Raw genomic sequence first — 57,671 nt, 5'->3', positions numbered from 1 at the left:
TATTTGCTTCGGGCATCTCTGGTTTCTTTAATAGATAGCCTACTTTTAGGTACCATATAACTCCTAATACAATTACAGCAAGTACAATTATAGCAATAATAAACTTCTTCTCTTTTTTATCCATAATCCATACTCCTTACATCGGAACACTCTTAAAATTCTTTTCAAACCTGTGTTTCAAATAATACATTATCCCTGCGCGATCAACATCAGAAAATTGTATTGGATCATCCAACCCACTATCCTAAAAATACCTTGTTAATTCTGTCTCTATCATAATCTAAAATCCAATCGTTATATTCTCTATAGGTATCCACTAGCTCTTCCCTTGATGCTGAAATAACATCGCAACCTCTATCATCATAGATATGAAATATCGTTTTCTTACTTATATTAATGAAATACACCCTATGATATATCTTTGGCTTAATTCCAACATCATGATTACATATAGCTTTGATTAACTGATTATATCTCAAGTCCTCAACTCTACATTTAGTCCAGTACCTATACATGTTGTTCCTTGGGTCTGAGATGTCGTCCGTTTCACAATCCAAACCTGGAAATATCTCAAGGCTCAAGGCTCTAATCGGCCCTTTCTTCTTGATATATTTTCTGTACAGGTTCAATTTCTTCGCTTTGTGTTTGGGCTTATCTGCAAAATAAGCTTGAGTTATTAATAGGATTTCATCTTCTTGATCATGAAGAGCCTTAAATAATTCAATTGATCGCTGATAAACTTGTTCCATGTAATGCTCCGTATTCGTTCCAAACATCAGTGGATTGCCAAGTTCGAATCGTATTGCAGCATCCCAATTATAAAAAAGAGGCGGCTCTAAGATCAGGTTTGGAAAATGCTCTGCCAGGTACGTCTTCAGATCCATTCTGTGACCTCCAAGTTCACTTTAAAGATGAATGCCAGATTAAAGAAGGTATCCGTCTCTTCAAAGGTTTGCGGTTTGATATTCAGATCTTTCAATAATTGGGTTACTCAATCCTCCAACGCTTTTTCAGAAAAATTAACCCCAGAACATTCCGTTATGACCTTCGTCCACGATCTTGAGCTGTGTTTCAAAATCTTCGTTCGGTTCAATATCATCGATGAAATGCCACTTGCCTTTACTGTCCTGCCAATACACTTTCCATACCTTCTCACCCAATCTAAATTGTGCTACCGGCATCTGTACCCATTGATCGCTTTGAAAGGCTTGTCTTTCTTCAATCAACGTCACATGGTTTCCTCTGATTTTATAACTAATCTTTATCTGACTTTTCACATGCTCAGGTACTACATTTCCAGTGTAATGGTCCATAATCTTTTCAATGCGTTTCTTCGTAAAATCATCCATTGCTCTCTAGCTCTCCTACCTTGATCCGTTTTGCTTTGATTATATCATGATGTTTTCTCCGATTTAAATGATGCTTTACTTGTAAAAGAAACCGGGACGCGGCTTGTGCAATGGCAAGCCACGTGAGGTTGAGGTGCTGTCATCACGACCACACTTCCGTGATGACAGCACTTGGTGCATCCACCGTTGCTACGCTGCGTGATGCACGCCAAAAAGCGCCACAACCCCATAGCCGTGGCGCTTCCCATAGGCGCAGCAGCTCTCGGGGAGAGCGCCGTGTCAATGATCGCGGTGCATCCCCCTAGGTAGCTGATTAAAAATTATGTTATACGATGTCAACGACTTCTTCGCAAGTGCATTCATTTTAGACTTTCAAATGCATGAATACGTGTTAGAGCCCAGCTCCCTTGCGATCGCTCGTGAGTTTTTGCCCTGCTGGTGGAGGATTTCTTGCTACGTTTGATTATGCTAAGATGTGTGTAGCTCATGGTGGATTTTCTCCTTGTGTGAATGGGGGGTGAGAACTTTCATTTTACACAAATCCGGCCATGGGCCCTTTTTTATTTATTTCCAGTAGGTGTCGCACTTCATATTACAATTCGTCACAAGAAAAAATCACTTTTGGAGAGCCTTATAATCTTAATTATGATTCAGGAACTAAAGTGTCAATTATAGTAAGTGTGATTGTAGCTATTCTCGCAACACTTGGCTCCAATACAAAGAACGGAAACGTTCAATGGGTACCGATTAGAATTGAAGGAGATGGAAGAAATGATACTGATTTTTGCATAATTGGAGCATATAATACTTGGCTTCTTAACTAAGGCTATGTAGAAACAGTCCACTCAATATATAGTTAAGATAAATTGACGCCAATTGATGTTAGCTTCAACTACTTATTCAAAGGAGATATGATGTATAGAAAACTAATAATTTTTGCTTGTCTGATAGAAGTGTCTTTTTTAATTTTTTTACAATATCGTTACAATAATGTTTTGGATGGGATTTCTTTTATTGGAGTGCTAGTTTTTTTCATGGTGTTGAGTTATTTCTTAAGCAAAAAACGTAAAGAAATAGCACTTTTTTCACAAACACTCTCTTTGATATTTATTCTAATTTATGTAATCACAACACTTCCTCAATACACGTATGAAAGTGCGGTAGATAAGGTCACTCAGAACTTAGAAGAACCTTATGTGATTAATAAGCAGAAGAATACGTTAATAAAAAATGAATCTAATGAAATAAAAAAAGGCTATATGTTTTCTGTGGTAAAAAATTCAAAAGTAAATTCATACGTTTTTGATCCGTGGACTGGTATCTATCACGAAGTACGAGATTGAGGTAAGGCTGGCTACTAAGTTAAATTGATGTAGAGATTGCTATTCCTCATTCTCTTCATATTTATTATTATTTCAGCTAACGTTACTATATTCACGACACCGAGAGACTTAAGGCCACGAATTGGCCGGGTCCGATAGGACTTAGCCTCGCAGATGTGTCCGCCTGAACACACTTCCCCGAAATACCGCTGGCGAACCAAGGGGCTGTAGGACCAGCAAGTGAATACATTGTTATATGATGTCAGTGCGCTTCTTGAAACCACTCACAAATTCATCTTTTCCATTCGTCCGGGACAGTTAAGCATACAGCTGGAATGACACATTTGTTAGCTTCAATATATTCTGTTGGTGTATAACAAAATGGTACTTTAAGTATGGTATCAATCTTATCAAGAGTCTTATCGTTTATTGAATATATTAATTGCGTATCATGGTTTTTCATAATAGAAACTGTTTCTTTTTTATTTACTTCATATGATTCGTTTTGTAATTCACTGAACCAGCCTTCATAATATTCTGATACCGGCCCCCCCATACCATGTGGGCATTCTGAAGATTCGTTATTTGGATTTACATAGCACCACCAAGTAACATCAGAAACAAAAATACCTATTGTTGAAAGATCCTTTACAAACTTTCGTAAATTATCTTTCATAACTATGCAGTCAATATATCCATTACCAACGGGTTGGACTTTATATTCATGGATTGAAGATTCTAACCGTTTAACAATGTCTTCCTTATACGTTCTTAAGTAGTCAAAATACTTCATTGAAGCACTTCCTTAATAAATGTTTTGCACTGATTTCTTATAACGTTCCTGTATTCACGACCCGGCGTATGCCGGACCCAAAGTGTATGCCCGCAACGTGAATATGATGTTTTACGCCGTTTATAAGAGGCTCGTGTTCCTCGGACCGGAGATTTGCCGATGGCTTCATTCAGATTCCTGCTCACGCGGGACACCCCTGCCTTAAGTTATGGCTTACTTTTACCCTCACCATTCGGGACTTAATCCTTGATATAGAATACATGCTCAACGCACAATCAAAATTTAAGAGGATTGTTGTCCTCCATTTAATTCGCAATAGACAAATATGTATTAATGACATGCACAATACCAAAAAGTACTGTTGGTATAATAGCCAGATAATTTTGAAGCCAAATCTCAGCTAATATAAAATATACTACCGGGAGAACGGACATCCCCAAAAAAATAATCGAGTTTGCGTTGCCTGTAAAATACAATATCCATAGCCCATAATAAAAAATCAACATTATTGCCATACCAATTATATACGGACATCGCATTTCCGATGCTTGTTTTTTTACAACAAATATCAGAAGAAATAAAAATATCACCTGACTTCCGTGCTCCAAAACATCTAAAATCGAATGGCTATTTGCATTATTTCCTGATATATCTGACGCAGGAATTAAAAAATAAAATATATTTGGTATCATTGGCAACAAAAAGATGATCAGACCCTTCCATGAAAAACCAAAATGATAATTCATTTGATCCTCTCTTTCGCATAATAGAAATATTCTTTAGTTTGCACTTTATTATGAATCCGCTCCTCTGGTATTCCTCTTGATGACCAAGGAGCATAACTAACGATGTGGAAATTTATTGTTATATGGTCCCCTTCTAATATTCCGTTCATCCTAGTTTTCAACTGCTACGTTGTAAATGTATTCTTTCACCTGTATTTGTTATTAATTGGTTTCATGGTTTAACATACTTAAGGGATTGCGTATACGTTTGTGTATCTACGAACCCACACCGACTTAAAGTCCGAAGGGCTGCCCGCGATACGGTTAGTCGGTGCAGAGTTGTCTGCTGAATTCACTTCTTCGGAGTCCATCTTGCAGACCAAGGGGCTATGCCCCGCAGTGTAGGTACGATGTTATAAGATGTTTCCGCCATATTGATTAACCTCTCAAACTATCTTGATAGATATTTAATTATTTCTGTATTTACTTCTTTTGATTGTTCGTGGTTTATTGCATGTCCTGCTTGTTTGACTATCTTATAGTTTAATTGATTATCCTTTAGTTTGTTTATTGACTTTGGATAATTACTCAATATATCTTGTTCCCCAATTAAGAATAAGGATTTATCTCTGATCGATTCGATTTGTCTATTATTAAATATAGTTAATTTATGTTCCACCATTGACTTGTTATTGAAATATTTAAGTAGATAATACCAGTGCTTCATGAGCTCCGTATTATTCTCGATTACAGAATAGTTAGGTCCACTCAACTTCCTCAATAGTTTCTTGCAATTAGTTTCAGTCGGAAATAAAGCTTCTGGCAAGAATGCTTTCATCATTTTGAACATCACTTCCATCTGGCTACTAGCAACCCCACTAGCCATACAAACAATCTTTTTAACTTTGGATGGCCTCATTATTGCATAATGATAGGCCAAATATGCTCCATATGATACCCCGGCAATATGGGTTGTTTCTATCCTTAATGATTCTAGTAATTCATCAAGCCAAGCAGTCTGGTCAAATTGTTTATAGTATTTTCCATTCGGCTCACTCTTACCAGATCCACCTATTGCATCTATTGCTATAACATAGAAACTCTCAGATAGCTGTTGAATATTATAGATCCACATCATGGCTGAATTATCCGCCGTTCCATGAAGTAATAATATTGTAGGATTAGTTGGGGAACCTGCTGTTATAACATGGGTACTTCCAAAAGATGATATTATGTCTCTTTGTACATGGACGACATTCCATGTTGTTAACAACTTCTCATAAGATTCATAGATTAGATTTTGACCTTCTTTTGTTCTGTATCTTTGCAATAGTTCTCACTCCTAACTGTTTGGTCACTATGTATTGCGGCTATTTCTTATAACGTTTTGTGTTCACGAGCCCGAAAGGCTTACGCTGCCGATCAGTTAAGCGAAGCGATTGATTCTTGCCGGGTGGCTCCGCCACTTAGCCTTGCAGGGTTGTCTGGCTGATTCAGCTTCCTAGCTTCTCAACTCCTGTCGCACTGAGGAGCGAATGCCCGATGCGTGAATATTATGTTAGATGATGGCCCCTACTTCTTCGAATTACTACATAGAAATCGTGCTTGCTCTATAAAACCAGTTTTGCAAAAATATCGCCATCTTCATCTAACTCCCCTGTTGCTACAAAACCAAGAGAAGAATAAAGTTTCCTTGCTACCGTATTCTCGGGTCCATAAACAATCACGACTTCTGAGGCCTTTCCATGCGGGAAAGTCCGAAGTAAATCAATTGCCTTTTCTATTGCTTCTCTACCATATCCTTTTCGCTGATATTGTTTATCTATCATAAACCTATATATGTCATAATAATTTTCAGAACCTTCACTTTCAGAAACGATATATGACATTGCAATAAATCCAACCACCTTATCATTCCAACAAATCGCATATGGCATTGGAATAAAGCTACTCTTATTTGTTATAACAACATACAATTCCGCAAGAGTATATATAGTAGATGCTACAAATCTGCCTTGATCTTCCTCAACTCTTAAGTCCAGACATTCTGAAAAATTATCAAATGTTATTTTCCTAAGTTCTATCATTTTTGTTTCCCCCTTAAAATTGAAATGCACTCAAAAGTACTTGTTAGTCTTTATTGATTTTAAAGCTTTCATCTAACGTTCCTGTATTCACGACCTAGCGAACGCTAGGTGTCCGGCGAATGCCGGGCCAAGGACGAATGTCCGCAGCGTGAATATTATGTTAGCTGATGTCACTGCCTTCCCGAGAAGCTTTCAACAATATTTAAAAAATCACTAACTTACCTGAAGGCCATTTCCCTTCCCATCCACAAGGCAGATGACCTATAGAATAGATATATATTATTTGTTCCGAGTAAAATCTATTATATTTTTTTCTCATCTTACTTAAATAACTGTATTCCATAATTATATTTAAGATAGCCCATCTAACACATTCACTGAATACATCCTCTAGTTGGAACTCATTTCGAGTTCTATCCAGTTGCTCGCTTAACATCGTATTGATAATTATCTTTGCTTCTTTGACTATGGCATTCCAATGTAAATACTCTTTCGAAAAATTATTATGTAAATACAAAGTCAACTGATTCCTGGCCTTCAAAGTTGTTTCTTCCCATTCTCGAGAATTATAATGTTCAGACGCTTCAACCCAAGAATTAGTATATATTACGGTATCACTTTGATAATCTCTTATTCCACATTTACTAAACCACTGAATTTGATATAGCATTTTTATTATTTCTTGGTTGATCTCCACGTAATAGTTCCCTCAAAATATTGATTTTGCAGTGATTTCGCCTAACGTTCCTGTATTCACGATCCGACGCATGTCGGGTGTCCGGCGAATGCCGGATCAAGGACGAATGTCCGCAGCGTGAATATTATGTTAGGCGAAGTTAATCGGCCTTTAAAATAACCAAAACATTTTACTTGTTTTGACTTTGTAATATAATGATACAAGAACCATGATTAAGGGAGGGTTAAATATCACAAATAATTTAAGTAGAGACTACGTGTGGGAATGTGACTATGGTGTAAGAAAACCTGTAATAGTTGCTTTAGAAAAACTCATGCTGGAACAAAATCCATCATCACTCCAGATGGTTAATATTTTCACAAACTCGAACCCATATTGCTTAGAATTTTTTGTTGTAATAGGATATGATAATCCGTTAGAAGGCCACATTAATGACATGAAAGAATTAATGTTTAATGCAGGACTTCGCTACAGATCAGATATTACTATGAATGAATTATTTACTGAAATGGGTAACAGAAGATTTAACAGTTTTACTTTAATGGATGAAGTCCCTATAGAAGAACAATTTTCGTTTTTATTTCATTTTCCTGAGAAAGAAGAATTAGAAAGTATGGGCTACCAATTCGGAACTGCTCTAGGAAATCAATTACCTGTCTTTCTAAGCCATGCATCCAAAGATAAATCAGAAATTGAAGATTTAATACCTTATCTCACTGGAGCAGGATTACCAGTATGGTTTGACAAAATAAACATTGATTATGGTGAATCCATAACAAAAGCCATCCAAAGCGGAATCAAAAAATCACAAGCAGTTATCTTTTGGATCACAAATGATTTTTTAAATTCTAACTGGTGTGATACTGAATTAACGACCTTTTTAAGTAGACATTCTTCAAGAAAAGATGTGCTCATAATATCAGTTGTTAACCACGATGTAGCACCTGAAAGACTAGAACTATTTTTGAATGACTTAAAGTATTTTGTTCGTGAAAGTAATATGCATATTGAAAAAATTGCAAATGAGATTGTTCCCTCATTAAAAAGATACGTAGAGAAATTAAAGTAATAATTTGATGACTTACAAAAACTAAGCGTTTAGTAAGTCATCTTTTTTTCTAAGAAATTTCGTCTAACATCTAATTTATGCACTTCGTAAATACCACAGATCCCGCCTGATATCCGAACTACGTCTATGATAACCGATGCTGTGGTATTTGCGAAGAAGAATTTGGTGAAAAAGGTAGATTTATAGGAGCACTTACTCTCCCAGATCCAAACGATCCAGCGGGCTCTGAATACGCTGGATATTTTTCGTACTCACATGTGTATATCGCTGAGTTGTTCGTGCACTCGTGTGTCCAAGTAGCTCCTGAATGTAGCGCAGGTCTGTTCCGTTTTTCCAGTAAGTGCGTAGCGAAGGAGTGCCTTAAGGCATGAATACTAACCTTTTTTACAATGCCTGCGCGTTGTCTAGCTTCTTCAAAAACCTTCTGTACGCTGCGCTCGGTAAGATGCCGATCCGAAGATTGTCCCGGGAATAACCAACGATTGGGTCTATACTCAGTAATGTATTCCTGCACAATTTTCCAAGCTAGGTTGGAGAGAAGAGTTCTCCGATCCTTCTGACCTTTTCCCTGCCGTACAATAAGTGTCTGACGCTCAATATCCAGATCGCTGCATTGAAGACGAACGACTTCGCCAACACGTAGACCAGTAGAATACGTAAGAAACAGAATAGTCTTATGCTTTAGATTGGTTACAGATTTGAGCAATCGAGCAACTTCTTTTTCTGACATGACTTTAGGTAATTTTATCTGCTTTTTGGGACGAATATACTGGATATCTGTAGGATGATGGAGTACATGTTTGCAATAGAAGCGAATTGCGCTGATCGTCTGATTCACGTTTGAATGGGAGATCCCTTGCTCTAGCAAAACTAAACAATAAGTCTGCACATTGGATGCAGTCATATCTGTACTTTCACGAGGAACGCTCCTTAGAAAACGTTCGACCTGATTACAATACGCTTTAATCGTTTTGCGGCTGTATCCTCGTAATGTTAATGCCTTCTGTAACGGCTCTTTGCTCCATGCATTACTTCCCTTGCTAGTTTTCCATTGCTGTAGATCCTCGCTTTCCACCCACAACTCCGAGGCAATCTGGACATCTTCTGAATCAAATTGATTCATGAACTCCTTTATAGCAGATGTGGTGTAAGGGATGATCCACACTTTTTGTTTGGATTCCCACGTTCTACCTTTGATCCGACGAATCCACTCAATATGTGCAGGGTTATACGGGATGTAGATGTGCGGTAATTCAGCGGAACCTTTGGTTATGGTAATCGTCTCATTGGTAGTTGCATCTTCATTCATAGGACACTCTCCTTCGATTGGATGGATTATTCTTTGCTACCATTCCGAAAAACAAAAAGGAAGGCCCTTCTTCATCCCCTAGGGAATCAGACGGCCTTCCGATGCTTTCGGAACATATATGCTGTTGTAAAAAGTAGTACGGAGCGCGACTTGTGCAATGGCAAGCCGCGTAAGGATGAGGTGCTGCCCATGCACATAGCGGTGATGCCTGCCCCAAACGTGCCACGGACCGTAAAGCCGTGGCACATCTTTCTGCTGCATGATGCCAATAGCCATGCAGCTCGTGTCAGGCTACTGCACCTACATGGTAGCGGCTTCTTCTCCCAGCGGCAGGGTGTAATACTGCGCCTGCTGCCCTTCATGCTGCTGGTACACAACGACCAGCAGCGTCCGGCCTTTCGCGGCGAGCGGGCTGGCGCCAGCTAGCACACGCTCAAGCCGGAACGGAAGCACATCCAATACGGTGTGCTTCTGCAGTTCCTTTTCGCCGAGACCAAGGTCGGCGAAAGCACGGGCACCCATGACCGTCTGTGCGGTCATGGCCGAGGTCATCGGCAACGCACGCGAAGCGTTGCCGTCCACCATGTCCGCCGCTCCATCCGCGGCGGACCCTGTTGCGTCGCCCGAAGTGAGCGACGCTGCATCCCCGGTTTCGTTGCCGATTACACCCGCCGCATCTGCGGCAGAGTCTTCTCCGGCAGTAGCCGAACTTGCCCCAGCGGCACTCGGACCCGTGCCGCTACTTTCCAACCATGCCGTGCCTGCGGCGCCGGCAACACGTGGCAGTCGAACGTCTTCTGGACGTTCAGCCAACTTTTTCATATAACCCGCCCACTGGTCTTTCTGAAGCGGATCTTCCCACCAGATTTTGCGTGGTTTGTATTTGTGACCGAGGAAATAGTCCAGCTTCATCAGGCCGAGCACGATATCCATATGCGGCGTGTTCCGCGACTCCAGGAAGCTGTGCAGACGAGTAAACAGATCCTCCAGTTGGTGACCAATCTTCTGCCAACCTTGACCCTCCCAATAATCCCCAAACGCCTGGAAGAAATCAAACGGCGAGTTGAACTCCTGCTCCATCAGGTACTTCAGCGTATGGTCCATCCGGTGTGCGTTCCAGTATTTCTCCAGCACATCCTCCAGCCGCTTCAGCCGCACGATATCGCTGAACGGCAGCACATCACTGCCGAGAATCTCATACGGCGCATGATCCATGTACGTGTAGTTATACTTCTCCGCATCCAGACGCAGACCTGTGCCACGCAGCATTTTGAGGAATCCGAGTTGAAGCTCTTCCGGCCCCAGAGCAAACACATCGTTAAACGTTTTGCGGAACGTATTGTAATCTTCCTCCGGCAGTCCGGCGATGAGATCCAGATGCTGGTCGATTTTTCCACTGGCTTTTACCTTGTTCACGGTCCGGCTAAGCTTGGTAAAGTTCTGGCGACGTTTCACCAGTTCATTGGTCGGATCGTTCGTAGACTGTACCCCGATCTCGAACCGGAATGTGCCTGGTGGCGCATTCTCTGCCAGATAGTCGAGTACCTCGGGACGCATAATATCCGCCGTAATTTCAAACTGAAATACTGTCCCCTGATGATTCTCGATCAGGAATTTGAACATTTCGAGCGCATAATCCCGTTTGATGTTAAACGTCCGGTCTACAAACTTGATCAGCTTCGCGCCCTTCTCGATCAGGTACAGAATATCCGACTTCGTCCGCTCAATATCGTAATATCGCACGCCGACCTCAATACTGGACAGACAGAACTGACAACTGAATGGACAGCCCCGACTGGTCTCAAAATAAACAACCCGTTTCCCAAGCTCCGGGATATCCTCATCAAATCGATGTGGTGACGGCAGATCGTTCAGATCCGCCTTCGGCCGTCCTGGCATGAGAATGACCTCTTCCCCTTTGCGATACGACAGTCCATAGACAAAGTGGAACTTCTTACTCCCTTCCAGCTCCATCAAAAGCTGATGCAGCGTCTCTTCCCCTTCACCCATGACGATAAAATCGACATTTGGAATCCGGTTCATCCAATATTCCGTGTCGTAGGACACTTCCGGCCCGCCCAGCAGAATTTTCACGTTCGGCATAACCTTTTTCAGATTATCAATGACCTTGATCGTCTCTTCGATGTTCCAGATGTAACACGAGAAACCAATCACGTCCGCGCCGCGCTGATACAGATCAGACACAATATTCATCACTGGGTCCTTAATCGTATACTCCGCCAGGTCAATATCAAAATCCTTCTCACTGTACGCCTTCAGACATCGCAAGGCCAAGGAGGTATGGATGTACTTTGCATTTAATGTAGAAAGAATAACCTTCATGGTTCACAACCTTTGCCTGGACACCCAGACCATATATTTTTGGTAAAAAGAAAGCTGCACAGCCATCCTGCCCCGGACGCTGTTCATCTAAACCTCTTTTGAACTAGCCATTCCATGTCTCATGGACATATCCAACTTTTGTCTTTCAAAGAGTGGACACTCTTTTCAAAAAGACATATACACCACGCCAAACCCAAACCACAACATACAGTATAAAATTCGCACCTTCAACCTACATGCTGTATGCTATAAGGTCAGCCATTCCTAACGCCAATGTCCACCCTTTGAAAGACAATTCGCCACCATTTGTCCACTCTACAGAGACGCGACAACCAACTTAAAAGATTGGAAAGTGAAAATTAACAATTCATACTCAATTCACTCTTACTCTTACTCATTTCATACTCACTCATACTCGTAAAACGCATCATCATCCGTATCCACTTCTTCGCCCGATTGCTTCTGGAAAAACTCCAGGAACGGCAGTCCGTACTTGCGGTACTTGACCTCACCGACCCCTTTGATATCCAGCATGTCACGTTCTGTCTGTGGACATACCACACTCATCTCACGCAGGGTCGCATCATTGAAGATAATGTACGATGGTACATGCTCTTTCGCCGCCAGATCACGCCGGATCAGACGAAGCTGTTCAAATACCGTCTCATTAACCGCAGATGGCATCGCATCGCGTCCGCGGCGTCCACCATAGTTCGTACCCGAAGCCGTCGCCGCTGTCTTGCGGACAATACGCTGCATCACTTCACGCTGGCCTTTGAGCACTTCCACCGCAAGTGGTTGCAGACGCACAACCGGATACTGTCCCTCAGACAGCATCAGATATCCTTCCGATACCATCACATTGATGATCTCCGATATCTCGCGCTCTGTCCGATTACCCATCACGCCGTAAGTTGGCAGAGAGTTGAAGCCATAATCGAGCACTTTTTTGGCACGGGAGCCTTTGAGCACAGAAGCGACCAGCGATACACCGTACCGTTCACGCATGCGGTGAATGCAGCTGAATATTTTCTGTGCATCAATCGTCATGTCTACCAACTCGCGGTCGTCCGTACAGGAACTGCAAGTACCGCAAGGTGTATCGTCATGCACCTCACCGAAATAATCCAGCTGCGCACTGCGCAGACAACGCGTTGTGTAACAGTAATCCACCATCTGTTGCAGCTTCCGGTAATCGTTCTGTTTGCGGTCGCCGTCCATCGGATTCTGCTCAATCAGGAACTTCTGGGTAATAATGTCCTGTGCCCCGAATAACAGAATACACTGGCTTGGCTCTCCATCCCGGCCTGCACGTCCGGCTTCCTGAACGTATGCCTCCATATTTTTCGGCATGCTGTTATGAATAACGTAACGCACGTTCGACTTATCAATCCCCATCCCAAACGCATTGGTCGCCACCATCACTCGGATATCATCGTACAAAAAAGCTTCCTGGCTCTGGGACCGTTCATCGTCCGTCATCCCGGCATGGTAGCGTCCTGCGGGCAATCCCGCCTGCAACAAACGCTGATGCAGATCGTCCACGTCCTTACGGGTCGCGGCGTATATAATCCCCGGCTCGCTGGCATGCTCACGCGCGTAATTCAAAACAAAATCCTTCTTGCTCTCGCCACGCAGCACGCTAAACGCCAGATTATCCCGCCCAAGTCCGGTCACATACGTCTGCGGGTCCTGCAAACGCAGCAACCGCAGAATATCGCCCATGACCTCGGGCGTCGCTGTAGCCGTAAAGGCCGCAACCACCGGCCGCTCCGGCAAACTGTCCACAAACGGCGCTACCGCCAGGTAGCTTGTCCGAAAATCATGCCCCCACTGCGATACACAGTGGGCCTCATCCACGGCAACGCAAGAGATCGGCAAATAGCCTATCTCCTCGCGGAACCAATCCAGCTCCAGTCGCTCAGGCGCGACATAGAGCAACTTCAGCTCACCGCGCTGCGCCGCGCGGATGCGATCATTCACTTCTTTGCCGCTAAGTGTACTATTAATATACGCGGCAGCAATTCCGGCGGTCGTCAACGCATCGACCTGGTCCTTCATCAATGAGATCAACGGGGAGACAACAAGCGTCAGACCCGAATATAACAGAGCGGGGATCTGATAACAGATCGACTTACCGCCCCCGGTTGGCATAATACCCAACGTATCTTCACGTTCCAGCAGACTGGCTACAATCTTTTTCTGTCCCTCACGGAAGTCGGGGTAGCCATAATATTTTTGCAGGAGACCCTGCGCTTCTTCTAATGTAGGTGTTTGCACACTCATGTAAAGACTCCTTACTTATCACCGGTGTTTTTCCACCAGCTTGGTCCGATCCGATTCTGACATCCGAAAGCGGCACATATCCCGCATCCTTGACAACAAAATGGCGTTCTCATGACTTGTCCGTCAAGCAAACGCCGCTCCCTTTAGTTTAACGGCCCAGCCCCGAATGAGCAACCGCGTTTTACTGTAAAACGTTTGAAGCCCCTTCATCAAAATAAAAACAACCGTCCTGCCCTAGTTGGACAAAACGATTGCATTTAATTTTGACAATCTACCACACCCTCCAGAGACTGTTTCGTACTGGTTGTACTTCTCATCTTTCTGTGACTAAATTTCATACTCAGATAAGCCGTTTGTTTTGGCAATCTTCTACTTCAATTTATTTTCTCTATCTTCTACTCCCTCTTCAAACCCTTCTGTCCTCATCTGTCCCAGTTCGTCTCCCTACTTACGCGGTGACACTTCACCACGTTCTTCCCGCTCCTTCATCTCTTTGCGTACCACCACTTCGAGCTTCTGGCGATTGGCAAGCAATCCGGGATCGTTGGGCAAGTACTCACGGGCTTTGGTGTTATGCATCAATGCCTGCTCCCAGTTGCCCAGATGAGCATAACAAAGGGATAAACGGGCATGTGGCAGCCAGGTACGGCAAGCCATAGGCACCGGGCGCAGACCCGGATCGCGGCTGCTCACGTCCACCGCCTGCATATACCAGTAGATCGCCGAGACGGGTTCCTGCCGTTCATGAAAACAGGCCGCAATGGCGCAGCAGAAGTCGGCATGTGGCAGATCATACTGGAACGACTGTAGCAATGCTCCGAGCTTACGGCCCGGCTCACCCAGTCGTTCATAACATTCCGCCAGCCGCGCGCAGGCAATCAGGCGATCCTCGCGGTATCCGCTTGACTGCTCCAGCAGCTTCGTGTACCCGCGTGCCGCCGCCGCATAACGCTGGCGGTCATAACATTCGCCTGCATAATAAAATAGCAGGCGACCTTGGGCTACGCCCTCTTCGGCGATCCATTTGCGCAGAATGCGCACGTTTCGCGCCGAATGATGTCCCGCTTCGCGGCGATGCGTGACGGCAATATCTGCCGTAATGACCTCGCCTCGCGGGAAGTTAAGCTGCTCGTGCAGGCGGCCATGCCAGCGGCACCCGGCATCCCGCTTGACCAGGCGAAGGCGTCGGTCCGTCACAAGTGGACTCCCCTCCGCTCCCTCGGCCAGCGTGTAGTTCAAGATCACAGCTTCCGTCTTCCCCCTGACGAAAGCTGCTGCTTCAACACCTCCAGCTTCGCCCGTTCCGCGGGCAGCAACACATCATCCGCATCCAGCCATAGGATATACTCCTGCGTGGCCTTGGCGAATGACTCATTCCGCGCTGCGGCAAAGTCTTCCTTCCATTCATACGTGTAGACATGGTCGGTATACTGCGCAGCGATGTCCATCGTGCGATCCGATGAACCGGTATCCACAATGACGATCTCGTCCGCGATGCCGGCAACCGAGTCCAGACAGCGCGCCAGCGTGCGTTCCTCGTTCTTCACAATCATGCACAGACTGATGGTGATCACGTTTTGAGCCCCTTCCTGTCGTACGCGTATTGCGAAATGTCATAACGATTTGCTTTTGTTGGTTAAATACTTCGAACAGCGTACTATCGTAAGTTGACTAAAAGAGATTTACACTGGACACTCCGATGACAGAAACTTTCTGATCGTTGTTATCCCCAACTTTTTTAATTCCTTTTATAAAGGATAAATCCGGGGATAAAGACGAAACATATGCTTCCGATGCAGCTTTCATTCAGAACGCTTTTAGCTCCACTTCTTGATATTCTTTTTGTCTTCTCCGTTTCGTGTAAATGTTTAATCCAATTTATTTGGTATTGGTATTGATCACGGAATTCATTTCATCTTCACCTTGGCTAACGAACTGAGGTGACGCTATTTGGTGTATTTCAGCCACCTGGTAAATGTAACGAATCTGAGACCTGCTATTCTCGCATTATAGGCATCCATTCGTCGTTTATCGCAGCTTCCAGATGAAATAGCGCCGCTGAGATTCGTTACATTTCTCATCTCGTCTAATTCATCAAAATAAGACGTGTGAGATTCGTTAGAACATAGAATAGCTCTGTCGTCATACTAAACAGCAGTGTGGAATAGAGATGATCCAGCTAGGTGATCTGACAAGTGCCCTGACAAATGCTCTGGGAAGCTTGCAGAAGCTACTTTCGAAACCATCCCTTTAATCTAAGCGGGAGCGCCCTAGTCTCCTTCAAAACAAGAACCGCAATGATGCTCCAGAGCACTCTCCTATTCACATTTACGCAGGCAGGAGTTTTCCCCTAGTCTTAAAATTAAAGTTTAGATTTACGTTTGCGTTTGCCTCTGCTTCTACAGTTATTCGCAACACAGTTACAGTATCCTTACCTTCACCTTGCAGTTACTTGTAGCACAGTTTCAGCGTCAGCGTCCTTATCCTTGGGTTTGGGTTTGGGTTTGGGTTTGGGTTTGGGTTTGGGTTTGGGTTTGGGTTTGGGTTTGGGTTTGGGTTTGGGTTTGGCTCCGCCCCTCTCTTACCCTTGCCGCAGTCTCTGCCTCTGTATATGTCCCTGTCCCTACCTTCACAGCTACCCTTCCCCACTCTCCTGACGACGAAGTCGTTTCACCTGCTCCACCGCACTGTCCAGTGCCTTCTTGCGCTGTTTCATTACGCGAAGATGCTGATGTTCCACCTCGGCAAAATGGACATGATCCAGCTCCATCCACTCCATCAGTTGGTCCAAAGTGGGCGACATATGCAGTTGTGTACTCGGCCGTTTGCGGGCCACGCAACATAGATATTTATGATGAACTTCCAGTTTCAAGACTTCGAAATACGGTATTAGGCACATCGCCAGACTTCCCGCATAGAAGGTCTGCTTGTGGTCATAGAACGGGTGATACCCATACGGCACAGTCACAACCAACGTCCCATCTTCTTGCAACAGCCGATGAATCTGGATCAACAACGTCTCCGGATGAGCAAAATGCTCCAGCACTTCTCCAAGCAGCACAGTATCAAAGGTAGACCTTACTTTCCATTGCGTAATATCCAGCATTCTAAAATCCACATTGTTCCTAACCGGCCTAGACTCTTTGGCAAGCTCAGCTTGCGCATATCGGACACTTTCTTCTTCCAGATCAATCCCTGTTACACGAAATCCTTCACGTGCCAGCAGAATGGACGTAATGCCCTGACTGCACCCGACATCCAGGATGCGTTTGCCTGTCGCCTCACGGCACATCCAGTGGATACGCGTTCTCGTCGCTTCATGAGAATCCTCCGAATTAATCTCGCCATAGTAGCGTTCACTCACTCGATCATGATTCGCCATAGGTTACTCCCGTTTTCACTCGGTGAACCGGCTGACCCAGCACCACAATATTTCCCCCGAAACATCCAGCCGTTGCATTGCGTGTATCAAAAATCAGCTTTGCATGATCTGCCATCTCCTGATAATCGAATGCCGAATGATCCGTGGTAATGATCACCAGATCAGCTCCTGTCCACAATTCCGGCGTAGCCGGCCGGGATTGAAGCACTGTACCGTCATCCTTGCGGAAGACAGGCACCATTGGATCGGTGAAAACCACATCTGCGCCGGCTGCACTCAGCAGCCGAAAAACGTCCAATGCTGGCGATTCGCGCAAGTCGTCAATGTCTTTTTTATAAGCCATACCCGCCAGTACAACACGTGCTCCTCGCACAGTTACACCATTCTGCTCCAGCAGCTCCGAGGCACGCTTCACCACTCTCTCTGGCATTTGCCGATTGGTTGCATCCGCCAGCTGAATGAATTGCAGCTCCGATCCCTGACGGTTTGCAGCCCAGGACAGATAGATCGGATCGATTGGAATACAATGCCCTCCGATGCCGGGACCGGGATAGAATGGCATATAACCAAACGGCTTGGTTGCCGCCGCATTCAGTACTTCCCAGATGTTTACCCCCATCTGTTCACAGGCCGGGGTCAGCTCATTCACGAGTGCAATATTGACACTGCGAAATGTATTTTCGAACAGCTTTGCTGTCTCCGCTACCGTTGTTGAACTTACCGGAACAACTTCGTTGAGGAACGAGCCGTAGAACTGTTTACCATAATTCAGACAAGCGGGTGTCGAACCGCCAATAATCTTCGGGGTATTTTTCACACCATAATGCACACTGCCCGGATCTACCCGCTCTGGAGAATAACAGACGTAGAACTGTTCTCCAGCTCGCCAGCCGTTTGCCGCTTCAATCGGTTGTTTCACGCGTTCCTCCGTTGTGCCCGGATAGGTCGTGCTTTCCAATATAACCAGGCTGCCTTCCTGCAAATACGGAGTCATGCCATCCACCGCCGCCGAGATATACGAGATATCCGGTTGATGCTCGGCGGTCAGTGGGGTGGGCACACAGATCACAGTGACATTGGCCTGTGCCACCGCTGCATAATCGGTGCTTGCCGTGAATAATCCAGCCTGCATAAGCGACTGCACAACATCATCTTCTATACCTATGACATACGAATTCCCGGCGTTCAGCTTGGCTACCTTGGAAGTATCGATGTCAATCCCGTGGACTTGATAACCGGCCTGTGCTATCTCTACAGCCATGGGTAAACCAACATAACCGAGACCGATGACAACAGCTTTTAGGGAGCGGTCATTAATATGTTGTATTAGGGCACGTTGCTGTAACTCTTCATTACCTTCGTGCTGGTTATGCTCATGATTTTCTTCCATTCCTTCCACCTCCAAACGCTCCGCCTCCCCTCGGTGGGTGTGTCTGAAAACTCCGAACGAGTTTTGAGACACACCCTAATCGATATAGCCACCTGCACGCAAAAACCGGGCAATCGCTGGTTTGTTCATCATGGCACTGTTCGAGCGATACTCGGAGAAGTTCACACGTGGCAGACTGCTGTACTGATCCGTCAGGCTCTTGTCCTTGTGCTCCGGCAGGATGACATAATACTGCGCATCATATTGATACGTACGCGGCGCTTCATAGGGCGAGATCAGGACTTCATGCAATTTCTCGCCTGGACGTATTCCCGTCACCTTATAATCGAAGGATGGACGACCTGCCTGTTCCAACATGACGGATGCAAGTTCCGTCATCTTGCAAGCTTTCATTTTCATCACAAAAGTCTCTCCGCCCACGGCCGCCTCAGCCGCCTTAAGAAGTAAATGTATAGCTTCGGTACGCGTCAGGAAAAAACGGGTCATGCCTTTGTCTGTAATGGTCGGGCTTTTGCCTTCATCGATCTGACGCCGGAACAAAGGCACAACACTGCCGCTGGTTCCAAGCACATTGCCCCCGCGGATGCAGACAAACCGGGTACCTTCACTTAGCCAGTTGGCACGGATCATCATTTTTTCACCCAAAGCCTTTGTCATGCCATATACGTTAATCGGATCTACCGCCTTATCGGTGGACACATCGATGACTTTGGCAACCTGCATACGTATCGCAGCCCGAATAATATTCTGGGTACCGATCACATTGGTCTTGAACGCTTCATCAGGCTGGTCCTCGCAGACCGGAACATGCTTCAGCGCAGCCAAATGGAAGAGCACACCCACACCTCTGCATGCATCTTCCACTGCCCGATAATCGCGGATATCCCCAATGATGAATCGCAGACGCGGATCATGGTTGAAGTCTCGCTGCATCGCAATCTGGGCGTATTCATTACGTGACAGAAGGCGAATCTCAGCCGGGTCCTGCTCCAGCAGCACCTCAGTCAGCTTTTGACCCCAGGAGCCTGTTCCTCCGGTGATCAGAATCGTTTGTCCTTGAATCATGGATGAATCCCTCCCTGATCAGATCATGAATTCGCGTAGTACCTGTGCCATCTCATCCCGGCTTAACCGGTCTTTGGGCGGTACCTTTTTGGTTGAAGTATTGCTCGAATGCACGATGTTGACATAATTGCGCGGAGCAAGCAGCTCGTGCGGCAGTTCAATGACATTGCCATGTGTACCTCTGCCCGGGAGCTTGACCCGGTATCCTGCTGCGTATTCGGCTGTCTTATATAAGTAGACATAGAACTGTGGAGAACGGTGAAACGCTGGGGCCATCTCGTTATTCACACTGTCCCACAGATATCCGTTCTGGTTAATCAATGCCATCGTCTGCTGCTGTGGTTGAATATCGTAGAGCTGTTGAACAAAGGTTTTATGGTATAAATCATCCGAATCCAGACGGGCAATATAGAGTTGCTCCGCACCTTTGGCAAACGCCAAAATGGCACGCACACTCTCCATATTGGTTCCAAAACGAATATTGGAGGGAAGCGGCTCCTGACCCGCCAGAATCTCCTGCATTAATTCCCCGGATTCCTTGGACAACTTCACCACTGTGAGGAAATCCTGATTCGTCTGCGCCTTCAGGCAATGCAATGTGAACGTGCGGAAGATGCTCATCCGACGCTCCAGCCATTCCCGCGTTAATCGCTGCGGGTCCATCCCATAATTGTTAAAGTTAATCTCAATCACAACTTTCCTGGACATAACATTCCTCCTCATGAACGCTGCAAGTTCCGTTTACCGGATACAGACTGTTTTCATAGTTTTGATGCCGTCTTCCTACGAAAATCATCTTCTATCTATCTGATCGCTTACAAGCCACATATCGCTTGTGAATCCAGCACTCTATATCGTATGAAACGTTGATAGAAGCGGTACCGACAGATGTACTAACTTTCATATAAATAGATTGATATACAACCGAAGATGGCGCCCTTTGGGTCGAACGTACATATCGTTACGGTATTCGCAACATAGAATAGAACAGTTCAATTTTCAAAGGAGGCAACCATCAAATGAATTCGATCTATCTTGAAATGGAAGGTGTGCTTGATCAGCTCGAAGCGGCACTTCTGGAACACCGACCGCTGTCTCTTGTAAGAGTCGGTGATGGCGAGAATATCGTCATGTCTCAAGAAACCGTATGGCCCACGGAACAGGTCCTTCAGGAGCGTTGGGCTAAGAAAGCCAACTTAGGGCAAAAGGGACTTCGTCTTCCCAACCCGAAACTACGGGATGAAGTCGCCGCTTCCTTGCAACGTGCCGATATCGTGGGCATTCTTCCTCGTGGTGACAGCACCATTAATGCTCCCGATTATCTCAAAAGACCCCTGACCGACATGGTATTTGCACACTTTGGCATCTCTCCTCCGATGACTTGTCATGCCTGTGTTAATCGGGAACTGGCGCAGAACCCGCGTTTCTGGCAGATGCTTGCAGGCAAGCGTGTGTTACTCGTTACTCGTGAGATTGAGGCTCTGCGTGTCATGCTCGAACGTGATCCGTATAATCTAAACATTGTGACTGCCCTGCCCTTTGACAGCTATGATCAAATGGATGAAACGCTGCATTGGATTCAGAATAATCAACATACCTTCGATGTCGCTCTCTTCTCCTGTGGCGTCAACGCGGTTATCCTTGCGGAGCGAACAGCTGCACTTGCAGGCAAAGTGGCCATTGACTTTGGCAAAGCCAACAACATCATTCTGAAAGGCCGTGCCAACTGATCCTGGACAGTTTCAAACTTTAGTTTCGTGATTTGTATTGAAACGTGCAGTTGCTTGTACGGCAAAAACCCCCGACTTCTTGAGCCGGGGGTTTCTTGCTGAGCGCTAGTCGAAACCTATCGTTGCATTGTCTTGCGTATCTGGGGTATGAAGCGAACTCTGCCGTCAACAGAAGTGATGACGAAGCACTCTGCCTGTTATATTTCGCCTTTCACTACTAACCGGTGGCTGCAATACCGTATAACATCTCCGGCCCGGTTCTTACTGCTGTGGACACCCCCGAGATGAACGAAGTATACACACTTTCCAATGCTGGTGGTGCAGACAGATCCTGAGCTGTGAACGAGTGGAATTCGGCACCTCCGTTCTGTCCAATCGTACCTTCAGCACGGTAGATGATATAGAAAGGATCATATAAAAAACCCCGCACAAGCTCCACAACAAAGGTATCTCCCAGTTCTCCCGTAACACCTACTGTCCCGTTCAACGTAATAATGGGATTCACCACACCCTGCGTCTGTAGACCAATGGTGCCAAAAGCTGTCGGGGATTCTGACAGTGACAAACCGGGCTGTCCTACGGTTGCCGAGTTCATCGAAGTTCTCATATCGAGAAACACGCCCATGAGTAACACCTCCAATGCTATGGGATACCCTATCCTATGAATCTCACTACTCTTATGATTGGATGTATAGCAGATTGTATGAACCTATTTTTATTTGTAGACTGTTAATGGTATATTGAACTGCATAACGAAAATGAACGGATCGTATGCACACAAGCGGTACAGGCTGTTCAGAAGGAGATTACTATTCATGAATAAACGCAAACGTCCAACCAGCAAGACATCGGCCTCGGCCAAGGGGAAATCTTATACAGGTTCATCTTCAGCACGTTCCGGCAAGTCCAACTTCTCATCTGCCAAAACATCAGGTGCTCCCGCATCACGCAATACGGAGGAGAATAAGAAGCCATTAGCCGCGAAATCATCGGGTGCTCCCAAGAAAGCTGGAGGCAACAAACCCAAAAATGCCAGCGCATCCAAACGACCAGGCAATTCCTACTATCGCAAGCAGGAACCACCACGCCAGTACAAAGTGACCGAACCGGATGAACTGTTGAACTTCCTGTTGCAGCATTTGAAATCAGGACGGAACGCAGTGAAGTCCATTCTGGGCCGTGGACAGGTATCCGTGGATCAGAAGGTTGTAACCAAGTTTAATGAAGCGCTGACGCCAGGTCAGATTGTCTACATTCGAAAAGAAGGTGCAGTTGCTGCTCCATCCTTGACGGGTATTAACATTTTGCATGAAGACGATGATATCATTGTGATCCGCAAGGAAGCCGGACTATTGTCCATTGCCGCTGACAAGACAGATGACCTGACGGCTTATCGCCAACTGACAGAGCATGTACGCCGCACCAATCCGCTCAACCGGATCTTTGTTGTCCATCGTCTGGATCGGGATACATCGGGTGTGATGATGTTTGCCAAAAGTGAAGAGGTACAGCAGAAGCTGCAAAACAACTGGAAGGAAAATGTGCAGGACCGCGTCTACGTTGCCCTTGTTGAAGGTTCGGTAGCCAAAGAAGAAGGCACCATCTCTTCCTGGTTGAAGGAAACCAAAACGCTGAAAATGTACTCCAGCTCTCGTCCGAATGATGGACAACATGCCATTACACATTACAAACGTCTGAAATCGAACCGTGAGTTCTCCTTGCTGGAAGTGCGTCTGGAGACAGGTCGTAAAAATCAGATTCGTGTGCATATGGAAGATCTCGGACATCCGATTGCCGGTGACAGAAAATACGGCGCACGCACAAGAGATCTTGGCCGTCTCGGACTTCATGCACGTATACTCTCGTTTATCCATCCCACAACGGATGAGTTAATGTCATTCGAAACGGATATTCCGAAGCCATTCCTGTATCCGTTCCGTGCAGAAACTCCACCTGTGAAATAACTGCACCACTAATGTGTGCATATATAGAAAATTCACTGATCAATTGATCATGCCTGAAAGGAGGAACGGACACTGAAAAACCTGTTGATCACCGGTTACCGGGCACATGAATTGCAGATTTTTGGACAGAAGCATGAAGGTATTCCTTTTATCAAAAAAGCCATCTCTTCCCGACTCACTCCCCTTGTCGAAGATGGTCTGGAATGGGTGCTGACGCCGGGACAATACGGTGTGGACCTGTGGGCCTGCGAAGTGGTGATTGATCTGAAGAAGACGTATCCACATCTGAAACTGTCGATCATCACTGCCTTTCAGAACCCGGAGGAGCAATGGAAAGAAGACAAGCAAGAGTATTACCGTTCCATCCTCTCGGGTGTGGACTATTACGGTGCGATTAGCAATCAACCTTATATCGGGCCGTGGCAGTTCACTGCACGGGATGACCTGTTGCTGCGTAAAAGCGACGGTCTTCTGCTCGTATATGACGAAGATGCCGGTGAAGGCAGTCCCCGTTTTGTGAAGGAAAAAGCCGTGAAGAAACAGCAGAACGAGGACTATACAATCATCAGTGTCACTTCAGAGGATATTCAATCTGTAGCTGAGGATGAGCGCATGAACGATATTGCGGACTTCGACGATTCTTCATTCTGAAAAAATGTAGATTATCTGAAGTCCATTCATGCATAGCTGTGATCAGAGGAAAATCGTATTTCGAATGACGTACATATGTTTTTTTTCGAGGCAGGTTGGGTATAAGTAGTATTATAACTGCGATGATATGTCGTATGGGATAAGGGGAACTGCAACCATGACAATTACGCCAGAGCAGCGCATTCAACTGCATGGATTTAACAACCTGACCAAGTCGCTCAGCTTTAATATGTACGATATCTGTTATACCAAAACCAAAGATGAACGTGAAGCTTACATTGAATATATTGATGAACAGTATAACGCCGCCCGGCTGAGCAAAATTCTGAACAACGTCTCTGATATCATCGGAGCCCACGTGCTGAATGTCGCTCAGCAGGATTACGTGCCTCAAGGTGCGAGTGTTACGATGCTTGTCTCGGAAGGTCCGATTGTGGAGATCCCTGAAGAATCACTCGATGAATCTCCCGGCCCTCTGCCCGATAACGTTGTCATGCAGCTGGATAAAAGCCATATCACTGTGCACACCTACCCTGAGTTTCATCCTAGTGAAGGTATCAGTACCTTCCGTGCGGACATTGATGTCTCCACCTGCGGTGAGATCTCACCGCTTAAGGCGCTGAATTATCTGATCCACTCCTTTGATACGGACATTATGACGATGGATTACAGGGTGCGTGGTTTTACGCGGGATACGAGCGGACGCAAGCTGTTCATTGACCATGAGATCGGCTCGATTCAGAATTATATTCCGGATGAGATCAAGAGCAGCTTTGACATGATTGACGTGAACGTCTATCAGGAGAATATTTTTCACACCAAATGTAAATTGAGGGAATTCGATCTCGACAATTATCTGTTTGGGTACACCAAGGATAAGCTCAGCAAGAAGGAACAACAGGAGATTACGGAGTGGCTGAAGCTGGAGATGGACGAGATATATTACGGCAAAAATATTAATCGTCCCTCTTAAAGAGGTTGTTCAACGCTGATCCATAAGGGCAAGGGCTAAGACAAGATTTCATGAAGGCAGGGTTCTTCTTATCGGGGACCTCCGGCATGTGCTTGTCTTTTTCTTTGTTTTGTTGACAGTGTGCAACTTTATTTCTTATTATAGAAGTAACTGTACAATCTACAGTGAAGGAGACTGAGCCCGTGATCGAAACGAATACGACAAGACGTAACGAATCACTGTTACAAGCACTGACTGCACAACACAATGCCATCACCAACAACATTGCCAATGCAGACACACCCAACTACAAAAAGAAAACGGTAGAATTTCAGGAAGAGTTGCGACGTATCGTTGAAAATGGCAAAACAGATCAGCTCGCCATGAAGCGGACTCATAACAAACACTTCCCTGTCAGTGATCCCAATTCTTCCATCGTACAGTACCGAATTGTCGAGAACAACGAAACAGCCATGAACAATAACAACAATAACGTTGACATTGACAAGGAAATGGCGAATCTTTCGGAGAATCAGCTCATGTATAACTACATGGTTGATCGGGTCAGTGGACATTACAAAAAAATGAAGAATTTATTGAATGATCTGAAATAATGAATGTACAAGCAGCCCGAAACGGCTGCTTTTTTTTGTTGTTTTTCCCTGAGTGTAGCTCGTTTGGTGCCATTTTTCGGTATCCTCTCCTGTTCGTAGTATAATGGGGAGAAACGATTGATTTCATATCGAACAAAAGAGGTGCAACATGTCTCCACGTCATTTAAATGGTTTTCAAGGTTCCAAAGTCAGATTAGCGGCCCCATGCCCGGAAGATTGCATGCGTCTCTCCCGCTTCACAGATGATTATGAATATTTGCGCAACATGGATACCGATATCGCGATCCCGTTAACGCCGGATGAAACGGGTTCTTCGTCTGTCCGGCGAGACAACGGATTTGAATTTGCATTACGTACACTGGAGGGTAACCGATTCATTGGATTCACAGCCCTCTACCGAATTGAATGGAACAATCGGTCGGCTCGTCTGGCCATTGGTATCGGCGAAGAGAATGATCGAGGTAAAGGTTACGGAAGCGACGCTCTGGCTCTGATTCTTCGATACGGCTTCCACGAGTTGAACCTGAACCGGATTGCACTGGAAGTCATCGAATACAATGAAGCCGCGAGACGTGCGTACCTAAAAGCCGGATTCCGGGAAGAGGGTCGCCAGCGTTCAGCAGTTTTGCGGGATGGCATGCATTATGACCTGATCTCGATGAGTATCCTTGCTGAAGAATGGTCCGCCCAGGCTGGGCTTCCCTTGTCATTCCAGTCTACTCGTACTCCTGAATCTGGGGATATGGTAGCGGGTGGTTTTTCACAACCTAATGGGAACGAACAAGCTTCGCTGTCAATGTCGGAATTAAGTTCTGTTCCAAAAGGTGAATCTGAAATTTCACCTCGCATCGGCGTAGGTGCGGTCATCCTGAATGAACGGGGCGAAGTGCTTCTCGCCTGGCGGAATCGTCAGCCCGAGCAGCACACCTGGAGTATTCCTGGCGGGAAAGTCGATCCCTATGAATCACTCGAAACTGCCGTCATCCGTGAAATCAAGGAGGAAGTGAATCTGGATATCGCCATTGACAGTCTGCTCTGCACGGCGGAGACGATCCAGCCACAACAGAAGGAACATTGGATATCCGTGCTCTATTCCACCAAGGTGATTGGCGGTCATGCTCGTAATCTGGAAGAAGGCGGAGCCATCGGTGAGATCGGCTGGTTCCCTTTGAATGATTTGCCCTCTCCACTCGCCTGCTTTGCGGTACCTGGGCTGGAAGCTGTGAAGAAGCTGTATAATGAATCCCTGTAAATTCTAATATCTCATCAGATGGAGGTATTCCTTATGAATCATGCAGAACAAATTAATCAACTATTTCAGGCTGCACAGTCTGGAGATGTGGCCAACCTGCACTTATTGCTCGCTTCTCACCCGGAACTCACCAATACTGAAAATCAGGATGGGTTAACTCCGCTGGGATATGCCTCTCATTATGGACAAGCAGGAGTAGTTCGTCTTCTTCTGGAGCATGGAGCGGATGTTAACGCCCTTTCTCATTCCAAGATTTCCTTTATTCCGTCCAATACTGCACTGCATGCCGCACTTGCCGGAGAACGTTCACCAGAAGTTATCCAACTTTTACTCGAACATGGGGCATCCAAGAATATTCTGGACAGCGATGGACAATATACGTTGCACTCCGCTGCATTTCATACGGATCAGATCGAACTTATCGAGATGTTACTTCAGCATGGAGCTGATCCAAACGCGCTAAACTCAGCAGGCCAGACCGCACTGGAGATTTCACTTGAACGTGGTAACACGTCTACAGCTTCATGTCTGCGAGCAACCGTTACAGCGCATCAGCAATAATGATTAGATAACGTGAGTAATACGCGAATAACCGTCAGGACTCTTTTTGGAGTACAAAGAGAAGGTCTGACGGTTATTTGTTGTTCGATTACATACCTCTATCGAGAGGCTATATAAGTTGAGCTAAAGAATATTTACACTTGCCACTCCGATGACAGAACAACCCTCCGATCGCTGTTATCCCCAGATTTTTTAATTCACTTTTACAAAGGTGAAAATCTGGCGATAAAGGCGAAGTGTATGCTTCCGAAGGAGCTTTCTTTCAGAAAGCTTTTAGCTCCGCTTCTTCACGTTATTTCTGTCCTCTACGTTCTCATGTAAATACTTCGTTCAACCTCTATAGAAATCCCGATACATTATATTTTTTTAGAAAATAAGAACCGTTTGATACCTTACACGGTCTAATACTCAACATATCATGAAAGGAGGAGCCATGTGACCCCTACTCAGCTCACCATAGCCGCACAAAAAGGGGATGCCGAGGCTTTTGCAGCCTTAATGGAATTACATCAGAGCCAACTGTACCGTATCGCCTATGCCTACCTGCATAACGAAGGTGATGCGCTCGAAGCGATTCAGGAATCAACGTTCAGGGCGTTCCGTAAACTCAAAAAATTAAAAGAACCATCCTACTTTGGCACTTGGCTCATCCGCATTCTGCTCAACTACTGTGCGGACGAACGCAAACGCAAAAGTCGGTTCAGTCCCGTCACCGAGATTCATGAATCCAGCAGCTGGGATCGTCCTGCGGACCCCGATCTTGCTGCGGCCGTATCCACCCTTGACCGGGATTGCAAACAGATTATTATCCTGAGTTATTTCGAAGGTTTCTCCTTAACTGAAGTTGCCGATATTCTCGAAATCCCGACCGGAACCGTAAAATCCCGATTACATCGGGCACTCGGACAGCTCCGTGATCAACTTGAAACGAAGGGAGATGTATCCTCATGACGGATGAACAAAACTCATTCGACACATTGGAAGAACGTCTGAATGCTCGAAAGACGGAATACGAAACCATGCCTGTGCCCGATTCTGCCGCCTATCAGGCTGTGCAGTCCGGAATCCGCCAGGCTGCCCGTAAGCGAAAGTCCCGGCTGCGCTGGTACATGAGTTCCATCTCGGCAGCGGCCTTCATCCTGCTGTTTACCGGATGTATCCGTGTCTCTCCCGCTTTTGCATCCTTCGTGGAGCAATTGCCCGGAATGGAGGGCATTGTGAGTATGATTCGCCAGGACAAAGGATTAATGATGGCCATCGATAAGTCCCTCTTACAGCAGGTCGGTGTCACCGACGAGCATGATGGTACTTCCTTGACCGTTGAAGGCATTATCACAGACGAGTCACGTATGGTTATTTTTTACACGATGAAAGGTATGAAAGATCCCGAGAAATTCAACTATGACATTGATTTGCTGGATGAGAACGGTAAAAAGTTACCTGTTGCGTTTAGCTATTCCTCTCTAAATCCAGCTTCAGAAAGTGGAATTTATGAGGATAAAATCGATATCTCATTCACAGAATCTTTACCTCCACAAGAGCTGACCGTTGTATTTAAGGAACGAGGTAAGGAACCGAATAATAAGTGGAAGGTCACCTTCCCCGTGGATCACAGCTTAACAAAAGGGATGAAAAAAATCATTCCCGTAAATCAAACAATGACCGTGGACGGGCAGCGTATCCATGTGAAACAGGCCATTCTGTATCCCACTCGTCTTGTACTTGATATCGAATATGATCGGAACAATACCAAAACAATCTTTAACATTCGTGATCTGCACTTGGTAGATGAGCAAGGCCGAGCATGGCGAACAGATTCATCTTCTATCTCAGGCTCTGGAAGTTCCGTCTTTTTCGAAAGCATGTACTTCTCCACTCCGAAAAAACTGACTCTGCAAGGGTCTGGCCTTTCAGCAGTGGATAAGGAAGAACTGGTTATCAGCATCGATCCCTCTTCAGGTGAAATACAAGGTGGCCCATCCAGTTTGAAATTGCTGCAAAGCACGGTCCAGGGCAAAAATCTGATCCTCGAGTTTTCAATTGCAGATGCTCAAAATGCTACTTCGGGGCTATCATTTACCAATATTGAGGACAGTAAAGGAAACCCTTTCGACATTAATGAAGTAGGCTGGAGCCCTTCCGTCTTTGAAGCAAGAGTTGTCATTAAAGATGGAGCCGCAGCCAAAGGAAATCTGACAATGGAAATATTTTCTTACCCTGATCAAATTCGTGCACCGTTCTCTATTGAAATTCCTGTGACTCCCTAAAGAAAATCTAACCGCCATAATTGCAAGCCACTCGACGTTGCCATGCACTATAATGAAAATATTAAACAGCTGCATTTAAATCGATATGTTCACAGGAAAGGGTGTTTCCACAATGAATAATCGTTCTATCCGTTATCCGCAACCACTCGCGCAAGGGGACATGATCGGTGTGGCAGCCCCCTCCAGCGGTGTATGCGAATCCCTATACCATTATCTTGAGGAGAGCAAACGCAATATGGAGCGCCTTGGTTTTGACGTGCTGGAAAGCCCATCGCTCCGCCACAACATCAAATGTGTGAGTGCCTCCAAAGAGGAACGCGCTGCAGAGATGAATGAATTTTTCCGCAATCCAAATATTCAAGCCATTATCCCTCCATGGGGCGGGGAATTTCTGATGGATATCCTCCCCCTGCTGGATTGGGAAGCTTTGAGAACATTACCGCCCAAATGGGTCATGGGATATTCGGATATAAGTACGTTCCTGTTCGCCTATACCCTGATCACCGGAACAGCATCCGCACATGGCACCAACTATGTTGATCTAAGATCAAATGCCCTCGATCCCGTGACTGCCCGCTGGATTGATGTGTTACAGACCAAATACGGCGGACAGATCACACAATCGTCTTCTACACATTATCAATCGGCATGGAAACCGGAATTGCCTGGATTTAACCTGGATACACCTTCGCAATGGAAACAGCTCAGCCACTCGGAAGATGCAGATACCGCTGTGTCGTTCTCCGGTCGGCTGATCGGTGGCTGTATGGATACGATCTCCAGTCTGATTGGCACGCCATATGCACCTGTTGCATCCTATCTGGAGCAATACTGTGCAGTCGAAGGTACCATCTGGTATCTGGAGAGCTGTGAGATGAATGCGGGGGATATCTACCGTCATCTGTGGCAGATGAAACAGGCTGGCTGGTTTGCAGGCGTGAAAGGCTTCATGTTCGGCCGACCTGCGGGGTATTCCGATACAGCGGATTTTAATTTCACCGATGCCCTATCCTCTGCACTTGGGGATCTGGATGTCCCTGTACTGTACGATGTGGATCTCGGCCATGTTCCACCCCAGCTTACCTTTGTGAATGGAGCATTAGGCAAAGTCGCTTATGAAAATGGACGCGGGAGCCTTGAGATGGCGTTTGTGTAATCACCTTTTATAGGCAGATGCATACCTTGAAGTAAGAACTTATTTTGAGGAAGGGTTGTGCATCATGTCTGAATCCACATCCACGCCATCCACACGTGTCGTGTATCAAGCCAATCAACCGATGCTTCAATCCGTGCAAAGTGTGCGGAATATGCTTCATCATACAGCCCGGCAGCATGTAGGCAAGAAGGTACAAGTCCAGAATATCGATGGGCAAGTGTGGGAAGGTGTCATCATCAGTGCAGACCGGGGAATTTTGTATCTCCAGGTTACCCCGATGCATGGATATCCTGAACCGCGCGCCTTGTTTGGACCAACGATTTTGCCGCTTGTGCTGTATGAATTGTTGGTTATCACACTGTTGATGTAGGTATTGCGCCTTTATATCCGAACCTGTTCCAAGATGCTTCGCTCCTGAGATCTTCAAGTCTTGGGAACGAGGCTTTTTTATCGTCTTGGCGATGGTGCGGTATGATTCCTTGCGAGCGTGTGAAATATGATACAATGGTGTCGCACCACCCCATATCTCATATGAAACGGAGCTTGATCCGGTTGGAATACATACGTCATGATTCATCACCCGTATCACAAGCCGAGACGGGTATGATTGGCAGCAATCCTACTGAACAATCACGCGTGATTGCAATCTGTCTGCTCGCAGGCAAAATCATGCTGCAAAGCGGTGGTGAAACCTACCGTGTGGAAGATACGATGAAACGTATGGCAGCTGCGCTGGGCTTACCCCATTCGCACAGTTACGTTGTTCCGACAGGCATCTTCTTCTCTGTTGATGCAACCGAACCTGCCAAGCTCATTCGTATCTCCGAGCGTACGACGGATCTGGACAAGGTGTCCGAGGTGAATGCGGTCTCCCGTCGCATCGGACAAGGTGAGCTATCCGCTCAGGAAGCCCATGATTTGTTGATACAGATCGAAGGAAAGCCCTCCTCCTATTCAACGGCTGTGCAGCTTACGGCCGCAGCGTTATCCAGTGGTTGTTTTACCATTATGTTTGGCGGGGGCTGGAGGGACTTTCTTCCGGCGTTAATCTGCGGGGGCATAGGTTATGCAGCCGTTATTGCCTTTCACAGGTTGGTGCGGGTCAAATTTTTTGCCGAGCTTACGGCATCCTTTGTCATTGGCTTACTCGCTTTTCTCCTGATCTATATGGGAGTAGGTCATGAACGGGACAAAATCATCATTGGTTCGGTTATGCCGCTGGTTCCGGGGTTGCTGATTACCAATGCAGTACGTGACCTGATGGCCGGGCATCTCGTATCCGGATTATCCAAGGGAGCCGAGGCATTTCTGACTGCTTTTGCTATAGGTACTGGCATTGCAGTTGTATTTTCACTTTTTATGTAAGACGGAGGAATGCAGGATATGCTCCATTTTATTGAACAAGCCTTGACCAGTTTTGTCGCCTCAGCCGCGTTTGGGATCATCTTCAACGCACCACGGCGCATGCTGCTCCACGGTGGATTTGTCGGCATGATCGGCTGGATTATCTATATCGTGCTTGAATATGCAGCGGATGCGGTTCCTGCTACACTTGCAGCGACCATAGCCGTAGGTGTCATCAGCCAGGTATTCTCTCGCATGTTTCGCGCACCCGTTATCATCTTTAGCGTCGCAGGCATTATCCCTCTGGTTCCTGGTGGACTGGCGTATAATGCGATGCGAAGTTTTGTGCAAAATGACTACAGTGCCGCTATGGAGATGGCCGCCAAGGCACTCATGTTATCCGGCGCTATTGCCGTAGGCCTTGTGTTATCCGAGGTATTAAACCAGATGATACGCCGAATTCCCGCCTCACTTCGGGCAAAATCATCATCGAAATAATCGTTCTTTTCACATATTCAGCACACGTAAGGCCCGTTAGCATACAGGATAAAATCTTGTATACCTACGGGCCTTACGTATCGCTTTTTATAGAGCATTATAGAGTAGCAGATCAATCAATATTCTATTTACTTAACAAACGTATTTTTCACACGTACCGACTTTAGAAAATACGGGATAAAGATACAACATGTCAGAATGGATCGTATCGTCAAATTAAATGCTGATGTTGGATCGAGCACATGTTGCTCTCTCGGAATCTCAATTCGTGCGATCAAGATCTATGTCACGACTCCAATGAATACATTTGCAATGTACAGAATAATCATCATGCGCGGAAATTGCCTTTTTTTCTTATGCAGCAGTACGAGATTCACGATAACGAGCAATAGTAACATGACGCTGCTTATGACTCCGAACCAAAGGAGCGGGCGTATCCCTTCAGTATAAAGTTCCGGATCAACACCACGGACACCCTCCCATCTCACCGGATCCATAATGACATTTACCTGCGACATATCCGCAATAAGAAGCACCAGTGTGACCCACAGGCCAATCTGAATTAATATAAGCCATCCGCCTAATCCGGAGATGCCAGGCCGTTCCGGTCTGATACCACTTTTAGGCTGCAGCGAGCTTGTATCCAGTTCCGAGTTCCTATATTTATAGTTCATTTCAGCCTCCGTTTACGATAGATAAGACACATATTATACACTAGAAGCTATATTCTGTGTTATCCAAGAGAAGGAAAGAACCATCTGGACTAAGGCCTCTCTCTTGCATTCTATTGGGTAGCACGTCTCATCACTGTTGCGAACAACTCCGCTGCAACACCACTTCCTGACTTCATATAATGTTTTGCATCCGTATGATCAAATCCCATCCAGACCGCCGCAGTCCAGTTGCTCGTATAGCCCACAAACCATAGATCCCGATTGGCCTCTCTTCCCACACCAGGTAATCCAACCTGTGTTGTTCCCGTTTTCCCTGCTACCTTGTGCTGACCGAGTTGTGCCCGGCTTCCTGTTCCCTGACTGACTACATTTTGCAGCATTCTGGTCATGGCATTCGCCGTGCTGGAGGAGATTACCTGCTTATTTTCCGACTTATGAGCAAATATTGTCCGTCCTTGTGAATCTGTAATCTCGCGTATCAGATGGGCTGTATTCAATTTGCCATGATTCGCAAACACCGTATAGGCCTGCGCCATCTTCATTGGCGACACTCCCTGATGCACACCGCCCAGAGCAATCGACAGATTCATATCCTCTTTCCCCAGCTCAATACCGAGTCGTGCCGCAAATTGATGTGCATCGTTCAGACCTGTCTCATGAAGCAGCCATACGGCTGGTGCATTGATGGACTTTTGCAAGGCTTGGGACATGGCTATTGATCCACTGTAACGCCCACCGAGATTGGAAGGTTGATAGCTGCCATATTGCATGCGTTTATCCGGTAGTATGCTCTCTGGCTTGAACTTCCCCGACTCCAACGCAGGGCCATATGCAATAATCGGTTTAAAAGATGAACCTGGCTGCCTTGCATCCATAATCGCCCGGTTGATGCCCCCTTTTAAAGGATTACGTCCACCCATCATCGCTTTCACTTCACCGTTGTGCTGGTCGATAATAACCATACTTGCCTGGACCTGCTCGTCTTGGCGATCATCGGGGAATCGGGTAGCGTCTGCAAATGTTTCTTCCATCGCCAGTTGTGCCTGTTCGTCTAGCCCAGTTTGAATAACCCAACCTGCCGATTGAATCTCTGCTTCACTTTTACCTGTGAGCCGAGAAGCCTCCTGAATCACAGCATCCACGGCAGACACATATGCGGGCTCGCTCAAGCCCGGTGAAGTTGTTGCATTCAATACGGTTTCAGGCGGCGTGAAATCGACGTCACGGGCTTGGAGCATCTGCTTTCGTGTAATGAGTCCCTGTTCATGCATTAGTCCAAGGATAACGGCGCGTCTTTGTTTGGAAAGTTCAGGATGATCTACTGGATTGTATATGGATGGACCTTTGGGCATTCCAGCTAATGTAGCAATCTGCCATAGTTTCAATTGGTGCATATCCTTAATTCCGAAATACCGCCAGGCTGCCGCTTTTACACCATACTGCTGGCGTCCCATGTAGATCTGATTCAGATACATTTCCAGAATTTCATCCTTGCTATACTTCTTCTCCAGGGCCATCGCAATCGATATCTCATTCACCTTTCGACTCAACGTTTTATCCCCATTCAAATACAGATTTCTTGCCAGTTGCTGCGTAATGGAGCTTCCTCCCTGACTCAGATTCATATGTATAATGTCTTGCACAATGGCCCTACCGAGTCCGATGAAATCCAGTCCATCATGGTTGTAGAAACGTCGATCTTCTGTAGCCAAAAAAGCCATCTTTAATAAAACTGGCATAGCGTTCAGTTCAGCATATTCGGAATACCCTTTGGTCTGCGTATGCAACCTCGAAATTTCGGTCCCCTCTGCATTCGTAATAATGGTTGAAGAGGCCACCTGCATGGCCTCTGGACGATTACGAAGCATTCCTTCGCCATAAGTAATCAGATAGAGATAGAAAAGGGTCAATATCAAAACTACAACCACTGTGGCATCAAAAACGTAATACATCCATCGCTTGCTCACGTGTTTCAACATTCAGGCTCCTTGTGTACCCGTTCAATTGAAACTTCGTGTTCCTGTCTATCTCGTTGTGTAATCTCCAGAGCATGATGAAGCAGCAATGTCTGTTCATACGCCAACTTGACCCAATGCTGAACTTCCATCTCGTCCTGACACCGCCCTTGGATAATCTCATCCAGAGAAGATTGAATACCGTAGAGAGTAAGTTTTATCGGTAGGTCAACCTGTGTAGAAATAGTTTGAGTGTTCTCCTTGTCTTCTTCATTATGTTGCTGAAGGCCGGGTTGCTCATGCTGAATAAACGCTCCCTCTACCTCTCTTCTCTCATGTTTCGGTTCTGATCTGCTCAGCCCTTCCTCATGCAGGAGTAACGTAATTACATTCAGATTGGCAGCAATTTGTCGTAGTTCACCACCACTTAGAACATCAATTCTTCCAGGATTGTGGCCCAATGCAAGTTCGGCTGTTCCGCGTGCAAGTTGACTGAGATCTTCCGCAATCTTCTGGGATCGAATCCAGAAAAAGATCGCAAACATGGCTCCTCCAATGAAGATAAAGAGCGGCTTTGTTCCGATATGATTGATTCCCCAGTTCATCATACGCGTTATCCATGCTGCATCTGGAAGGATGTGATTGTGGGCAAACCGTAGCACGTGATAAACGACAAAAAGGAGCGCTGCGCTCAGTAACGCGCTTGCTCCTCCAATGTATATGTATCTTAGTCTTACTGTACTAAATTGAGACTTCATATTCGGTATCCTCCTCTATACAATAATATGGTAATAGAGGTAGAATACCGAATATTTCTTAATGAGATAGTGGTTAACTTCTTACCAAATTCTTAATTATTATTCCTCTGAGTAAGTACTTGGTGAAGCAGCGGTTACAGGGAAACGGGAAACAAAATCCGTTCTGCCATTTTCACTGTAAGCAACGATACTTCCTCGATGTAATTCAATCATCGATTTAGCAATCGCCAGGCCGAGACCGGTACCTCCCGTATCGCGGGAACGGGATTTATCTACCCGATAGAATCGATCAAATAGATGCGGCAGATCTTGTGCCGGAATCGGATCACCATAATTACTGATGCGGACTACAGCCTCTTTACCTTCAAGGGCCAGCCCAATCTCCATTAGTTTACCTTGCGAACCATACCGAATGGCATTGCTGAACAGATTCTCATATGCTCTTACAAGCTCCCCCGGAGCAGCCTGTATCCATAGTGGGTCTTGCCCGCCGATGATCTTGTAGGTCATGCCAGCATCCTCCAGCATGGGAGCAAACTCTTCAGCCAGCTGCATCAGAAACGAATTCAGGTTCAACGCTTGCAGAGATAACGGAAGGCTCCCGCCACTCACACGCGTATATTCGAACAAGTCATCAATTAACTTGCGAAGGGTCAAGGATTTCTCATAGGCAATGCTAACGTAATAACGCATCTCAATCTCATCTTGGTAGCGATCCTTCTCGATGTACTCCAGAAATCCCAGAATAGAAGTGAGTGGTGTTCTCAGATCATGTGATATCCCCGTAATCAGATCGTTTTTGGCAGCAACTGCATTACGCTCTTCCTGAAGCGATAACTGCAATTGTTCAGCCATCTGATTAATGCTTGTAGCAACCACTCCGAATTCATCCGAGGTTTTCACTTCGATGCGATGGGATAACTCTCCTTTGGCAACCTCCTGAATCCCCGCCGTAATTTCATCCAGGACCCGCATCACCTTGCGTGAGAACAGGAAAAAAAACAGCACAAAACCAAGCACGCCTACCACAATCATCAAAGGCACCGAACCGATATTATTCACCAACCACCTGATCCCTTGGGCTGGAATGGAATAATCCGGATACGTCTGAGCTTCCAGGATGGTCTGCCCCACCTTACTACCCCCGTACAAAATAACTGCAGTTAATATACCGCTCAGCAGAAATGCATAGATAAATTTCCATCGGACTGTATTAATCAACTTTGAATTCATAGTAGGAACTCCCTGAATGTGTTCATGTTACACGACATCCTGTGAATGTACATGTTTATTGCGGTTTGATCATCTTATAACCAACACCCCATACGGTCTGAATAAACTTGGGGTGTTTGCTGTCGAGTTCAATCTTCTCACGAATCTTGCGAATATGTACCATGACTGTATTATTCGACTCCATGAATTCTTCTTTCCAGACTTGACGATAGATCTGTTCCATACTAAGTACTGAACCTTGGTGACGAGCCAGTAATTCAAGAACAGCAAATTCACGCGGAGTCAGACGAACCGGCTGCTCATCCACCCAAACTTCATGTGTATCGGTATTTATGACCAGATCATCAATAACCCACTCGTGCTCTTTGTTCTCCCGACCTTCATTGAAGGTATGATACCTGCGCAGCTGGGATTTCGCCCGTGCGACAAGTTCAAGCGGGTTAAACGGCTTTGTCACATAATCATCGGCACCGATGCTTAGCCCTGTGATTTTATCCATATCCATACTTTTGGCGGATAGCATAATAATCGGCATTTTCTGCTCTTCCCGAATTTTCATACAAGCTTCGATTCCGTCCATATTTGGCATCATGACATCCAGAATAATGAGATCGATCGACTCTTTTTTCAATTGTTCCAGTGCTTCAAGCCCATCATTCGCGGTGAGAATCCGATAACCCTCGTTGCCAAAATAAATTTCCATCAGTTTAATAATCTCCTGCTCATCATCCACAAGCAGAATGGTTGCTGGCTGTGCCACGGCATTATTCCTTTCCCTTCCATAATTCCTTACCTGTTCAAAGTATACCACCGAGGGATGAAACTGCGAAAATCATCGTGATCTTCACGGACACGCTCGATCTTGGCCATCATCTCAAGCGTCTCTTCAGGCTTCACCTGCTGAATCCACACTACAGAAGACACCAGCGCCATAGCCGTATACAGTGAATACAATCTCCAGAATAACTCATCCGGTTCATTGCCATCGAAATAGCCTTGAATTTGACCTATGGAATATGGAATACTGATCTCCGAAGCAAACAAACCCAGCTTCAAAAATTCATGAATGGGATCACCTTGATCATAACGATTAAAATCAATCACTCCTACGAGTTTATCCTGCTTAACGACACGATTGCTCGGGTGAAAGTCATCATGCTGAAATCCATCTGGACGATTTTTCATCCAACCGAGATGGTCTGCAATAAACGTTAGAATAACATGATCCTCTTTCATCACAATAGGGCACTGTTTATAGCGCTCCACGTAACGTTGATGCTTGGTGCTCTTGCGAATGTACCATGATTCGATCTGTTCCTCCATCGGCAACTGGTGAATCAGCTGTAGCTGCGCTCCTGCTTCCAAACCAACCGCCCACTGCTGCTGTTCATTCAGCTGAGGCAATCTCTCAGAAGCATCTTCGCCTTCAATGTAGCTAAGAATCATATATCCGTTCTTCTCATCCAATCTACCTGTGCCCAACGTTGCTGGACACAGTACACCTAATTGTTGCATGCTCTGCAAATATTGATATTCCCTTTGCTTCATCCATTCCTCAGCAATATCATACACCCTCACCAGCACATGGCCTTGACCAGGGACAAACATTTTGAATTTAGTATCTGCTGAATAACCCTTCATAACAGGTTCAATCCGCGTGGCCTGACCAAGTTCAGGAATCTGTTTTAACCTGTCAATCAACGTATTGTCCATCGATGCATTCCATGTATCGTGTTGTTCCACGTCCCGAATCCTCCGTTATTTCACGTATGGCGTGTAGTATCGTCGGTCTATTCCCACTTTAACCCATGATATTTCCTATAACATGCTTATATGTATTCTATCCGTTTCTATTTAAAAAGTACTGATTCGGGTTCTTTGCCCGTCAGGGTCAGCATCGTATACAATTGTCCTCTGTGATGATATACATGCCCCATAATCTCAAGTAACCACTCCAGCCGACTATAGGAAGCTCCCCAGTACGAATCCGTCACATGTAATAACTCTTCCGTGTTAAACTGCCTGTACCGTTGGTATAGATACATCTGGTTATCAATCAGAGCCTGCTTGATCTCACGGAGCGAATGCACCTGATTCTCTGCATAGAATTGAGCCATCTCTTCCTCCGATGCACCTTCGGAAATATAAACATCCGCTCGGCAGATCACAGACAGATGGGCTAGTAATTCTCCAACAGGTCGTTTACCTTCAATTGGTGTCAAAGCCAAGTCTTCTTCCGACAGCTGATCACATATATCGATTAAAGATGTTACAGCCACGTCAATATGTTTAAACGCAGATTGAATCAACAGTTACACTTCCTTTTTATCCCATTATACAGAACATATGATCGGTTATCAACCAAGATATCCCTCCTTAATATATACCCCAAATCTATATAAATTGAACAAAACATTTACACAAAACGGAGAAGACAGAAAGGACCTGAAGAAGCGGAGCTACAAGCTTTCTGCAAGAAAGCTACATCGGAAGCATACGCTATCCCCGGATTTCCCCTTTATAAGAGGAATCAAAAAAATCTGGGGATAACAGCGATCGGAAGGTTGTTCTGTCATCGGAGTGTGCAGTGTAAATATTCTTTAGTTCAATTTATATAACAATCTACGAACAAAAAAAGTCCTTCCTCCTTCATATAGACGGGATTCAGGACATTTTGTTGCCTATTTGTTTTCAAATCTTTGCTCAACTTGAGTATAACGAACAATACGTTTGCTCGAATCGTCCAGCCTCCAAGTCAGACTTGCGAATGAAAAATTGCAGTTCCCCGCAATCCCACCATTGGAAACCAATAGCATCATGTGTATCTATCTTCAACAGCAGTAGCGTATCGGATAGTTCCTGCCATGTCCGATCCTCATCACCGCCGTAATGTTTGGTCAGCTTCTTCTCACACTCCTGCTCATTATAATCGTACTCTTCTCCCAGTGCGATCTGTAACAAGGCACGATGCTCGGCATCCGGATGCTGCCCGTCAGGATATCCAAACATACCACCCCAATTCAGCGTACTTGGATGATTCCAACTCGACTCGAATTCAAGGTAACGGTCATACAGACTCACTTCCGCTTCGGCCTCATCGGTCTCAAGCAGAGAAGGCGAGAGCTCATTCAGCGCGTTGGCGTCAATATATGCATATGTAGGAAACTCAAGATTAGGCAGCACAGTCACCGAATGTGCAACAAACGGTGCTCCATCCAGCGCGGTATCACCTTCAGGCTCTCGCCTTATGAGGTTATGAGAACTTGGCTCAAAAATCACACGATGTTCAATGGGACAAGCAGATTCATCCTTGCCAACGAAAAAGTATAACATTCCACGTTCAGGCAAAGTCCCGCGCCCATCATTCGGCGTATACGGCGACAAATCCACCAGGTTCAGTTGGGCCAGGAAAGTCATTGGAACTCCTTCTTGTGTTACGGGCCATTCCATGCGACTTGGCAAATCCGGATGTCCACCCACACGTGAGTTTCCTGTTCTGCGATATTCGTCCAGTGTGGATACATCCAGGCGAATTCCCCAGCGGCTTGAGGACAACAGCAGATCGGCAGCAACTCCCAAACCATATTCCTCAAGTGTTTTACGGGCTTTTCTGGTCAGACGTTCACATTGTTCTGGCTTAATCATATAGATCCTCCCCTTTTGACAATACACCTATGCTGAGACATATTCAGGTTCACACCTGTATATTCTTCCGCCCGGACGTCTTTCCCTGCTTCTGTATAAATTGAACTTAAGATTATTTTACACTTACCACTCCGATGACAGAACAACCTTCCGATCGCTGTTATCCCCAGAATTTTTTAGATTCACCTTTGCAAAGGTAAAAATCCGGGGATAAAGGCGAACGCTTCGCTTCTTCAGGTTCTTCCTGTCCTCTACGTTCTCGTGTAAATATGTGTAGTTCAATTTATATAGAAAAAAGAGACTGACATCCCCTGTCAGTCTACTTCTTTATCCTATATTCCATTTAACGATTTGGATCAGAAGACTTTTCCTGGTAAGCACGCATATGCTCCTCACCGTCCAGGAATTCATGGGCCTGATGGGCTGCCATCACACCATGATAACTGATATCCAGACCCAGATCTTCCTCTTCTTCTGTCGAACGTACAGGCACAATTTTGCCAATCAACTTTAACCCGATCCAGGTCATGGCGAATCCCCAGATGACCAAGGCTGTAAGGCCAAGTGCCTGAACACCCAGCAACCTCCAGCCGCCGCCCATAAATAATCCACCATCCGTGGCAAACAGACCTACAGCAATCGTGCCCCACATTCCTGATGCGGCATGCACCGGGAAAGCACCAACCGGATCATCAATCTGTCGACGGTCCAGCCAGTTAGTGGCAGCCATCATCAACAAGCCGGATACTGCCCCAATGAATATCGCTGCTACATCACCAACAAAAGCACAGCCTGCCGTAATACCGACCAGTCCAGCAAGCGAACCGTTAATGACCGAGGGTGCATCTGAACGATTGAAGCGGAATAACGTATACAGCAACGTAACCGCACCACCCGAAGCCGCAGATAACATCGTGACAATCGCAATGTGACCAATTCTTACATCCGTCGCGCTGAGTGTACTACCAGCATTAAAGCCAAACCAACCGAACCATAACAGAAATGCACCTACAGATGCCAGTGGCAGATTGCTTGGGAGTGCAATGGCACTTACGCCAAGTGGCGTGTACTTCCCTTTACGCGGGCCAATGATAATCGCAGCAGCCAGTGCTGAGAATCCGCCGAGCGCATGGATGACAGCCGAACCGGCAAAGTCCTGCATCCCCAGCTGACTAAGCCAGCCGCCGCCCCATGCCCAGTGTCCACCAATCGGATAAATGATCGCCGTCATCAATATGATATACAAAAGATAAGCACGGAAGTTGATCCGCTCGGCCACCGCTCCCGAAACGATGGAAATAACGGCAATGGTAAAGGCCGCCTGGAACAACCAGAATGTCTCCAGAGATACCGGCACGTCCAGGTGAGACAAATCCCCATTCAGGAAAAATCCCGTTACTCCCGCAAAACCGCCAACGTCCGAACCATACATCAGTCCAAAACCGATCGCATAGAACAGTAACGTCCCAATCGTAATGTCAGCAAAAACCTTCATAATAATGTTCACACTATTTTTATAACGCACAAAGCCAGCCTCGAGCAGGGCGAATCCACCCTCCATCAATAAAATCATCGCTGCACTCAGTACGACCCAGACCGTATCAATCCCGGTGCTTAACGTCTCCAAAGTCATGCTTGTACATCCTCCGTTTCACTAAGCTGTCTGAGCTCACGGATTGTATCGGGCGCAAGCTCAATCTCGTCCCGCTCAATGCTGTCCGGATGCTTAATTCGTTCTGAGATCTGATCTAATTCACGTATGCGTCTGCGAATCTGTTCCATCTTGCGAAAACGTTCCTTCACCTGCACCATATACTCCACCGCCTGATGATGGGATGCGGGGCGGCCCGCGAACCATTTGCGTACGGGCGACAACGATTGATAAGCGATCTCTTCCGCTCGACGCTTTTGTTCGAACTGTTCGATCTTCTGCTTGAGCGTTTGGATCTCATTTTCTTTTTTGACCTTCAGCCGTTCGATAAGGTACAATAAATCGGACGATGATATTTGCAATGCTGTATGGTGATACACCTCGTCGATTACTAACATATCATGTCAGGACTCCTTACATATCAAGTTACTTGTACCGATTATAGTTTGCCGGGGTCAGCCCGTCAATCTTTTTTTGGACTTGGGATGGATTTAAATGAACCGTTCATGGAGAACGGCTTTTTTTATTTGCCACGAATTACATCTAACAAAGGATAATGTTGCCCAGGTTCGCATTCACTCTTTCCATTCTCAATGCTTATAGAATAAGCATCCACATTTGGGGTAATGAACATACACAGACTACCCGCATCATAGAACCTGTATATAAGGAGAGGATTCCACAATGTTTACTCGTAATGACAATATACGCAACCAAATCTGGGAAGCAGTCTCTGGACTCGAAGAAGAACAATTGAACCGAAAACCTTCACCCGAGCAATGGAGTATTATGCAAGTACTACGACATCTGAATCTGATGGAAAATGTTATTGGAAAACAAGCCCGCCTGGCCCTCGAGAAGGAACAGACGGTGTCTGTGGACAAAAAACCATATGAATTATCGTTGGACCGCAGCCGCTCCGTCGAGGCACCACCCCATCTTCAGCCTCCAGCAGCGCCTGAAGCACTTGCAGACGTCCGCAGTGATCTGGACGAATCTCACCAAGCGTTAAACAACTTTGCATTGGATCATGATCCTGACCTGCTGCGCAGCAAGTCCTTTCCTCATCCCGTATTTGGTGAGATGGATCTTACCCAATGGATTGACTTTACAAGTTATCATGAGGAACGTCATCTGGGACAGATTCAAGAGATTAAAAAGCAGCTTGGCGTGTAAGCACAACCTAGACTTTCACATAGCATAGAATATAGTCGAACGACAAAAAAACCTCCAATCCTATTAATTTAGGTTGGAGGTTTTCAGTGTTCTTATGTTACGAATAAGAACGACACTTATATTTTTTTGCCCAAAATCGCCAGATCTCTATTCACACCATCCAACACGGCCACTTCGGGATAATATCCCCACTGTTCAAAACCATGCTTGCGCAATAACCCCAGACTCGGTTCGTTATGCCCGAAGACAAATCCAAGAATGGTCTTAATTCCAAGTGCAGGACATGCTGCAAATACCGTTTCGAGCAAACGTCCACCAGCCCCAATTCCGCGGCATTGCTGATCCACGTATACACTGACTTCCACCGTTCCATTATACGCAGGACGTCCATAGAACGAGCTGAGACTCGCCCAAGCTACCACCTGTCCTGCCTGCTTCATCACCCAAAGCGGACGATGTTCCCGTGTATGTTCCTCGAACCAAGGCAAACGTTGCTCCACCGTCACTGGCTCCAAATCCGCTGTTGCCATACGGCCCTCAATAGTAGAATTATAAATCTCCACAATCCTCGGCAAGTCCTCCAGGCGCGCATATTCAATCTGCACATCTTCCAGTTTCATCGCTATTCCTCCATCATTCCAGATCAAACCTCTAATTATAGAAGATATTATAACGGAGAAGAGAAGTCTTCGTCATCCCTAACATTCTGACAGAGAAATCTGTAAATGTTTAAGTAAACATTTACACGACAACGGAGAGGAGAGGACAGAACCAATCAGAAGAAGCGAAGCTAAAAGCTTTCTGCAAGAAAGCTACTTCGGAAGCATACACTGCGCCTTTATCCCCGGATTTGCCCCTTTATATAAGGGAATCAATAAAATCTGGGGATAACAGCGATCGGAAGATGGTTCTGACCGCGTAGTAGTCCAGTGTAAATTCAATGCTTTAACTTATATATAGCATTACTCTGGAAGTCCCTGAATTGTGTTCCCACGAGTGAACTGCTGACTCTGGTCTGCCCAACGAATGTTAATTGAGCGAGATGTGAACAGATCCGGGCCATTCGATACCTGGAAATGCAGATGAGCTTCACTGGAATTTCCCGAATTACCAAGCTCACCGATAGGGTCTCCCTGCTTGAGCTTATCTCCTTTTTTGACCGAAACACTGCCTTCCTTGATGTGTCCTGTGATGCTGTATTCACTGTTGCCATGGTCGATCACCACATAGTTACCGGCCGGTTCTTCCGGATTCATGACACCCGGCACATTGTCCGGTATATCGTTCTTGATCTCGACGACAGTACCATCGGCAGCTGCATAAAGTGGTTCACCAAAAGCATAGTAGTTTTCGTTTGCCGTTGCATCACCTTGATAACTGGATTGTTCTTTGGTCCGAACGATATCCAGTGCATAACGCTGCGTTTCGTGCTCATAATGATAGTTTGACAAGGCATCATTGCCTCCCCAGAATACGTACCATTCCCCCTTCATCGGCAATTGAAATTCCGTTTTGGTGAATTTGGCATCCGTGTCCTCATGAGCTTGTAGCGGTTGGATCGAGAGACCTTCAATTTGATTTTCTTCGGAAAAATAGGCTCGAATTCCTTTCGTCCCAGTCTGATCCTTCCAGGCCACCTCAGATATTTGATTCATTTTGGCGTCTACCACTTGCTCCCATGATTCAACACCCTCCAAAAAAGGATCGGCCGTCGTTTTGAACTGTTCAAGCGTTAACGTCCCCTTCAATTCGGGAGAGAATTGATTATAGATTGCATCCTTTGAACCGTTCATCAGCGTATCTATGAAATTGTCCGGTGTAACCACCGCGCTCACCTCTGAACTTGAGTTTTGCTCCTGATTGGAGTTCTCGCTCGCTTCATTATTGGACGCCTGTTCGGATGACTGCTGCTCTGCCTGGTCGGAAGTAATGGAGTTACTGTTGCCGCAAGCAGACAATATCACGCAAGCTCCAAGGGTAATCGCAAGCACCTTCCAGCCTTTACTATTCTGTAATTTTGAATGTGTTTGTTGTTCTGATTTCAGATGACCTTCTCTGTTCATTCTCAACATCCCTTCAGTTAATCGTTATACTTTCCAGTTAAGTGTACAGAATGAGTCTTATCCTTCGTCTAACCCCATCTTACATGTAGTTAAACTTGCAACGCCTTTTGAGGTTGTATAATTAAGATTCCGTTAAGATAGCTCGTACGCTATACAGCCTTCTTGGATGGTATGATTAGCAATACACACAACGGAAGGATCAGGAGGTCATTTTTAAACTATGGATAACGTCTCATTACTGCTTGTGGATGATGAACAGGCTATTCTGCATATGCTCAAAACCGTTCTGCTCAAAGAGCAGTTTCTCGATATTGATACCGTTACAACAGGCGAAGCTGCCATCCAGGCATGCAACAACAAGACGTATCATTGCATCGTGCTCGACATCATGCTTCCTGGCAAAAGTGGACTGGAAATCTGTCCTTTTCTACGGCAGGTCACCGATGCGCCCATCCTGTTTCTAACGGCCAAAACAACCGATTATGACAAATTAACCGGATTCGCCGTTGGTGGTGACGATTATGTCGCCAAACCCTTTAATCCGCTGGAAGTCGTTGCTCGAATTAAATCATTACTGAAGCGTTATTTACCATCTAAAAGCGCAGCGATCTCGGATCATGTCCCATCTAACGTAAATACGTCATCTCCCAGCACATCGGAAGGCGTGTACGACTTTGGACGGTTTCAAGTGCTGGAGTGGGCTGGTGAACTTCGTGTTGAAGGTGAGTCCGTATCTTGTCCGGCACTTGTGTTCCAACTGTTACTCTTTTTCTGCAAACATCCCAATCGAATTTTTACCAAATCAGATCTATATGAGCGGGTCTGGGGCTCGGAAGCCATTAGTGATGACAATACCGTGATGGTTCATATTCACCGCATTCGGGAGCGCATTGAAGCCGATCCTTCCAATCCGGTGTTTCTTGTTAACGTCCGGGGTCTGGGGTACAAACTGATTCAGCCGGAACATGTGTCACGCCCATGAGTATTCGTCGCAGGTTAATGACCCGGTTTATCGGGATGCTTGCCGGTGCAGTCGTTCTTATCATCCTGCTTGGTTCTGTAGCCACTTACTGGGTCGTGCAAAAGGTAAATGAAGTGAATCTGATCGATGATTTTGCTCTTAACGGTCTGGACCAATTGATTAGTACAGCAGAGATCATGCCGGATGACACCATCCGATATGACCCCGAATTGCTAAAGCAAGTGGATAAAAATCAAGGCTGGCTCCAAGTTCTTGACGAACAAGGCAACGCCATTGATGAATATCACACACCCGCCGATGTTCCTACTCACTATAAACCGGGGGAATTGATTGCATACTGGGAAAGCCAGAAGCCGTTCCCTTATCAGATCGCCATGCTAATCCGGGAGAAGAACGGAAAGGATTTTACCTTGTTATATGGTGAGCGTAACCCGGCCAAGTCCTTAATGAATAACATTCGTTCAGATCTTGCTTTTACCAACGGGAAGCTTAATCTTCAGCCCGACCAACAGGAGGCCCTTCGTACTGCCAATGCTTATCTTCAAATATTGGACCCGTCAGGACGTGAAATTTCTTCCTTCAACAAACCAGCCATGGGCGTACCGACCGAATACACCATTCAGGAACTCGTTCTGCAAGTTCGCTATCCGAGTCGATCTGGCCTGTCTGTTGCAACGTGGTACGACGAACAGAGTGAAACCACTTGGCTGATTAGCATCCCTGTTGATCCGGCGGTGAACAGTGATCAGAACCCCTACAATTTTATTCTGGAACCGGCATTGGTCGTATTGATTGTATCCATCATCATTCTGCTCATTTTGCTTGCCTTCTGGTATGCCAACCGATTCGGTTCACCCATGCTGCATATGCTCCAATGGTTACAGCGTCTGGAACGAGGACATTACGAGGAACCTACCGGAGCCTTTGGAGTGCCTCGCAGTCAGCGTCGTAACGGAAAGTGGAAGCGAAAATACAACGTGTATGCTGAAGTGCTTCGCTCCATGCAGGCCCTGTCCCATACTTTGAAGCAAGATGAAGAACTTCGGAAACAGACCGATTCTCTGCGGGAGGAGTGGATTGCTGGCATAACACATGACCTGAAGACACCCCTCTCCTCCATTCAGGGATATGCTCATATGCTTGAGGCGGATAAGTATAGCTGGACCGCGGAGGAAGTCAGGGAATTCGCAGGCATAATGCTCGATAAGTCCATGTATATGGACAGGCTTGTCAACGACCTTGCCATGACCTATCGATTACGCAGTGGAGGATATCAACCTGTGGTGGAAGAGACTGACGTAAATACGTTACTCCGTGATCTGATCCAGCGCGCTGAACGGAATCCCGCATATGGAGAAGGTCGCATCCTATTCCAACCTTCCGAAGTGCCTGTGTATGGACTTGTCCATATTCCGTCGTTTGAACGAATTGTGGATAATCTGACTGCCAATGCCCTTCTTCATAATCCGGCCGAGTCCATCCTGGTTGTCAGCGTGCATTCTGGTAAGCAGGCAGATGAATTCAGCATTCAGTTTGCCGATAATGGAAGAGGCATGGACTCCGAGATGGTATGGAAGTTATTTGAACGATACTATCGCGGTACAGATACAGGTACATCGGACGTTGGATCAGGGCTGGGCATGGCGGTAACCAAAGGTTTGATCGAAGCCATGAATGGTCGTATTGAGGTACAGTCCACCCCTGGTGAAGGAACGATCATTCGCTTAATATGGGATGGGCCGTCCGAAACCAATTAAAATGTTCCGCTTGACCTTTCCATTTTCAGTCTATATAATCGACACTCAATAACACCTGTTCCAATATATTAATATTGAATGCAACACATTTCAGAATAATTTGAATGAGTTGATCTAACATATTTGGCGATGACCAGAGACATGATTTCGTTTGCGTGCTGCCCAGAGAGAGAGGGGATTGGTGAAACCTTCTTCAGCGAACGGACCGGAATTACCCCTCTGCAGCCGTGACCTCGAACCTCAGCATTTCGAACTTCCCTCGGATGTTTGGCTTGCTGCCAGTAGAGTTCACCGCCTGATCCCCGATAACGGATTCCAATGAGGGTTATGATGTTTTCTGTTCCGGCGGCTGGCCGAGAGCAGGGTGCACCATAACCAAAATTAGGGTGGAACCACGAGCCAAGCGCACTCGTCCCTTTTCCGGGACGGGTGTTTTTTGCGCTTTCATTTTAAGAAATGGAGAGTGGTTCACATGAGCAAACAAGAAAACAGTAACTCAGTAAGCAACAAATCAGGTAACGAAATAAACAACCAAGCAAATGATCTTCAACCATCCAGTCATTCCATTGAGGTCCATCTGCAAGGTGGCGCGATACGTTCTTACGAAGCAGGCATCACTGTAGGTGCGGTTGCCTCATCTATCAGCACAAGTCTTGGGAAACAGGCTATCGGCGGTATTGTAGATGGTCAAAATGTCGATCTCGATTGGGTGCTCCAGCAAGATTGCGAACTTGTTATCGTTACTTTAGAAAGTGCGGAAGGTCTGTATCGTTATCGTCACAGCGCAGCACATGTGCTCGCACAGGCACTCAAACGCATCTACGGTGCAGAACAAGTGAAACTGGGTATCGGCCCAGTCATTGAAGATGGATTCTATTACGATGTTGATCTGGAGCATGCCTTGTCCATCAGTGATCTGGCTGCCATCGAGCGGGAAATGAACAAAATCATTCAGGAAAATCATAAGATCAGTCGCCGGGTCGTTAACCGGGAGGAAGCCCTCCGTATCTTCGGAGAAATCCAGGACCCTTACAAGCTTGAACTCATTCGGGATTTGCCAGAGGACGCCGAGCTTTCGATCTATGATCAAGGAGAGTTCTTCGATCTGTGTCGCGGTCCCCATCTTCCATCCACTGGTCGGATCAAAGCGTTCAAGCTGTTGAATGTAGCTGGTGCGTACTGGCGGGGTAACTCGGATAATAAGATGCTGCAACGTATCTACGGCACTGCTTTCCCGAACAAAGCCCAACTGGATGAACATCTGCACATGCTCGAAGAAGCAAAGAAACGGGATCATCGTAAACTTGGCAAAGAGCTTGAACTGTTCATGTTCTCCGAAGAAGCGCCCGGCATGCCCTTCTATCTGCCCAAAGGTATGACAGTTCGCACTGAACTGGAGCAGTTCTCCCGTGAGCTGCAATTGCAGGAAGGGTATCAGGAAGTTCGGACTCCTCTCATGATGAACAATCGTCTGTGGGAGCAATCGGGCCATTGGGAGCATTACAAGGACAACATGTATTTCTCGGAAGTGGACGATGCCACTTTTGCACTGAAACCGATGAACTGCCCTGGGCATATGCTGATCTTCAAAAACACACTTCATTCCTATCGCGAATTACCAATTCGCATGATGGAATTTGGTCAGGTTCACCGTCATGAATTCTCAGGTGCCCTGAACGGAATGATGCGTGTGCGGACATTCTGCCAGGATGATGCTCATCTCTACGTCATGCCAGAGCAGATCGAGGACGAGATCAATCAGGCGATCTCACTGATCGGACGTATGTACGATATCTTTGGATTCGAATATAAGATTGAATTGTCCACTCGTCCGGAAGATTCCATGGGATCGGAAGAGCTGTGGGATCAAGCGGAACGCGCATTGCAAAATGTACTAGATCGTCGGGGCGTGGAGTATCGCATTAACGAAGGGGACGGTGCCTTTTATGGACCGAAAATTGACTTTCATATCCTTGATGCGCTGAAGCGTAGCTGGCAGTGCGGAACAATCCAGCTTGATTTTCAAATGCCGGAGAAATTCGACCTCACTTACATTGGCGAGGATAGCCTGAAACACCGTCCGGTCGTGATCCATCGTGCCATCTATGGTTCGATCGATCGTTTCATCGGCATCCTGACTGAGCACTATGCAGGAGCGTTCCCACTCTGGCTCGCACCTGTACAAGTGAAGCTCCTACCTGTGTCAGATCATTATGCAGACTATGCACTCCAAGTACAGAGCCAACTCCGTGCTGCGGGCATTCGGGTAGAAACAGATCTTCGTAGCGAGAAGCTCGGGTACAAAATCCGTGAATCCCAGATGGAAAAAGTGCCTTATTCGCTCGTGCTTGGTGAGAATGAGAAAAATGCCTCATCCGCCTCTGTCCGTGCATACGGTCAGGGAGATCAAGGCATCCAACGTATTGAAGCTGTTATAGAAATGATCCAACAAGCTGTGAAGGCAAAAGTATAAAATATGTAACGACTCTATTCATGAGTCACTCATCAGCTTGTGCTGAATTACAACTTCTCGTCATCTCTTAGCCCCACCTGTTCTTCGCTCCACGTCCAGAAACGCTCCGCTGAAGCATCGTCAACGGCATGTGCCTTCAGCTGCTGCTCTTTCTGTTGATAGAAGTAATGACCGGTGATGCCGACGACTTCAGGGCTTGTGGCCAGATAAACAGCCGTTCGCGCCCCTTCTTCAGGGGACAGAAAGAATGGAAGTTTACCTGCAAACGCCATAATGCGTGTGCCAAATCCGGTATTGCGATCTACGCCAATACTCGTTCCCACCGCACCAGGGTGTAGACAGTTCACTGTGACAGACGTACCTGACAGTTTGCTAGCCAGTGCACGAGTGAACAGCACGTTCGCCAGTTTGGATTGAGCATAACTTTTGATCGGATTATAACCTTTGTGCAGATGTGGATCTTCGAAGTGGATTTTGCCGGCCTTGTAGGCACCTGACGAAACGTTCACAACCCGTCCCTGCTTCGCAGCTTTCAGAGGTTCTATCAAAAGTAAGGTCAGCAGGAAATGTCCCAGATGGTTAATACCGATACTTTGTTCGAACCCGTCTGAGGTTTCCTTCCGCTTAACCATCACTACCCCCGCATTATTAACCAGAACGTCAAGGTGATCATGACGCTCGCGGAATGTGCCGGCAAACTGGCGTATACTTTCGAGTGAACCCAGGTCACACAGCATCAATTCAATCGCAGAAGAACCGGACTGACGCACAGCTTCCTGAAGAGCCTCCTGTCCGCGCTTCTCACTGCGGCATGCCATAATTACGCGATATCCTTGCCTTGCAAGTTCAATGGTGGTTGCCAACCCCATACCTGAGTTAGCTCCTGTTACAATTGCTGTCTGATTGGACATGAGGTACTTCCCTTCTGAACCTGAGGTTCCGAAATTAGAGGCGCGACGACGGACAATATGAGATAATGATAGGATCACATCTCGTTTCCATGGGAGGACAAGTATGCTGACCAAAGAAGATTTTAAAAAAGTTAAAAAACAAGCCAAACTTGAAATCGCACTACTCGAACAGGAATATCAGGAAATCTTGCAGAACGTTGATTCTACGCTGTATGAAAAATACGGTATTTTGGACAAAGAAGAAACATGTGAGCTCACCCGAAAACGTAAAAACCGAAGATATGCTTCACTGGTCATCGAACTATGCGCCATTATTGAACAAATGTTACATCAACTGTACAGAGACGTATATCAGAAAAAGTTTAATTCGACTCAGCTGATGAAAACTCCTGCCTACCGTGCACGCTCCAACATGGAGATTATTCAGGCCGAACTGAGTAAAGAGTTCATTGCTCTGGAACCCGAAAAAGAAAACTTCGCTGAAGCCCTTAGCCTGGTGTTTCAGACGAGGAACAAACTTGTTCATGATAATTTCTCATTTGTCACCATCGTTAAGGACGGCAGTAATGAAGAAGAAACGTTCGAAGCACTACTCCATACGGTAAAAAAATATAGAAAACACTTGAAATATAATCGCCCTGAATAACAACAATCATCGCTAAAAAATATAAGGAGGTGTACCGGACTACGGTCCGAATAACCATGAGCCATCCAACAACTTCGATTACTGTGCTAAATCTTCAGATTCCCACACCTTCCGGGAACAGCCCCATATTCCCCGTCATGCTTCGTGATGTAGATGGCGTTACCTTGGTGGATACAGGCATGATCGGACAATTTGCAGAACTTCAATCCGCATTGGAACAAGAGGGCGTACAGCTCTCGGACGTCAAACGTGTGATTATTACTCATCAGGACATCGATCATATCGGTAACTTGGGAGCTCTGCTGGATGCCATCCCTGATCTGGAAATCTGGGCACATGCCGATGAGATTCCATATCTAACAGGTGAGAAACCTTTGATCAAATTCACGCCTGAACGTCGTGCTCTGTTGCCCGCGCCCGTTTTGGCACTGGCAGACCAACTGCTCTTGCAGCTGCCTGAAGTGAACATTAGTAGAACTCTGGCGGACGGAGACTTGTTACCCCTTCAAGGTGGTACACAGGTCATTCATACACCGGGACATACACCTGGTCATATCTGCCTGTATTTCGGGGAGCAACAGTTCCTGCTCGCTGCCGATGAACTTCGTGTGGTCGATGATGAACTGGTTGGCCCAGCACCACAAGCGACACCGGACATGCCTGAAGCGCTGCGAAGCCTGAAGAAACTGACCGACCTTAAGCTCAATAAGGTTCTCTGTTATCACGGTGGAGAGTACATGAATGATCCGGCTCAGCGTATTGCCACACTTGCGAAGAGCGCAGAGTAAGTAAAGAACGCGGACTTGTGAGTATTTTTGGAATGACACAAGCATCCTGTTAACGTTGTTTCTCTTCGTGCGGCATTGTGCGTTGTAGCTCATTCAAGATTAGGATGACACATACATTACAATCAAGGAGCTGTCCCATAAGTCATGAATTTGACGGGGACAGCTCCTTTAATTAATTAACCACGCACTTCTACTACTCTACTGCACTGGTGTTGATCGTATGGTAGCACCTATTGCGCACGCTATTCATACAGTATGCACGCAGTATCTTATATTGAACTACGACATGTGCACAGTATCTTTCCCCTGCCCGTTTGGCAAAACAATTCACCGGAAAACCGTAACGTAAGTGTCTACTTATTGACTGAGGTCCGTCTCTAACGAATTGGGCACAGTCTAAACGTTATACTTGTTTTGTAACGAATCTCAGACACCCTATACGCAGTATTTTGAGTATCAAGATTTTCTAACGAACTCCAGACACCCTAGTTACTCATTTCATTGGTTTTTCGGCAGGTTTCTAGTGAATTTTGGCGATATAGCGTGGCTGAGGTTCTTTAAATCCTACGATCGTCACCAAACCTCTATTTAAGGTGCGTCAGGTTCGTTAGAAAAATTTTATTTAGAGCGATTCAGATTCAGGGCACTTCAGGGCTTTGGCTCAAGATAAGCGGCAACCGTTCGTTTTAAACTCACTCCATTCGCTACCTTACGGCGAGACCAATCCGGTTCGACGTTGTCCTACAACACTGATTTTCTCTCCCCTGACCCCGACTCAACTCTCCGGAGTAAGTACAATCAGCTTGTCATCCCCATCTCGTGGTGATCCCCGTCCATCCCGATTGTTCGTAAGCACATATAACTTCCCGTCCTCACCAGCACTCACATTGCGAATTCGGCCCCACTCATCTTCGAAGATGAGTTCCACCTGCTCCACCTGTGTGCCATCTTCCGAAAGAGTAACCTTCAGCAGCTGCTCTCCACGCAGATTTGCAGCAATCAGTGATCCAGCCCAAGGTCCTTCTTCTACAAAAGCTACACCAGACGGCGCCCATGTATCGTTCCCACTATGTGCAAGCGGAGCCTGATATGCGCCATTGTCATCGTCGTCTCCCTCCACCTCGGGCCAGCCATAATTCTCACCAGCTACAATCCGGTTAATCTCATCATGATTTCGCTGACCATGTTCGGTAGAATAGAGGTAACCGTTGTCCGGATTCCATGCCAGTCCCTGTGCGTTACGGTGTCCCATACTGTATACAGGTGAATTCGGCCATGGGTTGTCTGCCGGGATCGATCCGTCGAGACCTATCCGCAATATTTTACCTCCAAGGCTATCTTCGTTCTGTGACAGTTCCGGTTCATAACGTTCACCTGTCGTGATATAGAGCAACTTGTCCGGGCCAATTTTGATCCGCCCACCGTTATGATTGGTTCCGCCTGGAATGTTACCAAGCAACTCTTGATCTATGACCGCTTTGCCATCATTCACCTTGAGACGTAACACTCGATTGGCAATGTCGTCGCCTTCCAGATAGGAGTGATATGCATACAAGTAACCGTTATCCTCGAAGTCCGGATCAGCTGCAAGACCCAACAGACCTCCTTCACCTTCTTCATTAAACGGGGCTGAGAATTCAATCAGTGGTTCAGGGGCTAGTTTTCCATCCTCAATGACCCGAATCGCACCAGGGCGTTCCGTTACAAACATCCGACCATCAGGCACACTCACAATCTCCCATGGTGCATTCAGTCCTTCAACCAGAACAGATGGCTGATACGGAATAACCGTCTCTCCCTGCGCTCCACTCTCATTTCCACTTGCACCGGTATTGCCTCCGTTGGCCGTCTGTCCCTGACCTGTTCCCTGTCCCTGAGACGTCTGCTCTGTTCCTCCCGTAGAAGGTTCGCCTGAAGAACATGACGCGGTTAACAGTGCCACACTTAATAATGAAGCATACAGCGGAACGGTTACTCGATTATTCATGATTACATCTCCCTTCGTATTTCGTTCTTCTGTATAAAATAAATAAGTCAAGCTTCAACGTATTATTAATGGATTGCTCTCTATTGTTGTGGTGTTATTATTCATCTGTTAAGCGGTTTCGCCCTGTATTACCCTTCATACCAGCCGCTTAAACCGAGAATTCAAGGTATTCCGAGGATATGAAATCACCGCAGTTTGGAATTCCATCATAATCTTTTATAATAGAAGGATAGTATGAATGGAAAGGTGGACAACTACACTTATGAATCAAAACCCTTTATCTCGTCTTGAAGCCGATCTGTCCGGGCAAGGATTGGACGCCATGCTGATCACAGATCCAAAACATATCTACTATTTAACTGGATTTGCGAGCAATCCGCATGAACGCTTCCTCGGTCTGGTGCTCGCACGTGGCGAAGAACCCTTGTTGATCGTACCTGCGCTTGATGCTGAAGCTGCCGCAGCCGCTTCCTCGGTATCCAATATTGCCACTCACACGGATACGGATAATCCATACGCTTTGTTTGATCGTTATCAGGGGCGATTGGGCCGGGTAGGTCTCGAAAAAGAATACGTGACGGTCGCACGTTATGAACAACTGACCGCCGCTCTAGGTGCTGCCAGCTTTGAAGATGTTGGCCCCCTGCTTCGCACATTACGTGTGAAAAAAACACCAGATGAGGTAGCCCGCATTCGCCACGCTATTCATCTGATTGAAGAAACATTGCGTCAAGGACTCTCTCATGTTCGCACAGGCGTAACCGAGATCGAACTTGTCGCCGAGATGGAGTATCAGATGAAAAAGCTGGGTGCCGATGGTCCTTCCTTTGATACCATGGTGCTCACGGGACCCAAAACAGGTCTGCCACACGGTACACCGGGTGAACGGAAACTGCAACATGGTGACCTGTTGATGTTTGATATGGGTGTGTATGCTGGAGGATATGCCTCGGATATCACACGTACATTCGCCTTTGGTGACATCTCACCTGAACTCAAAACCATCTATAACACTGTACTCGCAGCGAACGAAGCTGCTATCCAAATCGTGAAACCAGGCATCACCTGCGCCGAAGTGGATCGTGCAGCACGCCAGGTCACGGAAGAAGCGGGATACGGCGAGCGCTTTATGCATAGAGTAGGCCATGGATTGGGTATCGACGTACATGAGTATCCTTCTCTCCATGGAGAGAATATGGACATCCTGAATGAAGGTACCGTATTCACGATTGAACCGGGCATCTATACCGCAGCAGGCGGCGTCCGTATCGAAGATGATGTAATTGTGACCGAGACGGGTATCGAAGTTCTGACGACATATCCAAAAGAACTGCAAATCCTTACCGACTAATCCAATTGGATCTATGTCAAAAACTGCCCATACATCAATACTCAGCCGATATTGTGCATCATGAACTAAACTGCACGAAACTGTGCTGAACTGTATCTTCTAAATAATATACTCTTTTCGCGTACGCCTCAGGCCTGTATACAGAAAAGTACACACGCGAACACAAAAATCCCGCAAATCCATGAATATCATGGGTTGCGGGATTTTAATTAATACAAAGCATATCCTAAATTACTCCGTCTGCATTCTACGTAATTTTATTCCTGCTCACTCATTTACCATTAGTCAAACTCATGCGTGATATCCTGCCAAGACTCCAGCTGTGGCAGCTGTTGCTTCCCCCAGTAATCCAGAAACCATTGAATAATCCCAGTCGTATCTGTTGTTCTGCAGCTGTAATGTCGGAAACCGTCCTCGCCTTCCTGCAAACGAATCTCCGCCACCATCTGCCCTGGTTCCTCAAGCGCAGCAGCCTGCATATACATACTTCCCTCCACCAGCTCCGAAGGTTTAAGTACTACGTATTCATGCAATTCCAGATTGGAGATCAACTCCACCAATAACGAGGCATTAATGCTATCATTCTCGTAGGTTGTGCCATTGCTTTCCAGTGTATAACGCAGTGTAGAGTACATGTGCGATTCCCCTTTGTATGAAATCATCGTTGGCTTAATGATACACGCTTATAACGACAGGTCGTTTATATTATAACTTTTTCATAAAAATGTAAAAAGGATTTTTCTTGTTTCGAGTCTTTTCTATGAAAAAAACCCTTGCAGAGTCTGAATTACAATTGACTGCGCAGAGGGGTTTTT

Annotated in this window: 56 protein-coding genes and 3 pseudogenes (1 of these 59 only partly in view); 25 read left to right on the top strand and 34 right to left on the bottom strand. The window is 46.1% G+C overall.

Translation table 11 applies throughout. The annotated features are described in order from the left end of the window. The 3 genes from MHI52_RS08020 to MHI52_RS08010 form a co-directional block, all read right to left on the bottom strand. Window positions 1-124, bottom strand: partial view of a hypothetical protein gene (locus MHI52_RS08020; protein ID WP_405158805.1) — the 5' portion only. The gene continues 356 nt to the left of window position 1, outside the view; only the first 124 of its 480 coding nucleotides appear in the window; the start codon lies at window positions 122-124; its stop codon lies off the left edge, out of view. Window positions 125-239: 115 nt separating this feature from the next. After that, a complete protein-coding gene (locus MHI52_RS08015; protein WP_339286111.1) occupies window positions 240-884 on the bottom strand; it encodes a DUF3885 domain-containing protein in 645 nt (214 codons plus the stop codon). A 135-nt stretch (window positions 885-1,019) separates the two neighbouring features. Beyond that, a complete protein-coding gene (locus MHI52_RS08010) occupies window positions 1,020-1,349 on the bottom strand; it encodes a DUF3024 domain-containing protein (RefSeq protein ID WP_405158804.1) in 330 nt (109 codons plus the stop codon). 158 nt (window positions 1,350-1,507) lie between these two features. On the opposite strand from MHI52_RS08010, the gene MHI52_RS08005 reads away from it, so the two are divergent. From MHI52_RS08005 to MHI52_RS07995, 3 genes are all read left to right on the top strand, one after another. Next, on the top strand, window positions 1,508-1,654 hold the full coding sequence (locus MHI52_RS08005; protein ID WP_405158803.1) for a hypothetical protein: 147 nt from the start codon (window positions 1,508-1,510) through the stop codon (window positions 1,652-1,654). A 243-nt stretch (window positions 1,655-1,897) separates the two neighbouring features. Then, window positions 1,898-2,173, top strand: a complete 276-nt coding sequence (locus MHI52_RS08000; RefSeq protein ID WP_405158802.1) for a hypothetical protein — start codon at window positions 1,898-1,900, stop codon at window positions 2,171-2,173. Window positions 2,174-2,260: 87 nt separating this feature from the next. Further along, a complete protein-coding gene (locus MHI52_RS07995) occupies window positions 2,261-2,692 on the top strand; it encodes a hypothetical protein (protein WP_405158801.1) in 432 nt (143 codons plus the stop codon). A gap of 271 nt (window positions 2,693-2,963) precedes the next feature. Here the strand turns inward: MHI52_RS07995 and MHI52_RS07990 are convergent, their stop codons facing one another. The 5 genes from MHI52_RS07990 to MHI52_RS07970 form a co-directional block, all read right to left on the bottom strand. Then, window positions 2,964-3,464, bottom strand: a complete 501-nt coding sequence (locus tag MHI52_RS07990; RefSeq protein ID WP_282318954.1) for a hypothetical protein — start codon at window positions 3,462-3,464, stop codon at window positions 2,964-2,966. Between the two features lie 305 nt (window positions 3,465-3,769). Beyond that, the gene (locus tag MHI52_RS07985) at window positions 3,770-4,210 is read right to left on the bottom strand and encodes a hypothetical protein (protein ID WP_405158800.1); all 441 of its coding nucleotides are present in this window, start codon (window positions 4,208-4,210) and stop codon (window positions 3,770-3,772) included. Window positions 4,211-4,640: 430 nt separating this feature from the next. Next, a complete protein-coding gene (locus tag MHI52_RS07980; RefSeq protein WP_282318956.1) occupies window positions 4,641-5,519 on the bottom strand; it encodes an alpha/beta fold hydrolase in 879 nt (292 codons plus the stop codon). A 280-nt stretch (window positions 5,520-5,799) separates the two neighbouring features. Further along, window positions 5,800-6,276 (bottom strand): GNAT family N-acetyltransferase, encoded by a 477-nt coding sequence (locus tag MHI52_RS07975; RefSeq protein ID WP_282318957.1) that lies wholly within the window; start codon window positions 6,274-6,276, stop codon window positions 5,800-5,802. A gap of 202 nt (window positions 6,277-6,478) precedes the next feature. Beyond that, a complete protein-coding gene (locus tag MHI52_RS07970; protein WP_405158799.1) occupies window positions 6,479-6,973 on the bottom strand; it encodes a hypothetical protein in 495 nt (164 codons plus the stop codon). Between the two features lie 208 nt (window positions 6,974-7,181). Between MHI52_RS07970 and MHI52_RS07965 the strand changes: the two genes are divergently transcribed. Continuing rightward, complete coding sequence (locus MHI52_RS07965; protein WP_405158798.1) at window positions 7,182-8,042, top strand: toll/interleukin-1 receptor domain-containing protein; 861 nt, start codon at window positions 7,182-7,184, stop codon at window positions 8,040-8,042. Between the two features lie 192 nt (window positions 8,043-8,234). Here the strand turns inward: MHI52_RS07965 and MHI52_RS07960 are convergent, their stop codons facing one another. From MHI52_RS07960 to MHI52_RS07915, 10 genes and pseudogenes are all read right to left on the bottom strand, one after another. Then, window positions 8,235-8,351 (bottom strand): hypothetical protein, encoded by a 117-nt coding sequence (locus MHI52_RS07960; RefSeq protein ID WP_405159370.1) that lies wholly within the window; start codon window positions 8,349-8,351, stop codon window positions 8,235-8,237. A 91-nt stretch (window positions 8,352-8,442) separates the two neighbouring features. After that, window positions 8,443-9,165 (bottom strand): annotated as a pseudogene (locus MHI52_RS07955) (tyrosine-type recombinase/integrase); the annotation flags it as partial. A 486-nt stretch (window positions 9,166-9,651) separates the two neighbouring features. Next, the gene (locus MHI52_RS07950) at window positions 9,652-11,694 is read right to left on the bottom strand and encodes a B12-binding domain-containing radical SAM protein (RefSeq protein WP_405158797.1); all 2,043 of its coding nucleotides are present in this window, start codon (window positions 11,692-11,694) and stop codon (window positions 9,652-9,654) included. Between the two features lie 405 nt (window positions 11,695-12,099). Continuing rightward, window positions 12,100-13,980: a DNA helicase RecQ gene (gene recQ / locus MHI52_RS07945; protein WP_405158796.1), complete on the bottom strand. Its 1,881-nt coding sequence runs from the start codon at window positions 13,978-13,980 to the stop codon at window positions 12,100-12,102. A gap of 444 nt (window positions 13,981-14,424) precedes the next feature. Continuing rightward, on the bottom strand, window positions 14,425-15,219 hold the full coding sequence (locus tag MHI52_RS07940) for a glycosyl transferase (RefSeq protein ID WP_405158795.1): 795 nt from the start codon (window positions 15,217-15,219) through the stop codon (window positions 14,425-14,427). A gap of 2 nt (window positions 15,220-15,221) precedes the next feature. Then, complete coding sequence (locus tag MHI52_RS07935; RefSeq protein WP_405158794.1) at window positions 15,222-15,554, bottom strand: glycosyltransferase family 2 protein; 333 nt, start codon at window positions 15,552-15,554, stop codon at window positions 15,222-15,224. Window positions 15,555-16,615: 1,061 nt separating this feature from the next. After that, window positions 16,616-17,362, bottom strand: a complete 747-nt coding sequence (locus MHI52_RS07930) for a class I SAM-dependent methyltransferase (RefSeq protein ID WP_405158793.1) — start codon at window positions 17,360-17,362, stop codon at window positions 16,616-16,618. Next, entirely contained in the window at window positions 17,349-18,752 is a 1,404-nt protein-coding gene (locus MHI52_RS07925) for a nucleotide sugar dehydrogenase (protein WP_405158792.1), read from the bottom strand. The genes MHI52_RS07930 and MHI52_RS07925 overlap by 14 nt, the downstream gene beginning before the upstream one ends. 75 nt (window positions 18,753-18,827) lie before the next feature. After that, window positions 18,828-19,817 carry a polysaccharide biosynthesis protein gene (locus tag MHI52_RS07920; protein ID WP_405158791.1) on the bottom strand — a complete coding sequence of 330 codons (990 nt, stop codon included), beginning with the start codon at window positions 19,815-19,817 and terminating at the stop codon, window positions 18,828-18,830. Between the two features lie 18 nt (window positions 19,818-19,835). Beyond that, entirely contained in the window at window positions 19,836-20,525 is a 690-nt protein-coding gene (locus tag MHI52_RS07915; RefSeq protein WP_405158790.1) for a glycosyltransferase, read from the bottom strand. Between the two features lie 311 nt (window positions 20,526-20,836). On the opposite strand from MHI52_RS07915, the gene MHI52_RS07910 reads away from it, so the two are divergent. Then, on the top strand, window positions 20,837-21,547 hold the full coding sequence (locus MHI52_RS07910; RefSeq protein ID WP_036669298.1) for a GT-D fold domain-containing glycosyltransferase: 711 nt from the start codon (window positions 20,837-20,839) through the stop codon (window positions 21,545-21,547). Between the two features lie 217 nt (window positions 21,548-21,764). Here MHI52_RS07910 and MHI52_RS07905 read toward each other — a convergent pair whose 3' ends face one another. Further along, window positions 21,765-22,172, bottom strand: coding sequence for a hypothetical protein (locus MHI52_RS07905; protein WP_036610660.1), 408 nt, complete (start codon window positions 22,170-22,172; stop codon window positions 21,765-21,767). A gap of 190 nt (window positions 22,173-22,362) precedes the next feature. Between MHI52_RS07905 and MHI52_RS07900 the strand changes: the two genes are divergently transcribed. From MHI52_RS07900 to MHI52_RS07840, 13 genes and pseudogenes are all read left to right on the top strand, one after another. Beyond that, window positions 22,363-23,511, top strand: a complete 1,149-nt coding sequence (locus MHI52_RS07900; RefSeq protein WP_405158789.1) for an RluA family pseudouridine synthase — start codon at window positions 22,363-22,365, stop codon at window positions 23,509-23,511. A gap of 72 nt (window positions 23,512-23,583) precedes the next feature. After that, window positions 23,584-24,162 (top strand): DUF1273 domain-containing protein, encoded by a 579-nt coding sequence (locus MHI52_RS07895; protein WP_026081201.1) that lies wholly within the window; start codon window positions 23,584-23,586, stop codon window positions 24,160-24,162. A 157-nt stretch (window positions 24,163-24,319) separates the two neighbouring features. Continuing rightward, window positions 24,320-25,135: an adenosylmethionine decarboxylase gene (gene speD / locus MHI52_RS07890; protein ID WP_036610662.1), complete on the top strand. Its 816-nt coding sequence runs from the start codon at window positions 24,320-24,322 to the stop codon at window positions 25,133-25,135. A 182-nt stretch (window positions 25,136-25,317) separates the two neighbouring features. Beyond that, entirely contained in the window at window positions 25,318-25,728 is a 411-nt protein-coding gene (gene flgB, locus MHI52_RS07885) for a flagellar basal body rod protein FlgB (RefSeq protein ID WP_315371927.1), read from the top strand. 148 nt (window positions 25,729-25,876) lie between these two features. After that, window positions 25,877-26,365, top strand: a pseudogene (locus tag MHI52_RS07880) (GNAT family N-acetyltransferase); the annotation flags it as partial. A gap of 159 nt (window positions 26,366-26,524) precedes the next feature. Beyond that, complete coding sequence (locus MHI52_RS07875; RefSeq protein ID WP_036669535.1) at window positions 26,525-26,980, top strand: NUDIX domain-containing protein; 456 nt, start codon at window positions 26,525-26,527, stop codon at window positions 26,978-26,980. Between the two features lie 33 nt (window positions 26,981-27,013). After that, on the top strand, window positions 27,014-27,541 hold the full coding sequence (locus MHI52_RS07870; protein WP_405158788.1) for an ankyrin repeat domain-containing protein: 528 nt from the start codon (window positions 27,014-27,016) through the stop codon (window positions 27,539-27,541). Between the two features lie 435 nt (window positions 27,542-27,976). Beyond that, a complete protein-coding gene (locus MHI52_RS07865; RefSeq protein ID WP_076327227.1) occupies window positions 27,977-28,492 on the top strand; it encodes a sigma-70 family RNA polymerase sigma factor in 516 nt (171 codons plus the stop codon). Then, window positions 28,489-29,808: a DUF4179 domain-containing protein gene (locus tag MHI52_RS07860; protein WP_340936591.1), complete on the top strand. Its 1,320-nt coding sequence runs from the start codon at window positions 28,489-28,491 to the stop codon at window positions 29,806-29,808. Before MHI52_RS07865 ends, MHI52_RS07860 begins: the two co-directional genes overlap by 4 nt. Window positions 29,809-29,920: 112 nt before the next feature. Then, complete coding sequence (locus MHI52_RS07855; RefSeq protein ID WP_405158787.1) at window positions 29,921-30,964, top strand: S66 peptidase family protein; 1,044 nt, start codon at window positions 29,921-29,923, stop codon at window positions 30,962-30,964. Window positions 30,965-31,028: 64 nt separating this feature from the next. Next, window positions 31,029-31,334, top strand: a complete 306-nt coding sequence (locus MHI52_RS07850; RefSeq protein WP_047842070.1) for a hypothetical protein — start codon at window positions 31,029-31,031, stop codon at window positions 31,332-31,334. A gap of 233 nt (window positions 31,335-31,567) precedes the next feature. Further along, window positions 31,568-32,329 carry a threonine/serine exporter family protein gene (locus MHI52_RS07845; RefSeq protein WP_076327410.1) on the top strand — a complete coding sequence of 254 codons (762 nt, stop codon included), beginning with the start codon at window positions 31,568-31,570 and terminating at the stop codon, window positions 32,327-32,329. Window positions 32,330-32,347: 18 nt separating this feature from the next. Next, window positions 32,348-32,806, top strand: a complete 459-nt coding sequence (locus tag MHI52_RS07840; RefSeq protein ID WP_036610676.1) for a threonine/serine exporter family protein — start codon at window positions 32,348-32,350, stop codon at window positions 32,804-32,806. Window positions 32,807-32,934: 128 nt separating this feature from the next. Here the strand turns inward: MHI52_RS07840 and MHI52_RS07835 are convergent. The 10 genes and pseudogenes from MHI52_RS07835 to MHI52_RS07790 all read right to left on the bottom strand — a co-directional run bounded on the left by MHI52_RS07835 (window position 32,935) and on the right by MHI52_RS07790 (window position 43,120). After that, window positions 32,935-33,480 (bottom strand): annotated as a pseudogene (locus tag MHI52_RS07835) (DUF2569 domain-containing protein). A gap of 110 nt (window positions 33,481-33,590) precedes the next feature. Further along, entirely contained in the window at window positions 33,591-35,447 is a 1,857-nt protein-coding gene (locus MHI52_RS07830; RefSeq protein WP_405158786.1) for a transglycosylase domain-containing protein, read from the bottom strand. Window positions 35,448-35,452: 5 nt separating this feature from the next. Next, window positions 35,453-36,193, bottom strand: coding sequence for a hypothetical protein (locus tag MHI52_RS07825; RefSeq protein ID WP_405158785.1), 741 nt, complete (start codon window positions 36,191-36,193; stop codon window positions 35,453-35,455). Between the two features lie 99 nt (window positions 36,194-36,292). After that, a complete protein-coding gene (locus MHI52_RS07820; RefSeq protein ID WP_405158784.1) occupies window positions 36,293-37,426 on the bottom strand; it encodes a sensor histidine kinase in 1,134 nt (377 codons plus the stop codon). 55 nt (window positions 37,427-37,481) lie between these two features. Beyond that, window positions 37,482-38,186 carry a response regulator transcription factor gene (locus MHI52_RS07815; RefSeq protein ID WP_026081203.1) on the bottom strand — a complete coding sequence of 235 codons (705 nt, stop codon included), beginning with the start codon at window positions 38,184-38,186 and terminating at the stop codon, window positions 37,482-37,484. Between the two features lie 29 nt (window positions 38,187-38,215). Beyond that, on the bottom strand, window positions 38,216-39,169 hold the full coding sequence (locus MHI52_RS07810; RefSeq protein ID WP_405158783.1) for an aminoglycoside phosphotransferase family protein: 954 nt from the start codon (window positions 39,167-39,169) through the stop codon (window positions 38,216-38,218). Window positions 39,170-39,276: 107 nt separating this feature from the next. Beyond that, entirely contained in the window at window positions 39,277-39,735 is a 459-nt protein-coding gene (locus tag MHI52_RS07805) for a DinB family protein (protein ID WP_017689934.1), read from the bottom strand. A gap of 394 nt (window positions 39,736-40,129) precedes the next feature. Next, on the bottom strand, window positions 40,130-41,071 hold the full coding sequence (locus tag MHI52_RS07800) for a DUF1963 domain-containing protein (RefSeq protein WP_036669159.1): 942 nt from the start codon (window positions 41,069-41,071) through the stop codon (window positions 40,130-40,132). Window positions 41,072-41,414: 343 nt separating this feature from the next. Then, window positions 41,415-42,704, bottom strand: a complete 1,290-nt coding sequence (locus MHI52_RS07795; protein WP_036610695.1) for an ammonium transporter — start codon at window positions 42,702-42,704, stop codon at window positions 41,415-41,417. Further along, window positions 42,701-43,120 (bottom strand): hypothetical protein, encoded by a 420-nt coding sequence (locus MHI52_RS07790; protein ID WP_076251604.1) that lies wholly within the window; start codon window positions 43,118-43,120, stop codon window positions 42,701-42,703. Before MHI52_RS07790 ends, MHI52_RS07795 begins: the two co-directional genes overlap by 4 nt. Window positions 43,121-43,406: 286 nt before the next feature. Between MHI52_RS07790 and MHI52_RS07785 the strand changes: the two genes are divergently transcribed. Next, a complete protein-coding gene (locus MHI52_RS07785; RefSeq protein ID WP_127544125.1) occupies window positions 43,407-43,898 on the top strand; it encodes a DinB family protein in 492 nt (163 codons plus the stop codon). 116 nt (window positions 43,899-44,014) lie between these two features. Here the strand turns inward: MHI52_RS07785 and MHI52_RS07780 are convergent, their stop codons facing one another. Together MHI52_RS07780 and MHI52_RS07775 are read right to left on the bottom strand one after the other, a co-directional pair. Then, on the bottom strand, window positions 44,015-44,518 hold the full coding sequence (locus tag MHI52_RS07780; RefSeq protein WP_127544127.1) for a GNAT family N-acetyltransferase: 504 nt from the start codon (window positions 44,516-44,518) through the stop codon (window positions 44,015-44,017). Between the two features lie 342 nt (window positions 44,519-44,860). Beyond that, complete coding sequence (locus MHI52_RS07775; RefSeq protein ID WP_405158782.1) at window positions 44,861-45,961, bottom strand: M23 family metallopeptidase; 1,101 nt, start codon at window positions 45,959-45,961, stop codon at window positions 44,861-44,863. Window positions 45,962-46,181: 220 nt separating this feature from the next. On the opposite strand from MHI52_RS07775, the gene MHI52_RS07770 reads away from it, so the two are divergent. The 3 genes from MHI52_RS07770 to thrS all read left to right on the top strand — a co-directional run bounded on the left by MHI52_RS07770 (window position 46,182) and on the right by thrS (window position 51,173). Continuing rightward, on the top strand, window positions 46,182-46,943 hold the full coding sequence (locus tag MHI52_RS07770) for a response regulator transcription factor (RefSeq protein WP_405158781.1): 762 nt from the start codon (window positions 46,182-46,184) through the stop codon (window positions 46,941-46,943). Then, on the top strand, window positions 46,940-48,700 hold the full coding sequence (locus MHI52_RS07765; protein ID WP_405158780.1) for a sensor histidine kinase: 1,761 nt from the start codon (window positions 46,940-46,942) through the stop codon (window positions 48,698-48,700). The genes MHI52_RS07770 and MHI52_RS07765 overlap by 4 nt, the downstream gene beginning before the upstream one ends. Window positions 48,701-49,172: 472 nt before the next feature. After that, window positions 49,173-51,173 (top strand): threonine--tRNA ligase, encoded by a 2,001-nt coding sequence (thrS, locus tag MHI52_RS07760; protein WP_340983148.1) that lies wholly within the window; start codon window positions 49,173-49,175, stop codon window positions 51,171-51,173. 47 nt (window positions 51,174-51,220) lie between these two features. Here the strand turns inward: thrS and MHI52_RS07755 are convergent, their stop codons facing one another. After that, complete coding sequence (locus MHI52_RS07755) at window positions 51,221-52,084, bottom strand: SDR family oxidoreductase (RefSeq protein ID WP_405158779.1); 864 nt, start codon at window positions 52,082-52,084, stop codon at window positions 51,221-51,223. A gap of 103 nt (window positions 52,085-52,187) precedes the next feature. On the opposite strand from MHI52_RS07755, the gene MHI52_RS07750 reads away from it, so the two are divergent. Next, window positions 52,188-52,730, top strand: coding sequence for a hypothetical protein (locus MHI52_RS07750; RefSeq protein ID WP_405158778.1), 543 nt, complete (start codon window positions 52,188-52,190; stop codon window positions 52,728-52,730). Between the two features lie 56 nt (window positions 52,731-52,786). Next, window positions 52,787-53,518, top strand: coding sequence for an MBL fold metallo-hydrolase (locus MHI52_RS07745; protein ID WP_405158777.1), 732 nt, complete (start codon window positions 52,787-52,789; stop codon window positions 53,516-53,518). Between the two features lie 775 nt (window positions 53,519-54,293). Here the strand turns inward: MHI52_RS07745 and MHI52_RS07740 are convergent. After that, the gene (locus tag MHI52_RS07740) at window positions 54,294-55,505 is read right to left on the bottom strand and encodes a PQQ-dependent sugar dehydrogenase (RefSeq protein ID WP_405158776.1); all 1,212 of its coding nucleotides are present in this window, start codon (window positions 55,503-55,505) and stop codon (window positions 54,294-54,296) included. A 262-nt stretch (window positions 55,506-55,767) separates the two neighbouring features. Here MHI52_RS07740 and MHI52_RS07735 point away from each other — a divergent pair, with 262 nt between their 5' ends. Continuing rightward, a complete protein-coding gene (locus MHI52_RS07735) occupies window positions 55,768-56,856 on the top strand; it encodes a M24 family metallopeptidase (protein ID WP_405158775.1) in 1,089 nt (362 codons plus the stop codon). Between the two features lie 281 nt (window positions 56,857-57,137). Here the strand turns inward: MHI52_RS07735 and MHI52_RS07730 are convergent, their stop codons facing one another. Beyond that, entirely contained in the window at window positions 57,138-57,491 is a 354-nt protein-coding gene (locus MHI52_RS07730; RefSeq protein ID WP_405158774.1) for a hypothetical protein, read from the bottom strand. Between the last annotated feature and the right edge of the window lie 180 nt (window positions 57,492-57,671).

The sequence above is a fragment of the Paenibacillus sp. FSL H8-0283 genome (assembly GCF_045040675.1).
Lineage (GTDB): Bacteria > Bacillota > Bacilli > Paenibacillales > Paenibacillaceae > Paenibacillus > Paenibacillus amylolyticus.
The sequence above is the reverse complement of the archived record's forward strand: the minus strand, read 5'-3'. Positions and strand labels throughout refer to the sequence as shown.

Coding starts and splice junctions, on each gene's coding strand:
- MHI52_RS08015 (WP_339286111.1), bottom strand. CDS start 884: ATGGATCTGAAGACGTACCTGGCAGAGCATTTTCCAAACCTGATCTTA.
- MHI52_RS08010 (WP_405158804.1), bottom strand. CDS start 1,349: ATGGATGATTTTACGAAGAAACGCATTGAAAAGATTATGGACCATTAC.
- MHI52_RS08000 (WP_405158802.1), top strand. CDS start 1,898: ATGGGCCCTTTTTTATTTATTTCCAGTAGGTGTCGCACTTCATATTAC.
- MHI52_RS07995 (WP_405158801.1), top strand. CDS start 2,261: ATGATGTATAGAAAACTAATAATTTTTGCTTGTCTGATAGAAGTGTCT.
- MHI52_RS07990 (WP_282318954.1), bottom strand. CDS start 3,464: ATGAAGTATTTTGACTACTTAAGAACGTATAAGGAAGACATTGTTAAA.
- MHI52_RS07985 (WP_405158800.1), bottom strand. CDS start 4,210: ATGAATTATCATTTTGGTTTTTCATGGAAGGGTCTGATCATCTTTTTG.
- MHI52_RS07975 (WP_282318957.1), bottom strand. CDS start 6,276: ATGATAGAACTTAGGAAAATAACATTTGATAATTTTTCAGAATGTCTG.
- MHI52_RS07965 (WP_405158798.1), top strand. CDS start 7,182: ATGATTAAGGGAGGGTTAAATATCACAAATAATTTAAGTAGAGACTAC.
- MHI52_RS07950 (WP_405158797.1), bottom strand. CDS start 11,694: ATGAAGGTTATTCTTTCTACATTAAATGCAAAGTACATCCATACCTCC.
- recQ (WP_405158796.1), bottom strand. CDS start 13,980: ATGAGTGTGCAAACACCTACATTAGAAGAAGCGCAGGGTCTCCTGCAA.
- MHI52_RS07930 (WP_405158793.1), bottom strand. CDS start 17,362: ATGGCGAATCATGATCGAGTGAGTGAACGCTACTATGGCGAGATTAAT.
- MHI52_RS07925 (WP_405158792.1), bottom strand. CDS start 18,752: ATGGAAGAAAATCATGAGCATAACCAGCACGAAGGTAATGAAGAGTTA.
- MHI52_RS07920 (WP_405158791.1), bottom strand. CDS start 19,817: ATGATTCAAGGACAAACGATTCTGATCACCGGAGGAACAGGCTCCTGG.
- MHI52_RS07915 (WP_405158790.1), bottom strand. CDS start 20,525: ATGTCCAGGAAAGTTGTGATTGAGATTAACTTTAACAATTATGGGATG.
- MHI52_RS07910 (WP_036669298.1), top strand. CDS start 20,837: ATGAATTCGATCTATCTTGAAATGGAAGGTGTGCTTGATCAGCTCGAA.
- MHI52_RS07905 (WP_036610660.1), bottom strand. CDS start 22,172: ATGGGCGTGTTTCTCGATATGAGAACTTCGATGAACTCGGCAACCGTA.
- MHI52_RS07900 (WP_405158789.1), top strand. CDS start 22,363: ATGAATAAACGCAAACGTCCAACCAGCAAGACATCGGCCTCGGCCAAG.
- speD (WP_036610662.1), top strand. CDS start 24,320: ATGACAATTACGCCAGAGCAGCGCATTCAACTGCATGGATTTAACAAC.
- MHI52_RS07875 (WP_036669535.1), top strand. CDS start 26,525: ATGTCGGAATTAAGTTCTGTTCCAAAAGGTGAATCTGAAATTTCACCT.
- MHI52_RS07870 (WP_405158788.1), top strand. CDS start 27,014: ATGAATCATGCAGAACAAATTAATCAACTATTTCAGGCTGCACAGTCT.
- MHI52_RS07860 (WP_340936591.1), top strand. CDS start 28,489: ATGACGGATGAACAAAACTCATTCGACACATTGGAAGAACGTCTGAAT.
- MHI52_RS07855 (WP_405158787.1), top strand. CDS start 29,921: ATGAATAATCGTTCTATCCGTTATCCGCAACCACTCGCGCAAGGGGAC.
- MHI52_RS07850 (WP_047842070.1), top strand. CDS start 31,029: ATGTCTGAATCCACATCCACGCCATCCACACGTGTCGTGTATCAAGCC.
- MHI52_RS07845 (WP_076327410.1), top strand. CDS start 31,568: ATGATTGGCAGCAATCCTACTGAACAATCACGCGTGATTGCAATCTGT.
- MHI52_RS07840 (WP_036610676.1), top strand. CDS start 32,348: ATGCTCCATTTTATTGAACAAGCCTTGACCAGTTTTGTCGCCTCAGCC.
- MHI52_RS07825 (WP_405158785.1), bottom strand. CDS start 36,193: ATGAAGTCTCAATTTAGTACAGTAAGACTAAGATACATATACATTGGA.
- MHI52_RS07820 (WP_405158784.1), bottom strand. CDS start 37,426: ATGAATTCAAAGTTGATTAATACAGTCCGATGGAAATTTATCTATGCA.
- MHI52_RS07800 (WP_036669159.1), bottom strand. CDS start 41,071: ATGATTAAGCCAGAACAATGTGAACGTCTGACCAGAAAAGCCCGTAAA.
- MHI52_RS07795 (WP_036610695.1), bottom strand. CDS start 42,704: ATGACTTTGGAGACGTTAAGCACCGGGATTGATACGGTCTGGGTCGTA.
- MHI52_RS07790 (WP_076251604.1), bottom strand. CDS start 43,120: ATGTTAGTAATCGACGAGGTGTATCACCATACAGCATTGCAAATATCA.
- MHI52_RS07785 (WP_127544125.1), top strand. CDS start 43,407: ATGTTTACTCGTAATGACAATATACGCAACCAAATCTGGGAAGCAGTC.
- MHI52_RS07780 (WP_127544127.1), bottom strand. CDS start 44,518: ATGAAACTGGAAGATGTGCAGATTGAATATGCGCGCCTGGAGGACTTG.
- MHI52_RS07775 (WP_405158782.1), bottom strand. CDS start 45,961: ATGAACAGAGAAGGTCATCTGAAATCAGAACAACAAACACATTCAAAA.
- MHI52_RS07770 (WP_405158781.1), top strand. CDS start 46,182: ATGGATAACGTCTCATTACTGCTTGTGGATGATGAACAGGCTATTCTG.
- MHI52_RS07765 (WP_405158780.1), top strand. CDS start 46,940: ATGAGTATTCGTCGCAGGTTAATGACCCGGTTTATCGGGATGCTTGCC.
- thrS (WP_340983148.1), top strand. CDS start 49,173: ATGAGCAAACAAGAAAACAGTAACTCAGTAAGCAACAAATCAGGTAAC.
- MHI52_RS07755 (WP_405158779.1), bottom strand. CDS start 52,084: ATGTCCAATCAGACAGCAATTGTAACAGGAGCTAACTCAGGTATGGGG.
- MHI52_RS07750 (WP_405158778.1), top strand. CDS start 52,188: ATGCTGACCAAAGAAGATTTTAAAAAAGTTAAAAAACAAGCCAAACTT.
- MHI52_RS07745 (WP_405158777.1), top strand. CDS start 52,787: ATGAGCCATCCAACAACTTCGATTACTGTGCTAAATCTTCAGATTCCC.
- MHI52_RS07740 (WP_405158776.1), bottom strand. CDS start 55,505: ATGAATAATCGAGTAACCGTTCCGCTGTATGCTTCATTATTAAGTGTG.
- MHI52_RS07735 (WP_405158775.1), top strand. CDS start 55,768: ATGAATCAAAACCCTTTATCTCGTCTTGAAGCCGATCTGTCCGGGCAA.
- MHI52_RS07730 (WP_405158774.1), bottom strand. CDS start 57,491: ATGTACTCTACACTGCGTTATACACTGGAAAGCAATGGCACAACCTAC.